This window comes from Acidocella sp. (assembly GCF_036489515.1).
Taxonomy (GTDB): domain Bacteria; phylum Pseudomonadota; class Alphaproteobacteria; order Acetobacterales; family Acetobacteraceae; genus Acidocella.
Map to the genome: position 1 here is coordinate 1 of NZ_DASXFO010000047.1, position 52,627 is coordinate 52,627.

General features: G+C 63.5%; 46 protein-coding genes. 21 read left to right on the forward strand and 25 right to left on the reverse strand.

Going from position 1 to position 52,627, the window contains the following annotated elements; genetic code table 11:
- Together polA and VGG47_RS07115 are read right to left on the reverse strand one after the other, a co-directional pair.
- The coding region (gene polA, locus VGG47_RS07110) for a DNA polymerase I (protein WP_331536884.1) at positions 1–2,598 on the reverse strand (2,598 nt) is incomplete at its 3' end.
- A 9-nt stretch (positions 2,599–2,607) separates the two neighbouring features.
- A complete protein-coding gene (locus tag VGG47_RS07115; RefSeq protein WP_331536886.1) occupies positions 2,608–2,811 on the reverse strand; it encodes a zinc-finger domain-containing protein in 204 nt (67 codons plus the stop codon).
- Between the two features lie 32 nt (positions 2,812–2,843).
- Between VGG47_RS07115 and VGG47_RS07120 the strand changes: the two genes are divergently transcribed.
- Entirely contained in the window at positions 2,844–3,842 is a 999-nt protein-coding gene (locus VGG47_RS07120) for an alpha/beta fold hydrolase (protein WP_331536888.1), read from the forward strand.
- A 154-nt stretch (positions 3,843–3,996) separates the two neighbouring features.
- On the opposite strand, the gene VGG47_RS07125 is transcribed toward VGG47_RS07120, so the two are convergent.
- The 7 genes from VGG47_RS07125 to VGG47_RS07155 all read right to left on the reverse strand — a co-directional run bounded on the left by VGG47_RS07125 (position 3,997) and on the right by VGG47_RS07155 (position 12,425).
- A complete protein-coding gene (locus VGG47_RS07125; protein WP_331536890.1) occupies positions 3,997–4,404 on the reverse strand; it encodes an acyl-CoA thioesterase in 408 nt (135 codons plus the stop codon).
- Positions 4,405–4,406: 2 nt separating this feature from the next.
- Entirely contained in the window at positions 4,407–4,724 is a 318-nt protein-coding gene (trxA, locus tag VGG47_RS07130) for a thioredoxin (protein WP_331536892.1), read from the reverse strand.
- 51 nt (positions 4,725–4,775) lie between these two features.
- Positions 4,776–8,186, reverse strand: a complete 3,411-nt coding sequence (gene addA, locus VGG47_RS07135) for a double-strand break repair helicase AddA (RefSeq protein ID WP_331536894.1) — start codon at positions 8,184–8,186, stop codon at positions 4,776–4,778.
- Positions 8,173–11,064 carry a double-strand break repair protein AddB gene (gene addB, locus VGG47_RS07140; RefSeq protein WP_331536897.1) on the reverse strand — a complete coding sequence of 964 codons (2,892 nt, stop codon included), beginning with the start codon at positions 11,062–11,064 and terminating at the stop codon, positions 8,173–8,175. Before addB ends, addA begins: the two co-directional genes overlap by 14 nt.
- The gene (locus VGG47_RS07145) at positions 11,064–11,789 is read right to left on the reverse strand and encodes a nucleotidyltransferase family protein (protein ID WP_331536899.1); all 726 of its coding nucleotides are present in this window, start codon (positions 11,787–11,789) and stop codon (positions 11,064–11,066) included. The genes addB and VGG47_RS07145 overlap by 1 nt, the downstream gene beginning before the upstream one ends.
- Positions 11,779–12,213: a tRNA (adenosine(37)-N6)-threonylcarbamoyltransferase complex ATPase subunit type 1 TsaE gene (gene tsaE / locus VGG47_RS07150; RefSeq protein WP_331536901.1), complete on the reverse strand. Its 435-nt coding sequence runs from the start codon at positions 12,211–12,213 to the stop codon at positions 11,779–11,781. Before tsaE ends, VGG47_RS07145 begins: the two co-directional genes overlap by 11 nt.
- 74 nt (positions 12,214–12,287) lie before the next feature.
- Entirely contained in the window at positions 12,288–12,425 is a 138-nt protein-coding gene (locus tag VGG47_RS07155) for a hypothetical protein (RefSeq protein WP_331536994.1), read from the reverse strand.
- Here VGG47_RS07155 and VGG47_RS07160 point away from each other — a divergent pair.
- Complete coding sequence (locus VGG47_RS07160) at positions 12,424–13,434, forward strand: NAD(P)/FAD-dependent oxidoreductase (RefSeq protein WP_408841667.1); 1,011 nt, start codon at positions 12,424–12,426, stop codon at positions 13,432–13,434. The genes VGG47_RS07155 and VGG47_RS07160 overlap by 2 nt on opposite strands.
- Before the next feature lie 140 nt (positions 13,435–13,574).
- Here VGG47_RS07160 and VGG47_RS07165 read toward each other — a convergent pair whose 3' ends face one another.
- From VGG47_RS07165 to VGG47_RS07195, 7 genes are all read right to left on the reverse strand, one after another.
- Positions 13,575–14,111: a DUF2380 domain-containing protein gene (locus tag VGG47_RS07165; protein WP_331536903.1), complete on the reverse strand. Its 537-nt coding sequence runs from the start codon at positions 14,109–14,111 to the stop codon at positions 13,575–13,577.
- 64 nt (positions 14,112–14,175) lie between these two features.
- Entirely contained in the window at positions 14,176–14,382 is a 207-nt protein-coding gene (pqqA, locus tag VGG47_RS15615) for a pyrroloquinoline quinone precursor peptide PqqA (RefSeq protein ID WP_408841669.1), read from the reverse strand.
- Positions 14,383–14,473: 91 nt separating this feature from the next.
- Entirely contained in the window at positions 14,474–15,583 is a 1,110-nt protein-coding gene (locus VGG47_RS07175) for an S-(hydroxymethyl)glutathione dehydrogenase/class III alcohol dehydrogenase (RefSeq protein ID WP_331536907.1), read from the reverse strand.
- 15 nt (positions 15,584–15,598) lie between these two features.
- Positions 15,599–16,177 (reverse strand): S-(hydroxymethyl)glutathione synthase, encoded by a 579-nt coding sequence (gene gfa, locus VGG47_RS07180; RefSeq protein WP_331536909.1) that lies wholly within the window; start codon positions 16,175–16,177, stop codon positions 15,599–15,601.
- Positions 16,178–16,242: 65 nt separating this feature from the next.
- Positions 16,243–16,992 carry a c-type cytochrome gene (locus VGG47_RS07185; RefSeq protein WP_331536911.1) on the reverse strand — a complete coding sequence of 250 codons (750 nt, stop codon included), beginning with the start codon at positions 16,990–16,992 and terminating at the stop codon, positions 16,243–16,245.
- A gap of 31 nt (positions 16,993–17,023) precedes the next feature.
- Complete coding sequence (locus tag VGG47_RS07190) at positions 17,024–17,872, reverse strand: extracellular solute-binding protein (protein ID WP_331536912.1); 849 nt, start codon at positions 17,870–17,872, stop codon at positions 17,024–17,026.
- Between the two features lie 114 nt (positions 17,873–17,986).
- A complete protein-coding gene (locus tag VGG47_RS07195; protein WP_331536914.1) occupies positions 17,987–19,867 on the reverse strand; it encodes a methanol/ethanol family PQQ-dependent dehydrogenase in 1,881 nt (626 codons plus the stop codon).
- Positions 19,868–20,200: 333 nt separating this feature from the next.
- Between VGG47_RS07195 and VGG47_RS07200 the strand changes: the two genes are divergently transcribed.
- Both VGG47_RS07200 and VGG47_RS07205 read left to right on the forward strand, forming a co-directional pair.
- Positions 20,201–22,228, forward strand: coding sequence for a sigma-54-dependent Fis family transcriptional regulator (locus VGG47_RS07200; protein WP_331536916.1), 2,028 nt, complete (start codon positions 20,201–20,203; stop codon positions 22,226–22,228).
- Positions 22,229–22,470: 242 nt separating this feature from the next.
- Positions 22,471–22,944, forward strand: coding sequence for a hypothetical protein (locus tag VGG47_RS07205; RefSeq protein WP_331536918.1), 474 nt, complete (start codon positions 22,471–22,473; stop codon positions 22,942–22,944).
- A 96-nt stretch (positions 22,945–23,040) separates the two neighbouring features.
- On the opposite strand, the gene VGG47_RS07210 is transcribed toward VGG47_RS07205, so the two are convergent.
- A complete protein-coding gene (locus tag VGG47_RS07210; protein WP_331536920.1) occupies positions 23,041–23,496 on the reverse strand; it encodes an Lrp/AsnC family transcriptional regulator in 456 nt (151 codons plus the stop codon).
- 162 nt (positions 23,497–23,658) lie between these two features.
- Here VGG47_RS07210 and VGG47_RS07215 point away from each other — a divergent pair, with 162 nt between their 5' ends.
- From VGG47_RS07215 to fabG, 15 genes are all read left to right on the forward strand, one after another.
- Entirely contained in the window at positions 23,659–24,831 is a 1,173-nt protein-coding gene (locus tag VGG47_RS07215) for a phosphoserine transaminase (protein ID WP_331536922.1), read from the forward strand.
- Between the two features lie 164 nt (positions 24,832–24,995).
- On the forward strand, positions 24,996–26,582 hold the full coding sequence (serA, locus tag VGG47_RS07220) for a phosphoglycerate dehydrogenase (RefSeq protein WP_331536924.1): 1,587 nt from the start codon (positions 24,996–24,998) through the stop codon (positions 26,580–26,582).
- A 713-nt stretch (positions 26,583–27,295) separates the two neighbouring features.
- A complete protein-coding gene (locus VGG47_RS07225) occupies positions 27,296–27,571 on the forward strand; it encodes a phosphopantetheine-binding protein (protein WP_331536926.1) in 276 nt (91 codons plus the stop codon).
- Positions 27,572–27,634: 63 nt separating this feature from the next.
- A complete protein-coding gene (locus VGG47_RS07230; RefSeq protein ID WP_331536928.1) occupies positions 27,635–28,132 on the forward strand; it encodes a hypothetical protein in 498 nt (165 codons plus the stop codon).
- 37 nt (positions 28,133–28,169) lie between these two features.
- A complete protein-coding gene (locus VGG47_RS07235) occupies positions 28,170–29,507 on the forward strand; it encodes an AMP-binding protein (protein ID WP_331536930.1) in 1,338 nt (445 codons plus the stop codon).
- Between the two features lie 2 nt (positions 29,508–29,509).
- On the forward strand, positions 29,510–29,815 hold the full coding sequence (locus tag VGG47_RS07240; RefSeq protein ID WP_331536932.1) for a hypothetical protein: 306 nt from the start codon (positions 29,510–29,512) through the stop codon (positions 29,813–29,815).
- Positions 29,812–30,711 (forward strand): hypothetical protein, encoded by a 900-nt coding sequence (locus VGG47_RS07245; RefSeq protein WP_331536934.1) that lies wholly within the window; start codon positions 29,812–29,814, stop codon positions 30,709–30,711. The genes VGG47_RS07240 and VGG47_RS07245 overlap by 4 nt, the downstream gene beginning before the upstream one ends.
- Positions 30,708–31,316: a LolA-related protein gene (locus tag VGG47_RS07250; protein WP_331536936.1), complete on the forward strand. Its 609-nt coding sequence runs from the start codon at positions 30,708–30,710 to the stop codon at positions 31,314–31,316. Before VGG47_RS07245 ends, VGG47_RS07250 begins: the two co-directional genes overlap by 4 nt.
- Positions 31,317–31,470: 154 nt before the next feature.
- Positions 31,471–33,846, forward strand: a complete 2,376-nt coding sequence (locus tag VGG47_RS07255; protein WP_331536938.1) for an MMPL family transporter — start codon at positions 31,471–31,473, stop codon at positions 33,844–33,846.
- Positions 33,847–33,902: 56 nt separating this feature from the next.
- Positions 33,903–34,538, forward strand: a complete 636-nt coding sequence (locus VGG47_RS07260) for an alpha/beta fold hydrolase (protein WP_331536992.1) — start codon at positions 33,903–33,905, stop codon at positions 34,536–34,538.
- Between the two features lie 45 nt (positions 34,539–34,583).
- Entirely contained in the window at positions 34,584–35,801 is a 1,218-nt protein-coding gene (locus VGG47_RS07265) for a hypothetical protein (RefSeq protein WP_331536940.1), read from the forward strand.
- Positions 35,798–36,997: a beta-ketoacyl-[acyl-carrier-protein] synthase family protein gene (locus VGG47_RS07270; RefSeq protein ID WP_331536942.1), complete on the forward strand. Its 1,200-nt coding sequence runs from the start codon at positions 35,798–35,800 to the stop codon at positions 36,995–36,997. The genes VGG47_RS07265 and VGG47_RS07270 overlap by 4 nt, the downstream gene beginning before the upstream one ends.
- The gene (locus tag VGG47_RS07275; RefSeq protein ID WP_331536944.1) at positions 36,994–37,824 is read left to right on the forward strand and encodes a beta-ketoacyl synthase chain length factor; all 831 of its coding nucleotides are present in this window, start codon (positions 36,994–36,996) and stop codon (positions 37,822–37,824) included. Before VGG47_RS07270 ends, VGG47_RS07275 begins: the two co-directional genes overlap by 4 nt.
- 23 nt (positions 37,825–37,847) lie before the next feature.
- Positions 37,848–38,261: a hypothetical protein gene (locus VGG47_RS07280; protein WP_331536946.1), complete on the forward strand. Its 414-nt coding sequence runs from the start codon at positions 37,848–37,850 to the stop codon at positions 38,259–38,261.
- A complete protein-coding gene (fabG, locus tag VGG47_RS07285) occupies positions 38,258–38,977 on the forward strand; it encodes a 3-oxoacyl-ACP reductase FabG (protein WP_331536968.1) in 720 nt (239 codons plus the stop codon). The genes VGG47_RS07280 and fabG overlap by 4 nt, the downstream gene beginning before the upstream one ends.
- A 90-nt stretch (positions 38,978–39,067) precedes the next feature.
- Here the strand turns inward: fabG and VGG47_RS07290 are convergent, their stop codons facing one another.
- The 5 genes from VGG47_RS07290 to VGG47_RS07310 form a co-directional block, all read right to left on the reverse strand.
- Positions 39,068–39,850 carry a glycosyltransferase family 2 protein gene (locus tag VGG47_RS07290; RefSeq protein ID WP_331536970.1) on the reverse strand — a complete coding sequence of 261 codons (783 nt, stop codon included), beginning with the start codon at positions 39,848–39,850 and terminating at the stop codon, positions 39,068–39,070.
- 108 nt (positions 39,851–39,958) lie between these two features.
- Complete coding sequence (locus tag VGG47_RS07295; RefSeq protein ID WP_331536972.1) at positions 39,959–41,311, reverse strand: NAD(P)/FAD-dependent oxidoreductase; 1,353 nt, start codon at positions 41,309–41,311, stop codon at positions 39,959–39,961.
- 210 nt (positions 41,312–41,521) lie between these two features.
- Complete coding sequence (locus tag VGG47_RS07300; RefSeq protein WP_331536974.1) at positions 41,522–42,559, reverse strand: hypothetical protein; 1,038 nt, start codon at positions 42,557–42,559, stop codon at positions 41,522–41,524.
- 10 nt (positions 42,560–42,569) lie between these two features.
- Positions 42,570–43,289: a class I SAM-dependent methyltransferase gene (locus VGG47_RS07305; RefSeq protein ID WP_331536976.1), complete on the reverse strand. Its 720-nt coding sequence runs from the start codon at positions 43,287–43,289 to the stop codon at positions 42,570–42,572.
- 221 nt (positions 43,290–43,510) lie between these two features.
- The gene (locus VGG47_RS07310) at positions 43,511–45,910 is read right to left on the reverse strand and encodes a penicillin acylase family protein (protein ID WP_331536978.1); all 2,400 of its coding nucleotides are present in this window, start codon (positions 45,908–45,910) and stop codon (positions 43,511–43,513) included.
- 577 nt (positions 45,911–46,487) lie between these two features.
- Between VGG47_RS07310 and VGG47_RS07315 the strand changes: the two genes are divergently transcribed.
- Together VGG47_RS07315 and VGG47_RS07320 are read left to right on the forward strand one after the other, a co-directional pair.
- Positions 46,488–47,876 (forward strand): glycosyltransferase family 4 protein, encoded by a 1,389-nt coding sequence (locus tag VGG47_RS07315; protein ID WP_331536980.1) that lies wholly within the window; start codon positions 46,488–46,490, stop codon positions 47,874–47,876.
- Positions 47,877–48,060: 184 nt separating this feature from the next.
- A complete protein-coding gene (locus VGG47_RS07320) occupies positions 48,061–48,936 on the forward strand; it encodes a class I SAM-dependent methyltransferase (protein WP_331536982.1) in 876 nt (291 codons plus the stop codon).
- A 155-nt stretch (positions 48,937–49,091) separates the two neighbouring features.
- On the opposite strand, the gene VGG47_RS07325 is transcribed toward VGG47_RS07320, so the two are convergent.
- From VGG47_RS07325 to VGG47_RS07335, 3 genes are all read right to left on the reverse strand, one after another.
- Positions 49,092–50,321: a hypothetical protein gene (locus VGG47_RS07325; protein ID WP_331536984.1), complete on the reverse strand. Its 1,230-nt coding sequence runs from the start codon at positions 50,319–50,321 to the stop codon at positions 49,092–49,094.
- A 201-nt stretch (positions 50,322–50,522) separates the two neighbouring features.
- Positions 50,523–51,191, reverse strand: coding sequence for an ABC transporter ATP-binding protein (locus tag VGG47_RS07330; RefSeq protein WP_331536986.1), 669 nt, complete (start codon positions 51,189–51,191; stop codon positions 50,523–50,525).
- On the reverse strand, positions 51,188–52,513 hold the full coding sequence (locus VGG47_RS07335; RefSeq protein WP_331536988.1) for an ABC transporter permease: 1,326 nt from the start codon (positions 52,511–52,513) through the stop codon (positions 51,188–51,190). Before VGG47_RS07335 ends, VGG47_RS07330 begins: the two co-directional genes overlap by 4 nt.
- Between the last annotated feature and the right edge of the window lie 114 nt (positions 52,514–52,627).

The window sequence follows — 52,627 nt, forward strand, 5'->3', positions numbered from 1 at the left end:
GGCCTCCGCTTCCGGCGCCTCGAACACCAGTTCGTCGTGCACCTGCAGCAGCATGCGCGCGGAAAGCCCCGCGGCCTCCAGGGCCGCCGGCATGCGGACCATGGCGCGCCGGATGATGTCGGCGGCCGTGCCCTGGATGGGGGCGTTGATCGCCGCCCGTTCGCCGAAGCTGCGCTCGGCCGGCGACTTGCCGCGGATCGCCGGGATGTGGACCTTGCGCCCGAAGGCCGTCTTCACGAAGCCATGCTCGCGCACGAAGGCCCGCGCCTCGTTCATGTAGTCGCGGATGCCGGGGAAGCGCTCGAAATAGGTCTTGATGTAGGCGCCGGCCTCCGACTGCTCGATGCCCAGCTGGTTGGCCAGGCCGAAGGCGGAGATGCCGTAGATGATGCCGAAATTGATCGCTTTCGCGCGCCGCCTGGTGGCCGCATCCATGCCCGCCATCGGCACGCCGAACACTTCCGAGGCGGTGCGCGCATGGATGTCCTCGGCCTTCGCGAAACTCTCCTTCAGGGCCGGGATGTCCGCCACATGGGCAAGCAGCCGCAGCTCGATCTGCGAATAATCGGCCGAGATCAGGCTGTGCCCGGGGGCGGCGATGAAGGTTTTGCGGATCCGTGCCCCCTCGGAGGTGCGGATCGGGATATTTTGCAGGTTGGGGTCGGTCGAAGAGAGGCGGCCGGTGGTGGTCGCGGCCATCGAGAAACTCGTATGCACGCGCCCGGTCTTCGGGTCGATCTGCTCGATCAGCGCATCGGCATAGGTCGATTTCAGCTTGGCCAGCTGACGCCAGTCCATCACGCGCTGCGCGATGTCGTGCCCGGCCTCGGCGAGCGTCTCCAGCACCGAGGAATCGGTGCCCCAGGCGCCGATCTTGCTCTTCTTGCCGCCGGACAGTTTCAGCGTCTCGAACAGGATCTCGCCGAGCTGCTTCGGGCTACCGACGTTGAATGTCTGGCCCGCCAGACGGTGAATGTCGGCTTCGATCTCCCCCATGCGCGTGGCGAATTCGGCCGACATCGCGGCGAGGTCCGCGCGGTCCACCATCACGCCATAAAATTCCATGTCGGTGAGGACCGGGATCAGCCGCTTCTCCAGCAGCTCGTACAGCGCCAGGGACTTGTTCGTCCGCAGCATCGGTTTGAGCTGCTGCCACAGCCGCAGCGTTACATCCGCCCCCTCGGCGGCATAGGCGGTGGCGGAACCAATCGGCACGTTCACGAAAGCCAGGCGGTTGCGCCCGGAGCCCGCCGCGTCGTCGAATTTCTTCGGGACGTGGGCGAGGTGCTTTTCCGAGAGCGTGGCGCGGTCATGGGCGAAATTGCCGGCATCCTGCGCGTAGGAGATCAGCATCGCGTCGTCGATCGGCGCCACGGTGGCAAGCCCGGCTCGGGTCAGCACTTCCAGCTGATATTTCGCGTCGAAGAAGATCTTCATCACGGAAGGATCTTCCAGCAGGGGGGCGAGGGCGCCGAGCACCGCCTTCATGGTCAGAAGCGGCGCGTCTTCCAGGCCGAGATTATGCCCGAGCGGCACATAGGCGGCGCGGCCGGGCGCCACGGCGAGCGCGATGCCGACCAGATCGCCGTGCAGCGACAGATGGTTGTCGGTCTGCATATCCAGCGCCAGTTTTCCGCTCCGCCGCGCCTCGGCGATCAGCTCGTCCAGTGCCGCTATCGAGGTGACTGTGGCGTAGCCGCCGAACGGCGCGGCCTCTACCTCCACCTCGGGGGCCTTCTGCTCCGGCACGTCGATCAGCGCCAGGCGGTGCTTGATGCTCTTGAACGTATTCTGGTCGAGAAAGGCCGAAAGCACCGCATCGTCCCAGCGGCGGAGGGCAAAATTCTCCAGCGGTTCGGGCAGCGGCGCGTCCGCGCGCAGGGTCACCAGCTGCTTGGAAATCCGCGCCTTGTCGGCATGCTCGATCAGCATGTCGCGCCGCTTGCTGGGCTTCATCGCCGGGGCGGCTTCCAGCACCGCCTCGACCGTGCCGTATTCGTTGATCAACTGCGCCGCGCCCTTCGGGCCGATGCCCGGCACGCCCGGCACGTTATCGGTCGAATCGCCGATCAGCGCCTGCACCTCGATCACCTTGTCCGGCGTCACGCCGAATTTGGCTTCGACTTCCGCCAGGCCGATCGGCAAGTTCTTCATCGGGTCGAGCATGCTCACGCCCGGGCCGATCAGCTGCATCAGGTCCTTATCGGAGGAAACGATCACCGCCTCGCCGCCGGCAGCACAGACGGCCTTGGCATAGGCGGCGATCAGATCGTCCGCCTCCCAGTCCTCAAGCTCGATGCAGGGCAGGCCGAAGGCGCGCGTCGCCTCGCGGATCAGGGCGAACTGAGGCCGCAGCTCCTCCGGCGGTTCCGGCCGGTGCGCCTTGTAGGCATCGTACATGCGGTTGCGGAAGGTCACGCGTCCGGCGTCGAAGATCACCGCCAGATGCGTGCCGGTATGATCCTTCAGCAGCCGCGCGATCATGTTGCAGAAACCGAAGACCGCGTTCACATGCGTGCCGTCGGGCCGCGTCATGTCCGGGATGGCGTGAAAGGCGCGGAAGATGAATCCCGATCCGTCGACGAGCACAAGCCTCATGGGATCAGATCAATGCGCGGAATCGGTGGCGCCGGGTTCCAGCACGAACAGCTTGGAACAATACGGGCACATGATTTGCCTCGTGATTTGCGTGTCCGGAATCTTCAAGTAGACTCGCGGGTGACCGTAGGCGCCATTGCCGCCATCGCAGGAGACCGCACTGGTTTTAACATGAATGATCTCGGTCGGGGTTTTTTGCGCGGTGGCGTCCATTGGTCCTGCCTTCAAGGGTGGAAGTCGCGGCGATGATAGCGGCAATCATCCGGAAGCCCAAACTCGCGGTGCTGCTACTGCTGGCGCTGGTCGGCGGCTGCGTGCCGATCCCGTTCGGCATCCCGAAGGCGCGGCCCGACTTTCCCATCGTCACCAGCGGTTTTTTCCACCTGCCCGACGGCGCAACGCTTCCCTATCGCTATTATCCGCCGCAGGGAAAATTGCGCGCCGTCGTTCTGGCATTGCACGGCTATACCGACAGCCGCGACGGCTGGGTGATCTTGGCGAAAACGCTGAACCCGCGCGGCATCGCCATTTACGCGCCGGACCAGTCCAGTTTCGGCGCCACTGCGAATCGCGGTTTCTGGCCGGGCACGGACCGGCTGGTGGACGAGGCGCGGGACATGGCGGTTAGCTTGCGCGCCCGTTACCCGGCGCAAAAACTTTTCATCATGGGTGAGAGCATGGGCGGGGCCATCGGCATCCTGCTCGGAGCCGACAAAACTCCCCCGCCGGTGGACGGGTATGTCCTCTCCGCGCCGGCGGTGTGGGGCGGGGAGGCGCTGAACCCGGCCTACCGCGCCGTGCTCGGCATCGCCGATGAGGTGGCGCCGGGTAAGCGCCTCACCGGCCAAGCGGTGCACATCACCGCAAGCGATAACCGCGCCGCCCTGATCGCCTTCGGCGAGGACCCGCTGACCATCCATGCCCCGCGCCTCGACAATCTGGCCGGGCTGGTGCGCCTGATGGGCCAGGCGCAGGCCGCCTGCGCGGATTTTCGGCAGAAGGCGCTGTTTCTCTACGGTGGGCACGACGAGCTGATCCCCGCCGAGGCGATGCGGCGCTGCTGGAACGCGATCCCGGCGGACGCGCCGGTGACGCTGGCCTTCTACCCGCCGGATTATCATTTGTTGCCGCGCGACAAGGAACGCGCCGTGCCGGACGGCGACATCGCGGATTATATTCTGGGAGAAGGCCTCAACTCAGCGGCGCCCAGCCTGGCCACGGTGTTTTTGGGCGATGGCGATTGAGCGAGAAGAAAGCAGCCGCTTTTTAAAAAAGCGGCGCAAAAATTTTTGCTAATCTGGGCCATGGGCGTTGTCGGTGACAACGCCCATGGCCCAGATTAATAAAGTTTTTTTGCTACTTTTTGTTCGCAAAAAGTAGCCTTTTCTTCGCTTTCCTTCAGGTGTTGCTAGGCTCGGTGATCGGTCGCGACTTGCCTTCGGCATCGATGGCCACGAAGGTGAACACCGCCTTGGTCACGCGGTATTCTTCCGTGCCGATGCGCGCCCGCCGCCAGGCTTCCACGCTGATCTTCATGGATGTCCGGCCCGTGGAGAGCAATTCACAATACACGCTGACTTCGTCGCCGATTTTCACCGGGCGCAGAAAGGTCATCGCGTCGACCGCGACGGTGGCGCAGCGCCCGTGCGAGGTGCGTCCGGCGAGATTGCTGGCGGCAAGGTCCATCTGGCTCATCAGCCAGCCGCCGAAAATATCGCCATTGGCGTTGGCATCCGCCGGCATGGCGATAGCCCGGACCATCGGGATCCCGGCCGGCGGTTTTTCCACGGACTGCGCATCGGTCATAATCAGAGACTCTTGTCGATCCAGGCTTTCAGCGCCGATTTTGGCGCAGCGCCCACCTGCGTCGCCGCCGGCTTGCCGTCCTTGAACAGGATCAGCGTGGGAATGCCGCGCACGCCGAACTGCGACGGGGTCATCGGGTTCTCGTCGATGTTCACCTTCACGACTTCCAGCTTGCCGGCATATTCGGTGCCCAGCTCCTCCAGCGCCGGGGCGATCGCCCGGCACGGGCCGCACCATTCGGCCCAGAAATCCACCAGCACCGGCGCGCCGGCTTTCAGCACGTCGGTCTCGAAACTCGCATCGGTCACAGGTTTGCTCATAACCAAATCCTTAACTGTTAAGCATCAACATGGCGGTGAATGAGGGGGTGATCAAGCGGGCGCATGAGTATCAAGCCTGTCCCGCGTCACCAGCATGGAAGTCGCACTTTCGGTCCAGATCAGCAGGCAATGAATTTCTGCTTTGGGGAAAATTGTCGCCAAAATGGCCCGGTAGGCGGCGAGCTGTTGCAAATATTTTTTCGGGATGTCCTCAGGCCGCAAAGGGGGCTGACGGTCGGTCTTGTAGTCGGCGAGCCACACCGCCGCCTCGGTCACCGCCAGACGGTCGACCACGCCGGCGATTTCCACATCGCCGAGCACGCCGGCCAGGGGCACTTCGGCCTGGGCGCCGGGCGCAAAGAGCGGGGCCAAAGCGGGATCGTTCAGGATCGTGAGAACCGAGTCGCACACGCGCTCGGCCTGGTCGGCGAGCGCTGCATCGGCGGCCAGGTAGCGCCGTGCGGCCTCTTCGCGCGCCGGCGCAGCAAGATCGGGCAGATGCTGCAGCAGCGCATGCACGGCCCGACCGCGCGCCATGGCGGCGGCGCGCCGTTGCCGCGATTCGGACAATTCCAGGCCCAGCGGGCTGGCGGCGATGGCGCGCTGCTTCTCGTCATCGGTGCCGCGGCTGGGGGCGATGCGTTCCGGCCGCGTGGTCTCACCCGCGGGCGGGAGGGCGGCCCAGCCCGGCGCAGCACCGGCCCAGCGCGGCAGTGTTGCGACCGCGGCGGCTTCGCGCCGGGCGGCGACGCGGTCGGGTGAGGCGGTCTGTGCGCAGGCGTAGACCAGCCGGTTTTCTGCTTCGATCACCCCGTCCAGCCGGGAAAAACCGGCTTTGACCGATTCGTACCAGCTGGTGTCGGACGCCGCGCGCTTGCCCTCGGCGCCGCAGACGATCAGCTCGTCCTCGGCGCGGGTCAGCGCCACGTAGAGCAGGCGGTTATATTCTTCCTCCATGGCAGTAGTGGCCTGTGCGGCGGCCTCGGCCAGCGCCTGGGAGCGCAGGGCGCCGCGCGGGCAGAACACCGGCACCGTCGCGTTTTTTTGGCCAGGCACCGGCAGCCAGAACAGTTTTTTGTCCATTTTCGGCAGGGTGGTGGTGTCCGGCAGGATCACGATCGGCGCCTGCAGCCCTTTCGCGCCGTGCACGGTCATGATCCGCACGACATCGCCGCCGGCCTCGGCCTCGCGCTTGATCGAGGCGCCGGATTGCCGGAGCTGGTGCAGGAAGAGCTGCAGCGAACCGGGCGACGACTGCGAAAAGCTTAACGCTTCGGCCAAAAACTCGTCGATCGGCTCGGCCGCCTCCGCGCCCAGCCGTTGCAATAGTTTGGCGCGGCCGCCGAGCGGGCCCAGCGCCTCGCTCAGCAGGGCGAACGGCGTCAAATAATCCACGCGGCTGCGCATGGCCTCGAAATAGGCGCGGGCTTCCTGCCAGTCCGGGCGCTCCGCGGCGCGGGAGAACAGCACCGAGACCAGCCGCCCGCGCCGGCTCAGCGCCAGCTCCATCAGGCTCTCATCGGAGAGTCCGCCGAGCGGCGAGGCGAGATATTGGCCGAAGGCGAGATCGTCCTCCGGCAGCAGCAGTGCATCGCACAAGGCCAGCAGATCGCTCACCGCCGCCTGCTCGGTCAGCACCATGCGGTCCAGCCCGGCCACCGGAATGCCGGCGGCTTTCAACGCGCTGGTGATGGCGGCGACCAGCGCATCGCGCCGCCGCACGAGCACCAGGAAATCCCCCGGCGTCGCATTTTTGCGCCGGCTCGGAAGGTCCTGGCCGAGACGTTCAGCGATGAATTCGGCGATCTGCCGGGCCAGCAGGGTCTTGGCGGAATCCGCGGTTTCGTACGCGTCGGGCACTGACCAGGCGGGCACCTCGGAGGCCGGGCTCTCCTTGGTCAGCGGCCAGAGCGTCACCGACCCGGCCTGCCCGGCGCGGCTGACGCCGTGGCGCAAAATTTCGTCTTGCAGGCACACGCCGCGCCGTGCCGGGCCTTGCGCGAACACCGCATCGGTCAGCGCCAGCACCGGTTCGGTGGAGCGGAAAGAGACGGAGAGTTTGCCGTCCAGCCAGCTTTCCCCGGCCGACTGCACCTTCTGGCGGAATTTGCGCCGGTAATGCTCGAAGCTTTGCAGATCCGCGCCTTGGAAGGAGAAGATCGATTGTTTCGCGTCGCCGACCGCGAAGATAGTTCTGCTCCGCTCCTGCGCACCGGTGCCGGAGAAGAACTCATCGCCGATGGCGTCGGCGATCTCCCATTGCGACGGCGCGGTGTCCTGCACTTCGTCGAGGAGCAGATGATCGATGCCGCCGTCGAGCTTGTAGAGGATCCACGCCGCCCCCGGATCGATCAGCAGCCCACCGGTATGGCGCACCAGATCGTTATAGCTGAGCCGTGCCGCGAGCTGCTTTTGCGTGCGTTCCTGGGCGAGGATCGGCGCCATCAGCTGCAGCAGGAAGGCGTTGATTTCCGCCAGCCGCGCCGCGCGCAGGGATTCCTGCACGGCCTCGATGCGGGCGCATTCCCGGGCGATCTCCGCCTTGATGTCGTCTTCCTCGGTGCTAAGTTTTTTTCCGCAATAATTGTGGAGCGTCAGAGGCGTGCCTTCGCCGCCTTGGGTGAAATGCGCCGCACGCCAGTTCGCCCAGGCCGTGACGCGCGCTTCCGCAGGCAGCGCCAGCCAGTCCAGGGCGCGCAATGCCCATTTCTGGCCGCTCGCATTGCCCAGCTCGGCGACGCGGCGCAGCACTTCGCGCACCTGGTTTTCGCGCGACCAGGAGATGGCGGCGGCGAGGATTTCGTCGCCGCGTTCCTCGCCCGCACCCAAGGCCGCGCGCAGCAGCTCCGCGGCCTGCGCCGCATCCGGCAGATCCCCGCCTTCCGTGGCAAAAGTCCCGGTCAGGCCGGCAAAACTCTGCTCGTCAGTTTCCGCCGCCAGCGCGAAAATCGCGTCGCGATGGGCGCCTTCGGCCAGCACGGCCTCACGCGCCTCGCGCAGGCGCAGGTGAGCGTCGGCATCGTCCGCCACCTCGAAATGCGGCGACAGGCCGGCTTCCAGGGGGAAGCGCCGCAGCAGAGACTGGCAGAAGGCGTGGATGGTGCCGATGCGCATGCCGCCTGGCAGGTCCAGCACCTCGGCGAACAGTTTTCGCGCCAGGTCGAGGGTTTGCGGCGTCGCCGGCACATCGAGCGCGGCCAGGTCCGCCGCCAGCTTGGCCTCCGGCATCACCACCCAGGCGCCGAGCCGGCGGTTGAGGCGGATGGTCATCTCCGCCGCCGCTGCCTTGGTGTAGGTGAGGCAGAGGATTTTTTGCGGCTTGGTGCCGCTGAGCATCAGCCGCAGCAACCGGTCGGTGAGCAGCTTGGTCTTGCCGCTGCCCGCCGAGGCGGCGACGAAGGCGGAGGTGGCCGGGTCCGAGGCGCGCAGCTGCTCGGCGTTGGCGATGTCAATCACTGTCATCGTTGGCCCATTCGGCGCGGCGGGAAATGCCCGCGTAGGAATCGTAGAGATTCTGCCGCGCCGGGTGAGGCGCGGCGAGATAGGGGGTCGCGGGATCGGCGAATTTCGCGAACAAAGCGGGCAAGGCGTCGCGCGCGGCGTCGATCACTTCGCGGAGTTTTTCAGGCTTGGCGGCGAACAGCGCCTTTTCCTCGCCGGGCTCATGCCGGCCGGACAGCCGCCAATAGGCGAGCTCCGCGACCTCGCCGGCAAGCCCGGGGCCGAACGCGCCGGCCTCGGCCATGAGCGCCTCCAGCGGCAATTGCGGGGCGGTGCCGGCAAGGACGGCCTGCGCGGTGGGTGGCACGCCGGTCTTGTAGTCCATGATGGCGATCCGCCCGTCGGCGCGCCGCTCGATGCGGTCGGCGCGGCCCTTCAGCACGAAGCCGCCCATCACGCTCATTTCCGCAGACTTTTCCAGCGCCATGGTTTGCGGTGCCCCCAGTGACGCGCGGCGCTCCCGCTCGGCGGCGAAAATCCACACCGCGATGCGCTCCAGGCGCGCCGCCCACCATTGTTCCAGCGCCGCGCGCGGCCTTGTGTCATGCATCGCCTGTTGCAAGGCCAAGATCAGTTTCCGCGCGCCATCTGGTGCTGCGATGTATGCCGGATCGGCGAAAAACGCGGCCAGGCCGGCATGCACGACGTCGCCGAACTGGCTTTGGTCGCTTTCCGCGTCGAGCGCGTCCAGTTCTCGGATGCCGAGGATTCGCCTGGCGTAAATGGCGTAAGGGTCGGCCAGCAGCGTGGCGACGTCGGAAATGCTGAACGCCTGCGGCCGGGCGGCGGCTGGTGGACGCGGTTCCGGGCGCGGCCGGGCGATGCGGGAGGCCGGGGCATCAAGCTGGGCGGCCCAGGAGGCGGCTTCATGGGCGGGCAAAGCGAGTCCGGCGCCCTCCAGCAGCGCGTTCAGCCGTGTGAGCCAGCGCGCGGGCACCGCAGGGGCGCGTTCGCGCCGCGCCGGGGCGGCCAGCACCACCGTGCCGCAGGCGGCGGCGAGGGAGAAAAAATCGTGCGCCGCCGCGGCGATTTCGGTCTCCGGCGCCGGCAGGCCGGCGGCTTTGCGCATCGGCCGGCTGAGCCAGGGGCCGGGCTCGGCCATGCCCGGCCAGACGCCTTCGGCCAGCCCGCCCAGCACGGCGATGTCCACGCTTTGCAGCATCGCCTCCTGCACGCCCCAGATGGCGACGCGGGGATGCCCGTCCTTGGTGCGCGGGCGGCGGACCACTGTGCCCGCGAGCAGCGCGTCGATCAGTTCCGGCAGATCGGCAGGGCGGATGTCGGGGAGGTCCGCCAAGGTTGCCAGGGCTTCCAGCAGCAGCTCCGAGAGCGCGCTGCCCGCCTCGCCGGACCAGAGCCGCTCGGCGCCTTTTTGGTCCGCCGTTTCGGTCAAAGCTTCGGCGGCTTTGATCAAAGCTTCGAGCGCCGCCGCTGGGTTCACCGCGCCCGGGAGGGAGAGGGGGGCCAAGCATTGCTCCAGCCGGTTTAAAAATCCCCGGTCGGGTTCGAGCTCGGGTTTTTCGAGGCGGAAACGCAATCCGCCGAAGCCGGGTGCCGGGCGCGGGCCGCGCAGGGCCAGCGTCTCCAAACGCTTGGCGTGGTCCCGGCATTGTTCGGGGGCCAAGCCGGCGGCGGTGAGCGGGTGCTTCAACAAGGCCAGCAGAGGCAGCGGCGCGTAATCGGCGGCGGCGGCGCTGCTCAGCAGCCGCAGCAGCAAAGCGGGCGGCGTTTCCAGCAGTTTTTCACCGGCGCTGTCATCGGCGGTGACGCCGAAGCGTTTCAGGGCCGCGGCGACGCGGGTGGCGAGGCCGCGATCCGGCGTGATCAGCGCCGCAGTGCGGCCCGGCACCTCCAGCGCATCGCGGAGGATCATGGCGATGGCGGTGGCGTCCTGCGCTTCGTCCTGCGCCTCCAGCCGGGAGAGCCCCTCGATGCTGAGCGGCGTCTTGTGCTGCCAGTCGCCCAATTGCGCCGCCGGCAGCAATGCACGGGAGAACAGGGCCGCGCGTCCAGTCGCTTTTGAGTCCGCTCCGAGGCGCAAAACGTCGTCCCGCCGCGCGCCGATGGCGGTGAGCAGCCTCGCGATGCCGGACTGAGCGTGGCTGTCGTCCAGCGCCGCCCAGGCTTCGTCCGATAAGGCGGCATCGTAACCGGGGAGGACCAGAAGCCCGCGCTTCAGGCCGGCGACGGTGCCGGCCAGGCGGCACAGCGCCGGATTGCCCTCGCGCGCGACCAGCCAGACGCGGTGCGGCGGCGGCGTGTCCCGCCAGGCCGCACTTTGTGCGTCGATCAGCCCGACCAGGCGTGCCGCCGGGTTGACCTGCCCCAGCGAGGCGAGAATCGCCGGCCAGTGATGGGTGACGATGCGCAGGAATTCCAGCGTGGTTTGCCAGTGGCTGGCGAGGTCGCCCTCGACCACGCCGGGGAGCGTCTCGGCCAGGTCGATGCCAGCGTAATCCGCCTCATCCAGCAGCCGGCCGAGTTCGGCGGCCAGGGTCCAGGCGCCGGGCAGGCGCACCGGGGCGCCGCGCGCGCCGTTCATTTTCAGGATCAGCTGCGCCAGCAGCGCCTGGCGGCGCATCGGCGCGATGGCGGGCGGCAGGTCCAGCCCGCCGCGCAGCGTCAGGGCCGCCTCGTCGATCGCGCCGAGCGCGATGATGCGCGGCAGCAGCAGCGCCTTGCCGCCATTCTCCTCCAGGAACGCGCCGGCGAGCGCCTGGGCGGCGCGGCGGCTGGGCAGAATGATCAGCCCGTCATGCGGCGCTTCCGGCGCGGAAAGCCAGAGTTTTGCCAGCGCCGGCAGAAACGGCGCCTCAGCCGGGAAGGCGCCGATGTTCATCAGGTGGTGTTACCGACTTCGAGGGCCGCCAGCACGGCGTTGGCGCGTTCGAGGTCCTCGGGCGTGGAGAGGTGGAACCACACCCCGTCATGCACGATGGCGCCGAGGCGCCCCGTTTCCATCGCCTGGTCCCAGAGACAGTTCATGCTGAACGGCGCCGCCGGGGCCTGCGCGAACAAACGCGGGGTGACGATCTGCACGCCGGAGAACAGATAGGGCGCCACGTCGCGCTCGCCGCGCCGCTGTAGCCCGCTATCGCGCGGCCAGAGAAAATCGCCGCGCCCGGTTTCGGCCACGGCGCCCGCGGCGCGGGCCAGGAGCAGCAGCGTGTCCATTTGCGCGGCATCGAAAGCCTGGGCGAGTCGGCGCAGCGTATCGCTCGGCCCATCCACCCAATAGGTGTCGCCGTTTACTACGTAGAAGGGCGCATCCGGCAACAGGTTTTGCGCCAGCATGGCGGTGATGGCGCCGCCGGTCTCCTGCAATTGCTCCTCGCGCAGCAGGGTCACGCCGGGATAGTCGGCGAGGAACGCCTCCATCTGCTCGGCCAGGTGATGCGCGTTGACGATGATGCGCGTCACCCCCGCCGCCTGCAGGCGCTCCAGCACATGGGCGAGAATCGGCCGTCCATCCAGCGGCAGCAGCGGTTTGGGGGTGGTGAGGGTGAGGGGGCGCATGCGGGTGCCGCGCCCGGCACTCAAAATCACAGCTGTATCAGGACGCATCAAACCACCTTTGCTCGCCGGCCAGAGAAACTTCGCGGCCCCCGGTGCCATGTGCGATCGTCACGCGCAATGCATGGGCGGGCGTGAGCGGCCCCAGCCGCTCCGGCCATTCGACCAGCACGATGCCCTCCTGCGCCTCGTCCCAGCCGAGTTCCTCCAGCCCGTGATGGTCGGATAACCGCCATAGGTCATAGTGCCAGACGGTCGTGTAAGCCGTCTCATAGCTTTGTACTAAAGTGAAGGTCGGGCTCGGCACGGTGAGCGTGGGATCGCCCGCCAAGGCGCGGATGAAGGCACGGGCGAACGTGGATTTCCCCGCGCCCAGCGGGCCGGTGAGGAGCAGAACGTCGCCCGGCCGGGCGCGCTCAGCGAGGGTGCGGGCCAGAGCCTGGGTGGCGGCCTCGTCGGGCAAAGTCAGTTGCATGGAGCGACTTTAGAGCGGGGCTCTCGGGAGAAGGAAGAGGCCGCTTTTTGAAAAAAGCGGGGCAAAAACTTTTGTTATGCTGGGTTATGGGCGTTGGCGGCGGCATCGCCCATGGCCCAGGGGCAGAAGAGTTTTTTTGCTTCTTTTTGTTCACAAAAAGAAGCCTTCACTTCCCTTGCAGTCGGAAGGCCGGTGTGGTTCGTCCTGATCATGGAAAAATTGATTACCGATGTCGCCATCATCGGCGCCGGCCCGGCCGGGATGTTCGCCGTGTTTGAATGCGGGATGCTGAAAATCTCCTGCGTGCTGATCGACAGCCTGTCCGAGGCGGGTGGGCAATGCGCCGCTTTGTACCCGGAAAAACCGATCTACGACATTCCCGGCCATCCGGGCATCGAGGCGGGGGAGCTGATCAACCAGCTGGAGGTTCAAATTGCGCCGTTCGCCGCACCACGGCTGTTCGGCCGGTGCGTGACGGCGCTGCAAGGTGAGAAGGGGGACTTTACCCTGACCACCGATGCTGGAGACGAAATTTCCGCCAAGGCGGTGATCGTGGCCGCCGGCGCGGGGGCGTTCGGTCCCAATCGGCCGCCGCTGGAAGGGCTTGCCGCCTATGAGGCGAGCGGTGCGGTGCAATATTACGTGAAGCGCAAGGAAGCCTTGCGCGGCAAGCGGGTGGTGATCGCCGGCGGCGGGGATTCCGCAGTGGACTGGGCGCTGGCGCTGAACGGTGTGGCGGCCAGCATCGCCGTGGTGCACCGCCGGCCGAAATTCCGCGCCGCCCCGGAGAGTGCGGCGCAGCTGGATGCGGCGGCGGCGCGGGGCGAGATCGAGATGGTGATCCCCTACCAGCTGCATGGCCTGCAGGGTGAGGGGGGCGCGCTGACCGGGGTGGAGGTCGCGGATCTCGATGGTGGCATCAAACGGCTGGAGGCCGACGTGCTGCTGCCCTTCTTCGGTCTGGCGATGGAGCTGGGGCCGCTCGCCGAATGGGGGTTTGATCTCGAGCGCCACCACGTGCGGGCCACGCCGGCGACCATGGAGACCACGATCCCAGGCGTGTTCGCGATCGGCGACATCGCCACCTATCCCGGAAAACTTAAGCTGATCCTGCAGGGGTTCGCCGAGGCTGCGGTCGCGGCGCATGCGATCCACCCGATCGTCTACCCGGACAAGGCGCTGCATTTCGAATATTCGACCAGCAAGGGCGTGCCGGCTTAGGAAGGGAAGGCTACTTTTTGTGAACAAAAAGTAGCAAAAAAACTTTGTTAATCTGGGTCATGGGCTTTGTCGGCGACAACGCCCATGGCCCAGCATAAAAGAAGTTTTTGCGCCGCTTTTTTCAAAAAGCGGCTTCTTTCTCAAGACGGCAGATGCGCCAGCGTGTCCGCCGCCATGGTCGCGGCGGCGCGGCGCAGCATTGTCGCGTCGTCGGCCTTCACTTCGATCATTTCGCTCATCAGCGGCTTGCCCGTGGAAACCTCGTCCAGCTCGCCGCCGAGATAGATGATCAGGTCGCTGACCTTGTGCACCGCACCAATGAACACATAGGCCGCACCGGTTTTTCGGGCGGCGGCGAGCAGGCAGCCGCGGCAGGCGGATGGGTGGTCGTAATCGGCTGCGATGCCAGCCAGAGCGGTTTTTGCGGCCGCGGAGTCCTGGACCTGGAGCCGCAAGCTTGCGTTCAATTTTTCCGTGAATACTTGCGCCGCCGCATCAACCCATTGTTGTTGCGCGGCGATCACGGCAGGGCGCTGGTCGGCGGACGTGTCGAACATGTCGAACGGGCCGACGAGAATTTGCGGCGGTGCAGCAAGGCCGCGCCCAACGAGGCTCAGAAAACAAAAAACCGCCACACCCCACGCTACGAAACTGCGCGGATGAAACGGCATCGTCATTGAATCGGCGCTGCCCAAGCGATCCCCGCGGAACGAAGCGGGGTGCTTGGACGCACTCTACTTGCTATCTGCGGGCGGAAACGTAGCTGTTGATTTCGGCGCCGATGCAGATTTCGGTCATTACGGGTTTATGCCACATTGTGATTGTTCCTTTGTTTGTTTGTTGTTCAAGGAGACAGCTACGGTTTATAAACTGATTTTCGACGCATGTCACGGAAAGTGGCCGCTTTTTAAAAAAGCGGCGCAAAAATTTTTTATTGCTCTGGGCCATGGGCGTTATCCCCGCCAACGCCCTTGACCCAGATTAACAAAGTTTTTTTGCTACTTTTTGTTCACAAAAAGTAGCCTTTCCTTCCTTTAAATCAATAAACGACCACGCTGCGGATGCTTTCGCCGCGGCGCATCAATTCAAACCCTTCGTTGATTTTCTCGAACGGCATCACATGGGTAATCAGGTCGTCGATGTTGATCTTGCCGTCCATGTACCAGTCGACGATTTTCGGCACATCGGTGCGGCCGCGTGCGCCGCCGAAGGCCGTGCCGCGCCAGTTGCGGCCGGTGACGAGCTGGAACGGGCGGGTGGAAATTTCCTGGCCCGCGCCGGCGACGCCGATGATGATCGACGTGCCCCAGCCGCGATGGCAACATTCCAGCGCCTGGCGCATGACTTTCACATTGCCGATGCACTCGAAGGAATAGTCCGCGCCGCCATCGGTGAGGTTGACGAGGTAGGGCACCAGATCCTGGCCGATCTCGGACGGGTTGACGAAATGCGTCAGGCCGAATTTTTCCGCCATCTCCTTGCGGCCGTTGTTGAGGTCCACGCCGACGATCATGTTAGCGCCGGCCAGCCGCGCGCCCTGGACGACGTTGAGGCCGATGCCGCCGAGGCCGAACACCACGACATTGTCGCCCGGCTGCACTTTCGCGGTGTTGATCACCGCGCCGATGCCGGTGGTGACGCCGCAGCCGATGTAGCAGATTTTTTCGAACGGCGCGTCCTCGCGCACTTTGGCCACCGCGATCTCCGGCAGGACCGTGAAATTCGCGAAGGTCGAGCAGCCCATATAGTGCATCACCGGCGCGCCCTTGCAGGAGAAGCGGGAAGTGCCGTCGGGCATTACCCCCTTGCCCTGGGTGGCGCGGATCGCGGTGCAGAGATTGGTCTTGCGTGACAGGCAGGATTTGCAGTTGCGGCATTCCGGCGTGTAGAGCGGAATCACGTGGTCGCCGCGTTTCACGCTGGTAACACCAGGGCCGATTTCCACGACGATCCCGGCGCCCTCATGGCCGAGGATCGCCGGGAACAACCCTTCCGGATCGGCGCCGGAGAGGGTGTACTCGTCCGTATGGCAGATGCCGGTCGCTTTCACTTCCACCATCACCTCGCCCTCTTTCGGGGCGTCGATCTTCACCATGCCGAGGTCGAGGGTCTTTCCCGCCTGCCAGGCGATTGCTGCGCGCGTTTCCATGGCGCGATTCCTTTCTCAGGCGTGCAGCACACCCGATGCCTTGGCGGCATGGGTGGCGATGGCGTCCATCAGCGGCGGTGACAGGCAGTCATAGGGTTCCAGCCCGAGTTCCTTGAGCCGGGCGCGAATGGCGCCCATTTCCGACGGGGCGGTGCCGCTCTCGATCACCGAGGACACGAAAGCGCCGAATTCCGGCGCCGACCAGCCGCTCTGGTCGGAGAGTTCGGTATGCACGAAATCCAGCCCGTAGAACGGATGGTTCTTGTTCTCGATGCGCCCATACATGTGCACGCCGCAGACCTTGCAGGCATGGCGCTGGATGGTGGCCGACGGGTCGATGATGTGCAGCTTCTCCTCATGGGCGATCACCTTGACCGCGTCACGCGGCACCACCGCGATCACCGCGAATTTCGCGCCCGCGGGCTTCCAGCATTTGGTGCAGCCGCAGGCGTGGTTGTGCATGGTCTGCGCGGCGACCTGCACCACCACCTGATCGGTCGCGCATTTGCAATGCAGCGTGCCGCCGGCAAAATGCGCATCGCTGGGCTTGATGGCGTTGTCGATGGACGGGTGAAGCGAGATGTGGTTGGCCATTTTTTTTGGTCCTTTCCGGTAACGTTGGGAAGCGGGGGGACGGACTGCTGAGGCTATTGCTGCGGCTATTGCGGAGGCGTGCCGGTGTCGACCGCGCCGATCGCGCGGGCCTTCGTGTATTGATAGATCGCGTCGATATCCTGCGGCGAGAAGAAGCCGGCCCAGGCGGGCATGCCCTGCGCCTTGCGGCCTTCCATGGCAATCGAGAGGAATTGGCTTTCCGTCATGCCGTTGTTCAGCGAAGCCCGCAGGTTTGGCGCGTACTCGCCGCCCACCGCATCGGAGCCGTGGCAGCGGAAGCAGTAGGAGTCGAACAGCTCATAGCCACGGAATACCGGTTGCGTGACTTTTTGTGTGCCCGGCTGAAAGATCGGGAAGCTGGTGGTGACCGGCTTGCCGTTGACCGTGGTGGTGTAGGTCTGGCCCGGCGCCGCGGTTGCGGCAGATTTCGGCGCCTTCAGCGAAAGGATCCAGGCGACGATCTGTTGCAGCTGGGCGTCGCTCAGCTGCGGATGCGCCGGCATCGGGATCTGTCCCCAGGTGCCGACATGGCCGTTCTTGATCGCGCCTTCCAGCGTGCTTGCCGCACCGGGCTGGCCGGCGAATTTCTGCGCGACGGCGGTGAAAGCCGGGCCGACCAGTTTTTGGTCGGTGCTGTGACAGGAAAAACAGTCGCTGGCTTTGGCGGCGGCCTCGCCGGGCGCGGAGTCATCGGCAGCCATCGCCACCGCCATGCAGGCGAGCAGGGTGAAGCCCATGACCCCCAGAGCCGAAAGGTTGAGCAAAAACGTCCGGGGGAGTGCGCGAATGATCATCGTGCGTGCCTTCAAAAAATGACGTCTGAAATCACTGATTGGTGTAATTCACTGAAGCCGGCGGTTTGTAGGATTTGACGTTGGCGTCGGCGAGAATCGCCTCGATCTGCGGCTTGCTCGTGGCCAACGCTGCATTCAGCGCGGTCTTCATCTCGGTGTCTTTGGCGCGGACGCCGAGCGCCATCGGATAGGTGTAGCTCACCTGCGGCAGGCCCGGCCCGTATTCCTCGGTGGGCACCGGCGTCACCGTGAGATCGGGATAATTCTTCAGGAAGGCGCCGATCGCCGGCTCCCAGGTGATCATCACGCCCACGCGACCGGTTTCCACCGCTTGCAAAAGTTGTTCCGGGGAGGCGGTCGGGTCGTCGGCGATATGGAAGATCACGGCGTTCTGCGTGAGATCGAGCATTTGCAGCGCCGTCTCCGGCGTGGTGTCCTCCTCAAAGCCGATCGTCACCGGGTGCCGCGTCAGCGCGGTCATCGAGGTGATGTCGTAATTCTTGTCGGTCTTGCTGATGAACACGTAGGAGGAGGTGTAATAGGGGTTGGTGTAGCCCTCCTCGTTGTCGCCGTAAGGCAGGTTCATCACCACGTCGCATTTGCCGGCATCGAGATTATCGGCGAGGAAATTGGAAAATCCGCCTTTGCCGCGATAGCTCGCCCAGTGATATTCCAACGTGCGGCCCATGGTCTTGGCGAGCACCTCGGCAACTTTGTTCTCGAAACCCTGTCCGGCGCTGTTGGAGAAGGGCAGATAGTCGGGGTCGGCACAGACGCGCAGCACATGGTTGTTCGCAGCGCCCTGCGCGTGCGCAGCCAGCGGTGCGGCGAGGCCGATGAGCGCCGCGAGCGGCAGCACATGGGGGAGGGTTCTTGGCATAGCTCATTTCCTTTGTTCTGGAGGCGGTTCGAGGGCGCGCGATCGGCGTCACCGGCGCCAAAGAGGCCAGCCTGGGCTTTTTTTGGTCAGAACCCAGGCTGGTTCGGTGCCGTGTCAGTCCGCGCTGGCGACGGTCGTGGGCAGCGCGAAGACCATCAATGTGCCGCCGAGATTGGTGTAGTTGTTCAGCGAGGCGTTCAGCCCGACCGCGCCGAGTCCGGCTGTCGACTCATGCAGGTTGTTGGTCATGCCGATCGCCGCCCAGCCGCCGACGCCGCTCAGGACCGCGAGATATTGCCGTCCGTCATGCATGTAGGTGATCGGGTTGCCGATGATCCCGGATGGGCATTTGAACGAATACAGGATGTGCCCGCTCTTCAGATCGACCGCCTGGAATTGGCCGGTCAGCGTGCCGTAGAAACCGACCCCGCCGGCGGTGGTCAGCGCCCCGCCCCAATCCTGGAACATGTCGTGGTTTTCCCACTTGGTCTCGCCGGTCATGGGATCATAGGCGATGAAGCGGCCGCGATAGCCGCCCGGGCCCGGGGTCATGTTCACCAGCGCGCCCACATAGGGGAAGCCCGCCATGTATTTCACGTTGAACGCCTGATAGCTCATGCAGAGATGGTTGAGCGGTGCGTAGAACAGCTTGGTGTTCGGGTCGTAGGAGACCGGCTGCTCGTCCTTGTCGCCCTGCGAGGCTGGGCAGATATCGGTGACGTTCTTGTTCTCCGTGGTCATCTTCGCCGGATTGACGATCGGCTCATAGGTCGTCGGGTCGATCCCGGTGGCCCAGTTCACCGACGGATCATATTTATGGATCGCCAGCGGCTTGCCGGTTTCCCGGTTCAGCACGTAGGAGAAGCCGTTGCGGTCGAAATGCACGAGGCCCGGCACCTGGTGGCCCTGATAGTCGACCGGCACCAGCACCATCTCGTTCACGCCGTCATAGTCCCAGCCGTCATGAGGGGTCATCTGGTAGACCCATTTCGTTTCGCCGGTATCCGGGTTGCGGGCGAAAATGGTCATCGACCAGCGGTTCTTGCCCGGGCGCTGGCTGGGATTCCAGGTGCCGGGATTGCCGGTGCCGTAATACAGCAGGTTCAGCTTCGGATCATAGGAGAACCAGCCCCAGGTGGTGCCGCCGCCGTACTTCCACTCGTCACCCTGCCAGGTTTTCGTGCTGGAATCCGCGCCGACTGGCTGGCCGGTGGCGCCGTCGATGGTGGTGTCGGCATTGATCAGCGTGTCGCTGTCCGGGCCCTCGCTATAGCCGCGCCAGAGCAGCTTGCCGGTATCCGTGTCGAACGCGCTGATATAGCCGCGCACGCCGTATTCGCCACCGGAGACGCCGACCATCACCTTGTTGCCGATCACCAGTGGTGCTGCGGTCACGGTCTGGCCCTGCTTGGGATCGGCGTTGGTCGCCTTCCAGATCACTTTGCCGGTTTTGGCGTCGAGCGCGAACACCGTTCCGTCGAGCGCAGCCATGAACAGCTTGCCGTCGGCATAAGCGGGGCCGCGATTGACCACGTCGCAGCAGGCGACCGGGGGAGCGTCCTCATTCGCGGGCGGGGTGAATTGCCAGGCGATCTGGTCGACATGGTCGAGGTCGATCGCATAGACATTGTTCGGATAGGAGGTCACGTAGTACATCATGTTGCCGACCACGAGCGGCTGGCCTTCCAGGCCGCGGTTGGTGCCGGTCGACATGGTCCAGGCGACCTGCAGGTTTTTCGCGTTGCTGGCGTTGATCTGGGCGAGCTTGCTGTAGCGCCAGTTCGCGTAGTTACCGGACGGCATCACCCACTGATTGGCGTCCTTCGACATAGTATCCAGCGATGCGGCGGATGACCCCGTCGCCGACATGCCCATCGAGGATGAGCTCATCGTTGATTGGGCCTGTGCCCCCAGCACCAGCGCGCCGGCGCCGAACAGGCCGAGCGCTGTCACTTTCAGTGAGGCGCCACGCAGCAGAAATCTCAATTTCTTCATTACGTTCCTCCATTGTGCGGCGCCACAGCAGACGGCATGTCCCGCCGATTATTATGAATCAGCACCGGAGTTCCCGGATGAGCGTCGATCCGGGGGCAGAAGCCCGGACAGCGTAAGTGCTCAGCAAGCACCGTGCCAACGCGTGATCGCGTGTCGATGCCGCGCAAAGCCGCGGAAAGACGGGGTTTTTGATGTGTCACCGTCCCGTGCCAGTGGCTTCGGGCCGTGACACTCTGTGCCGCGCGGGCAAATTGTTCGGCGTTTGACGCTGATGCATCGACCCTTCGCGTGAAATCTGCTAGTGAAAGCAAAACGCGGGTCCAGGGAAAACCGATGGTCCACGCCACGAGGAACGTCCCGCCACTCGCCGCTTCCGGCGCGGGTGACGGTGAAGAAGCGGCTGAGATCCTGTCTGCGCGGGCGTTGCATGGCGCCAAGCCGCGCCGCACCGGCTATATCGACGCGGCCTGGCAGCGCTGCACCGAGATGTACCGGCTCGATCCCGGGGGGCGGCCGGTGCCCGAGCATATCGGCGGCACGGCGCTGAAACACCGGCGCGAGGCGCTGGCCTTGTTCGAACTGGTCGGATGGGGCGAGATGCGCCGGCTGTTCGAGCAGTTGAACCAGCAGATCGTGCAGCCGAACAGCGTCTCGGCGCGTTTCGCGCTGATGCTGGTCGACGCCGAGGCGACGATCCTTGAAGTGCTCACCAATCCCGCATCCACCAGCGACGCGCACGAAGCCCATATGCGGCCGGGCTTTCTCTGGGATGAACGGCATGTCGGCGCCAACGGACCCGGCACCTGTGTGCATGATGGCCGCGCCCGGTTGGTGCATCGGGAGGACCATTTTTTCTGCTGCAACCGCGAAATGAGTTGCTCAGCCGCGCCGATCTGGAATGCCGAGGGTGAGCTCCTCGGTGCGCTCGACATCTCCTTCTTCGACTGCAAGGACAGCCGTGCCAGCCAGGCGGCGACCGGGGCGCTGGTCGCGATGTCGGCGCGCATCATCGAGCAGCTGCATTTCGCGCAGCAATACCGCGAGGCGCTGGTCATGCATTTTCACGAGCAGCCCGAATTTTTCGGGCTGCCCTACGAATCACTTTTGGCGGTCGACGAGGCCGGGCGGGTGCTGGCGGCGGACGGCACGGTCACCAACCGGCTCGGCTTCAGCAGCCGTTCGGCGCTGGTAGGACGCAGCATCTCCGACCTCTTCGACATCACCCCGGAGCGGCTGTTCGCCTACGCCGAGACGCAGCCGATGGCCGCCTGGCCGCTCGCCTACGGGCAGAACGGCCATGGGTTTGTGAGCCTGCGCGCGGCGACGCCGCCGCGGCTGCGCGGCGCGCGCGGCCTGCGGAGTCCGGGGGGCGTGCGCCCTGCGGTGCCACTACGGCAAAACGCCACGCTGCTGGCGCTGGCCGGCGAAGATCCGGTGATGCTGAAAAACGTCTGGCGCGCCGAGCGTGTGATGAACAAGGACATCCATGTGCTGCTGCTGGGCGAGACCGGCACCGGCAAGGACACGTTTGCGCGTGCGATACACGCGGCCAGTGACCGGCGCGAAGGGCCGTTCATCGTCATGAGCTGTGCCGCGATCCCGGAAGCCCTGATCGAGAGCGAGCTGTTCGGTTATGAGGCCGGCGCCTTCACTGGCGCGCGCGCCGGGGGCATGCGTGGCAAGGCGCTGGCTGCGCATCACGGCACGCTGTTTCTCGACGAGATCGGCGACATGCCGCTCTCTATCCAGGCACGGCTGCTGCGCTTGCTGGAGGAAAAAGAGATCGTGCCGCTGGGCAGCGCCACGCCGATCCCGGTGGACATCCGCGTGATCAGTGCCACGCACGAGGATTTGGAGGCGCAGGTGGCGCGCGGAGACTTCCGCATGGATCTGTTCTACCGGCTGAACGGCATGTCCCTGACCCTGCCGGCGCTGCGCTTCCGCGCCGATCGCGCCGCGCTGATCGAGCGCGTGGCGTGTGAGGAGAATGGCGGCGTGCCGATCGCGATCGCGCCGGCGGCGCGCGAGATCCTGTCCTTCTATGCCTGGCCGGGCAATATCCGTGAATTGCGCAACGCCCTGCGCACCGCCATCGCTTTTGCCGAGAGCGGGACGCTGGAGGTGAGCCATCTGCCCGGCGCGTTGGCGCGTGGCAGCTGGGGGGCACAGGCCCGGGGGCGCGGGCCCGAGGATCACGCCGAACCGGCCAACCCCACCGAGCATGCGCTGATTCTCAGCGAACTCGAGCGCCAGCACTGGCGCATTACCAGCACCGCCAACGCGCTCGGGATCAGTCGCAATACGCTGTACCGCAAGCTGCGGCGTTATGGGCTGCTGCCGCCGGTGACCCCGGAAAACTAGGAAAGTGGCCGCTTTTTAAAAAAAGCGGCGCAAAAATTTTTGTTATGCTGGGGCATGGGCGTTGTCGCTGACACCGCCCATGCCCAGATTAAAAAAGTTTTTTTGCTTCTTTTTGTTCACAAAAAGAAGCCTTTTCCCTGCGCTTGCGCCGGCGCCATCTATGCTACAAATGTAAATGACAGATAGTTCGTGGAGTTAACGGTCTTCACGGCGCCGCGGGTCGTCGGCAGGAGGAAAAGAGAATGGGAGAAGACCCCCTGGAACGTGGGCTTGTTTTGTTTTTCCGTGTCGCCGTCGGCTGGATTTTTTTGCATGCCGGTCTGAAGCAGGTGCTGACGCCGCATTTCAGTGTCGTACCGTTCCTTTCGCATACGCAAACCTTTCACCACGTTTTCGCCGTTTTCACGGGTCCCGGCGTGGCGCCCTTCGTCAGCCTACTGGTCTCATGGGGGCAGGTGCTGCTCGGCATCTCGTTCGTGTTCGGAGCGCTGGTGCCGTTCAGCGCGCCGTTCGGGATTCTGCTCATGCTGATCTTCTGGCTGGCGCATATGGATTGGCCGTTCGACGACGGCCCGTTTTATGTCTTCGTCGGCCCGGATCTGCTGTTTGCCGGGATTATCCTGCTTCTGCTGATCAAGCGCGCCGGCCATGTTTTTGGACTGGACTCGTTTCTGCTCCGCCGCCGCGTCTTCGCGCGCCGTTCCCGGCGGATCTGAAATTTTGTTATGCTGGGCCATGGGCGGCGCCAACGCCCATGGCCCAGATTAACAAAGTTTTTTTGCTACTTTTTGTTCACAAAAAGTAGTCTTCCTTCAAATAGGCAGCGCGCCGTTCTTCATTCGTTCCATGGCGAAGCGCGAGGAGACGTTGCGCAGCGGGAGGGCTGCGATTAGCCGCCGGTAGAACGAGTCATAGGCGGCGATGTCCGGCACGATCACGTGCAGCAGATAATCCACGTCGCCGCTCATGCGCCAGGCGCCGACGATCTCCGGCGTCTCCTCTACCAGCGCCGCGAAGGCCGCGAGCCATGAGGCGGAGTGGTCGGCGGTCTCCACCGAGACGAACACCGAGACCGGCAGGCCGAGCTTGTCGGCATCCAGCACCGCGATCCGGGCGCGGATCACGCCGGCTTCCTCCATGCGCTTGATGCGCTTCCAGCACGGCGTGGCGGTGAGGCCGACCTTGTCGGCGATGTCGTTCAGCGACAGCGAGGCATCCTTGGCGAGGAGGCGGAGGATGGCGCGGTCGATTGTGTCGAGGTCATTCATGATAGAGCAGCTGACATGGTTGGTTATTTCTTATGGACTGAGTTGGCGCGAGAAGCGAGACCAGGAAAACCGACTATTGCGGCGGTGCAGAAACCGCGCTAGAGGCCGCCCCGGGTCACGCCCCCCCAATGGGGCGCTTTTCTTCTGTAAGGGAGAGTTTTTATGGCAGATCTTTCTGTCGCCGCAAAGCCGGCGATCCGTCCCGCCGTTCCCTATTTTTCATCTGGCCCCTGCGCCAAGCGTCCCGGCTTCAGCCTGGAAGCGTTGAAGGATGCGACCCTGGGCCGCAGCCACCGCGCCAAGGGACCGAAGGCCAAGCTGGCCGAGGTGATCACCCGCTCGCGGGCAGTTCTCGGCATGCCGGAAGGCTGGCGTCTCGGCATCGTGCCGGGCTCCGATACCGGGGCGGTAGAGATGGTGCTGTGGTCGATGCTGGGCGCGCGCCCGGTCGACGTGCTGGCGCATGAGAGTTTCTCCGAGGCCTGGGCGACCGACGTGGTGAAGCAGCTGAAGCTCGCCGACGCCCGCGTGCTCAAGGCCCCTTATGGCCGCCTGCCGAACCTGGCGGAGATCGATTTTTCGCACGACGTCGTGTTGGCCTGGAACGGCACCACCTCGGGCGTGTGTTTTCCCTCCGGCGATTTCATTCCCGCGGTCCGCGAAGGGCTGGTGATTGCCGACGCCACTTCCGCCGCCTTCGCCATGGATCTGCCGTGGGACAAGTTGGATGTCGTCACCTGGAGCTGGCAGAAGGTGCTGGGCGGTGAGGGCGGGCATGGCATGCTGGCGCTCAGCCCACGCGCGGTGGAGCGGCTGCTGACCTACAAGCCGGCCTGGCCGCTGCCGAAAGTGTTCCGCCTGACCTCGGGTGGCAAGCTGAGCGAGGGGATTTTCGTTGGCGAAACGATCAACACCCCGTCGATGCTCTGCGTCGAGGACGCGCTTGACGGCCTGCGCTGGGCCGAGAGCGTCGGCGGCCTGCCCGGGCTGATCGCCCGCTGCAAGGCCAATCTCGCCGCCGTTGCCGGCTGGGTCGAGGGCAATCCGCGCGTGCGCTTCCTCGCGGAAGTGCCGGAGACGCGCTCCTGCACCTCGATCTGCCTGGCCATCACCGCACCGTGGTTCGCTGCGCTGAACGAAGAAGGCCAGGCCAAGGCGGCGAAGGCCGTCGCGACCCTGCTGGAAAAAGAGGGCGTGGCTCTGGACGCCGGCGCGTATCGCGACGCCCCGCCGGGCCTGCGCATCTGGGGCGGCGCCACGGTCGAGACGTCCGACCTCGCGGCGCTGTTGCCCTGGATCGATTGCGCAATCGATACGGTGAAGGCTGAGTTTTAGGCTTCTTCTTTTTGTGAACAAAAAGAAGCAAAAAAACTTTATTAATGCTGGGGCATGGGCGTTGTCGCCGACAAAGCCCATGCCCCAGCGGGACAAAAGTTTTTTGCTTCTTTTTTCCAAAAAAGAAGCCCTTCCTTACTTCCTCCCAAACGGAATCTCTCATCATGGTAAAAGTCCTGATCAGCGACAAATTGTCGCCCGCCGCGATCGCGATCTTCAAGGAGCGCGGCGTCGAGGTCGACGTGAAGACCGGCCTCGCCCCTGCCGAACTGCGCGCCATCATCGGCGAATATGACGGCCTCGCCATCCGCTCCGCCACCAAGGTCACCCGCGAGGTGCTGGAAGCCGCGCCCCGCCTGAAAGTCGTCGGCCGCGCCGGCATCGGCGTTGATAACGTCGACGTGAAAGCCGCCACCTCCCGCGGCGTGGTGGTGATGAACACCCCGTTCGGCAACGCCATCACCACCGCGGAACACGCCGTCGCCATGATGTTCGCGCTCGCCCGCCAACTGCCGGAGGCCACGGTCTCCACCAAGGCCGGCAAGTGGGAGAAGAACCGTTTCATGGGCGTCGAGCTGACCGCCAAGACGCTGGGCCTGATCGGCTGCGGCAATATCGGCTCCATCGTCGCCGACCGCGCGGTCGGGCTGAAGATGAAGGTGCTGGCTTATGACCCGTACCTCACCGAGGCGCGCGCCGTGCAGCTGGGCGTGGAGAAGGCCGATCTCGAGACCGTGCTGGCGAAGGCGGATTTCATCACCCTGCACACGCCGCTGACCGACGCGACCCGCAACCTCCTCTCCCGCGAGGCGCTGGCGAAGACCCGCAAGGGCGTGCGCATCGTCAACTGCGCGCGCGGCGGGCTGGTCGATGAGGCGGCTTTGTACGACGCGCTGAAATCCGGCCATGTCGCCGGTGCCGCGCTGGACGTGTTCGAGACCGAACCCGCCACGGAGAGCCCGCTCTTCGAGCTGGAGAACGTGATCTGCACCCCGCATCTTGGGGCCGCAACCACCGAGGCGCAGGAGAATGTGGCGCTGCAGGTGGCCGAACAGATCAGCGATTTCCTGCTCGCCGGCTCGGTGACCAACGCGCTGAACATGCCGAGCGTCTCCGCCGAGGAAGCGCCGCGCCTGCGCCCCTATATGGATCTGTGCCGCCTGCTGGGCGGTTTCGCCGGCCAGCTCACCTCCGCCCGGGAAGGGTCGATCCAGCGCGTGCTGATCGAATATGAGGGCGCCGCCGCCCCGCTGAACCACCGCCCGCTTGGTGCCGCGGCCCTGGCCGGGCTGCTCGGTCCGGTGATGGAAGGGGTGAACATGGTGTCCGCCCCGGTTCTGGCGCGCGACCACGGCATCGAAGTGTCCGAGGCCACGCATGATCGTGTCGGCGACTATCAGAGCCTGGTGCGTATCACCGTGACGAGCGAGGGCCTGACCCGCTCGGTGGCCGGCACGCTGATCGGCAATGGCAGGCCGCGCCTGGTGGAGATCAAGGGCATCAAGGTCGAGGCGGATTTCGCCCCGCACATGCTCTACGTCACCAACAAGGACAAGCCGGGCTTCATCGGCCGCTTCGGCATGACCCTGGCCGATGCCGGGGTGAACATCGCCACCTTCCATCTCGGCCGCGCCGCCGAGGGCGAGGATGCGATCTGCCTGGTCTCCACCGATGGCAACACGCCGGACGCGGTGCTGGCCAAAGTGCGCGAGCTGCCGCTGGTGATGCAGGCGACCACGCTGTCGTTCTGAATTGAAAACGGCCGGGGTTCGCCCCGGCCTTTTTTGTTTTCGGAGAGAAGAAAGTAGCCGCTTTTTGAAAAAAGCAGCGCAAAAACTTCTTTTATGCTGGGTCATGGGCATTATCGCCGACGCCGCCCATGACCCAGCATAGCAAAGTTTTTTTGTTTCTTTTTGTTCACAAAAAGAAGTCTTCTCTAGTTTGTCGACGAAGAGCTCCGGCCGCCGTTGACTCGGGCGGCAACCGAGGCCGCACCGTCCTTAAGAGCCTCCTATGTCAAGTTTGCGCCGGTTTTAAACTCTTGCGCGACGTTGTCTGAAGTTGGCGGCTTTGCCTCTGTCTGTGCCGAAGCCACCCCGGCCCGGCGGAAGCTGGCGAGGCTACCAGAAGGATTCCTGAAGGGCGTCTCATGGAAAAGCCTTCCCCCGCATTACGAAATTTTGGGGAAAGTACCACTTGTGTAGGGCTGAAACAACGCTAATCAAAGCGCCGGTACGGTCGGCCCAGCTCGGGAAGGCCTGCCTCCTCGGAACTGGAGCTGGGAACTTGTCCCCCGTTCCACGCGGAGGTGCTGTGCGCAACTTGCAATCGGAGGACGTTTTGCTAAAGTCTAGAAAAGATTGGAGAAACTAGCTGTGGAATTTCCTGCCGGAAGTCGTTGGATCGCGTTTGTGGCTTGGTCCGACCTGGGCAGGCGGCCCATCTCCATCGTGGAGTGCGTGTGATGGTTGAGAGCATCACCCAAACCGTTCAGGAAGCTGAGCTCGCACAGCTGATCGTCACGACGCTCAATCTCGAAGTACCAGCTGCCGGGATCGATCCTGAGGCGCCGCTTTATGGCGAAGGGCTCGGTTTGGATTCGATCGACATGCTGGAAATTTCGCTCGTCGTGTCGCAGCAGTTTGGCGTGAAGCTGCGCGCCGACGACGAGAACAATACCCAGATTTTCAGCTCGCTGCGTAGCCTCAGCGCATTCATTCAGCGCCACCGAGCGCCGTAGATGCGGAATGCGGCAGCCCGGTGTAAGCGGCTTTTACCTGTCCTGGCGTTATGCATCCTGCCGGTGGTGTTTCATCTGACGATCGTCGAGACAAGCCACGTTCGCCTTGCCCCGGTGCTGAGCTTTGGCGTGCTGTTCAAGCTCGGTTTCGTTACGGTCTCGGCGCTGATGCACTGGGCGATCTATAGCGGTCTCTTCCTCATGTTCGCGCGGACGCTGCGGCGCGGTCGCGAGCCCCTCATCACCGCGATGGCGCGCAGGATGCATGGTGATTTATCCGGTGAACTGGCGCTCTATACGCGCCGCGTCACGATCGCCTGGGCATGTTTTTTTGCTGTACAGCTTGTCACGTCGATCGCGCTGTTTTGCTTCGCGCCGCTGGTGGTGTGGTCATTTTTCGTCAACATTCTTGATATTCCTTTGGTCGTGGCGATGTTTTCGGCCGAGTATGCGTGCCGGCTCCGCTGTCTGCAAAATCCGCCTCGACATTCTCTTGCCGTGATCCTGAACATGGTCGCCGAGATCAGGAAGCCACGTGAGGAAACGGCGATTTCCCTCTGATGACCGAAGTCAAAGAGATGCCGCTATGAATTGCAAAATGACCTTGGCAGATGATGGCTGCTCGGCGATCGCGCGGCATGATGATCACGACATCATTGCCGTTCGCGGGCAACGGCAGATTCGTCGGGCCGAATTCACGCGCGATGTCGCCGCACTCGCGGCGCGCTTGCCATCCCATAAATACATTCTCAATGCCTGCACGGACCGGTATCGGTTCATGGTCGGTTTCGCCGCCGCGCTGAGTCGCCAGCAGATCAGTTTGATGCCGTCGAGCGACGCACCCGGCATTTTGAAAGCGGTGGCGGAGGATTATCCCGATCTTTACGCCCTGACCGATGCCTCCAGTTTGCCGCTGCCGAGCTTGGCCTATCCTGACGATCTTGAAAGCGATGGCACGACCCCCGATTTATTGGTGGTGCCGGATGATCAGCCCGCTTTGATTCTTTTCACCTCGGGGTCGACGGGCCGGCCAAAGCCGGCGCAAAAGTCCTGGGGCGTGCTCGTGCGGAGCGCACAGGCGGCTGGGCAGCGGCTGGGGATTTCAGGGCTCCGCGGCGCCACTTTGATCGGCACGGTGCCACACCACCATAGTTATGGGATCGAATCGACAATCCTGCTCGGCCTTCAGCACGGGCTGATCATTGACGCGGATTGGCCGCTCTACCCTGGCGATGTCCGCGCCGCGATCGAAAGATCGCCCCGGCCGCGCATCCTGGTCACGACGCCGGTGCATCTTCGGGCCCTGGTGGGCGAGCCCGATGGCATGCCGCCGGTCGATCTCATCCTGTCAGCGACCGCGCCGTTGCCGATCGCACTCGCGACGCAGGCGGAAAGCTGCTTCGCAGCGCCGCTCATCGAGATCTACGGCTGCACCGAGGCCGGGCAGGTGGCGACGCGCCGCACCGTGCATGAAACGCAGTGGCAGTGCCTGGATGGCGTGGATCTGACCCAGGACGAACACGGCACCTGGGCCGGCGGCGCTGCAGTGGAGGGCACGGCGCTGCTGCAGGATATGATCGAGCGGATCGGCCCCAAGAACTTTGTCCTGGGCGATCGCTCGGGCGATCTTGTGAACATTGCCGGCAAGCGAACGTCGCTGGCGGATCTCAACCATCAGCTTCTGAGCATCGCCGGCGTGCAGGACGGTGTCTTTCTTATGGAGGAAACTGACGGTGAGCGCGTCGCACGGCTGATGGCGCTGGCCGTCGCACCGGAACTGCGCGTCGAGACGATTTTGCAAGCACTGCGCGAACGGATCGACGCGACCTTCCTGCCGCGGCCGCTTGTCCTGGTCGATGAGCTGCCGCGCAACGCGCTCGGCAAATTGCCGCGTGAGGCGCTGCTGCGGCTGGCCGGCCTCAGGCGGAACACGTAGCGATGTGGCAATCACTTGCGCTTCATTTCGCGGCTGATCATCCGACCGCGGCGGGACACTTCCCCTCCAACCCGATCATTCCCGGTGCGGTGCTGCTGGACGCGGTGGTGGCCGCCATTGCCGGCGCGCTGGGTCATGAGCCAGTCATGATTCGCGCCGTGAAATTTCTGCGCCCGGTATGCCCCGGGACAAGCTTGAATTTGCGCTGGCAATGTCTCAGTCCTGCCACGGTCAAGTTTGAGTGCGAACTGGCCGGGAGTGGAACAGCCGTGTCGGGCCTGCTTGAAATCAATCCGGTGCCGGCGTGACAGAGAAGCTGCTTGTTCAGGAATGGGCAGCGCGCCCCGAGCGCGGCGCGCTGCCGCTGGTTAAGCTTGGCGTCTGGATCGCCCTGCGCCTCGGGCGGCGTGCGGCACGGTTGTTTCTGTATCCGATCTGCCTGTATTTTCTTGTCTCGTCTCCCGCCTCGTCACGTAGTTCGCGTGCCTATCTGGCGCGGGCGTTGGGGCGCCGGCCGCGTCTTGCCGATATCTTTGCGCATTTTCTGACATTCGCTTCCTGCGTGCTTGACCGCGTCTTTCTCCTGAACGAGCAAAGCCATGAATTCGACATCGAGGTTCATGGCGAGGAGATCGTCCGCGAGATCGAGCAGCGCGGTGGCGGTTGCCTGCTGTTCGGCGCGCATTTCGGCAGCTTTGAGGTGACGCGGGCGATTGGCCGTCGCGGCGATGTGCCCATCAGCTTGTTGATGTACGAGGAGAATGCACGCAAAACCCGCGCCGCCCTGGCGGCGATCAATCCCCGGTTAGAGACGGAAGTAATCGGCGTCGGCCGCTTGGATTCACTGATTACGGTGGCGGAACGCCTGAAGCGGGGGCACTTCGTCGGCGTGCTGGCGGATCGCAATGTCGATGGCAAGGACCTTGCCCGTTACCCATTCCTCGGTGCGCCGGCGAGTTTTCCGCAAGGCCCGTTCCGCATGGCCATGCTGCTTAACTGCCCGGTGGTGATGATGGTCGGGCGCTATCGGGGCGGTCGGACCTATGACGTGTTTTTCGAAATCTTGGCCGATGCGTCGGAACCGCCAGGGCGGGACGCCTCGGCACGGCTTGATGGCATGATGCGCCGCTATGTCGCACGGCTTGAACATTATTGCCGTGAGACGCCGTTCAATTGGTTCAATTTCTTTGATTTTTGGGCATGACGCACACCTCGAGGCTGGTTGCGGTGTGGCTGTGCGTCCTGTGTGCCGGAGCCCCCTGCGCCCTGGCGCAGCCTGACGCAGCCGCCTGGGGGCTACCGCAACTGATGCAGGGGCTAGGACAGGTCCGTTCGGCAACCGGCCGCTTTGAGGAGCGCAAAACCATTCATGTCCTCAACGCGCCGCTGATGGCCTCCGGCACGCTGACCTATGTCGCGCCCGATTATCTGCGGAAGACGACGTTGTCGCCCGTACCGGAAGATTTTATCCTGGATCGCGGCACGGCGGACATCACCGGGGGACCGGAGCACCAGACCCACAGTTTCTCGCTGGACGAAGCCCCACAAATCGCCGGCCTTGTCGAAGGCATAAGGGCAACGCTCGCCGGCGATCTGCCCATGCTCAAGCGGTTTTACACCGTAAGGCTGACCGGCACCGAGGCGGGGTGGCAGCTCCTCCTGCAGCCGAAGACGGCGCAAGCGGCCAGCTTCATCACATGGATGCTCATTCAGGGCAGCGAAAATCGCCTCACCGCCATCGATACGGCCAGCCCCAATGGCGATCATTCAGAAATGGGCATCACCGAAGACACGAGCCATGCCCATTAGGAAGGAGAAGACTACTTCTTGTGAACAAAAAGTAGTTTTTTGCTCCTTTGGGCCCGTGCTGTTTCAGCGCCACAGGCCCAGCGGAGAAGAAGTTTTTGCGCCGCTTTTTTCAAAAAGCGGCTGCTTTCTTTTCTCTGGGAACCCGGCCTAGCGCATGATCGATCGAAAGCCATCAGGTTCGAGGGCGTTGGCGCTTGGCGCTTGGCTGTTGCTGTTGTTTGCCTCCATCGTCGTGATCACCAAGACGCAGTTTCGCACCGACATGGGGGCGTTCCTGCCGCATTCGGCGCCGATGGCGCAGCAGGTGCTGACCGAGCAGGTGAATAAAGGTGCGGCGTCGCGTCTCGTGCTGCTCGCGGCCAGGGGCGCGCCGGTGTCGGTTCTGGCCGCCGTGAGCCAGGCGATGGCCACGACGCTGCGGCAGGAGCCGGCCTTCATCGACGTGCTGAACGGCGATGACAAATCCTTTGCCGGCGTGCAGGATTTTGTCTGGCGCAACCGCTATCTGCTCAGCCCGGACGTCACCGCCGATCGGTTCACCGTGGCGGGCCTGCATGACGCCCTGGTGAACGATCTCGGGTTGCTCGGCTCGGATCTCGGCGCCTTGGTCCAGCAAAGCCTGCCCGGCGATCCGACAGGCGAGACGATGGGATTGATGCAGCAGCTTGGAAGCGCCCAGGCGCCGCTCAGCCGGGACAATGTGTGGGTCTCGCCCGATGGTGCCAGCGCGCTGCTGCTGGTACATACCAAGGCGCCGGGGTTCGACATCGACGCGCAAGCGCGGGACCTGGCGCTGATCACCAGCGCCTTCAATGCTGCAAGCAAAGCCGTGCCGGATGCCGGGGCAACGCGGCTGCTTGAGAGTGGGCCGGGTGTGTTTGCGGTGCGCACGCGCGATATCACCAAGCATGATGTCACGCTTTTGTCGGTGCTCGCTTCTGCCGGCGCGATCGCTCTCCTGGCCTTCGCCTATCGTTCGCCGCGTGTGCTGCTGCTGGGCATTCTGCCGGTGGCCAGCGGCGCGCTTGCCGCCATTGCCGCCGTGTCGCTGGCTTTTGGCTTCGTGCACGGTGTCACGCTGGGGTTTGGCGTGACGCTCATCGGTGAATCGATCGACTACGCGATCTATCTGTTCACGCAGACGGCGCGCGGCGATCAGGCCCATGACACGCTCGCGCGCATCTGGCCGACGCTGCGGCTGGGGGTGTTGACCTCGATCGTGGGTTTCAGCGCCATGCTGTTTTCGAGTTTTGTCGGCTTCGCGCAGCTAGGATTGTTCTCGATCGCCGGATTGATTGTCGCGGCCGGCACCACGCGCTTCGTCCTGCCGCATCTGGTGCCGCAAAACTTCTTTGGTGAAGGTGCCGGCATTCTGGCGCGGCCGCTGCTTGCCGTGATGCGTCATCGCCGGCGCCTGCGCCCGGTCGTGATGCTCGCCGTGCTGGCAGGCGGGCTTGCGCTCCTGTGGCATCGCGGCACGTTTTGGGATGAAAATCTCACCGATCTGAGCCCCATCCCCGCCTCCGACCAGGCGCTGGATCAGACGCTGCGGCACGACCTCGGCGTGCCTGATCTACGCTATTTCGCGGTCTTCCAGGCCCATGACGAACAGCTTGCCCTGCAGCGGAGCGAGGCGTTGGCCGCCACGCTGGGCCGGCTGGTCGCGTCGGGCCGGCTCGGCGGCTTCGATGTGCCCAGCGCCATTCTGCCCAGCGACGGGACGCAGAAGGCGCGGCAGGCGGCGCTGCCGGACGCGCCAACCCTCAGCACCCGCTTGGCGCAGGCCAGCGTCGGCCTGCCGTTTCGTGCCGATACATTCGCGCCGTTTTTGCATGATGTCGCCGCGGCGAAGACAGCACCCTTGATAACCCAAGCCAGCCTGCCTCCGGCGCTGGCGCTGCGGCTCGGCTCCATGCTGGTCCAAAATGGCGGGGAATGGGATGTGATCGTGCCGCTGCGCGATGTCGCCGATCCCGCGGCCGTCGCCGCGGCGATCGCGCAGGCCGGCGACGGCGGAGCTGAATTTGTCGATTTGAACCAGGCCTCCGACCAGTTGCTGCGAAGCTTTCAGCATGAAGCCGTGTTGCTGGCCTCGATCGGCAGCCTCGCCATCCTCGCCGTGCTGCTGATCGGGCTGCGTTCGGTGGCGCGCGCCGTCACCGTTGCCGCACCGCTGGCCGCCGCGGTGATCGTGACCGCGGCGCTTCTCACTTTGGGCGGCGCAAAAATCTCGATTTTCGAAATCGTCGGGTTCCTGCTCATTGTCGCGGTCGGCTCCAATTACTGCCTGTTCTTCGAACGAGCGGACACTAATCCGCAGACGCGGGAGCGCGCGGTGGCCTCCATTGCCCTGGCGAATCTTTGCACCGTGTCGGCTTACGGGCTGATGTCACTGTCCAGCATTCCCGTGCTGCATGATATCGGCAAAACGGTCGCCATCGGCACCTTCCTGAGCCTGGTCTTCGCCGCGTTGTTTTCGCGCGGTATCGAGGGGCAGGGGGCCACGCCGGAATGGACCGCTAAGGCATGATTACGTGCCTCTCATATAAGGCGCCTTGCGTTGCCGGGAGTCGCGTCTTGCTCGTGATGCTGCCCGGCGCCGGTATGGAGGCGGCCGAGTTCGCCATGCACGGCATGGTGGACGAAGTGCAGGCGCGCGGCCTGGCGGTCGATATCGTCGCCGCGCGCCCGGATATCGAGCTTTACCTTGATGGCGGCGTCGCGGAGGCTTTGCACCGCACCGTCATCGAACCGGCACGGGCGCAGGGCTATACGCGGATATGGCTGCTCGGCATTTCGCTGGGCGGCATGGGCGCGCTGCTCCATGCCAGCACCTATGAAGGCCAGGTCGAAGGCCTGGTCCTGCTCGCGCCGTTTCTCGGCACCCCGGGCACGATCGCTGAGGTCCGACAAGCGGGCGGCCTGGCGGTCTGGTCCGTTGCTCGCTCGGCCGCCGTGGAGACAGAGAAGCGTATGCTGGTTTGGCTGCAGAATTTCATTGCTCATTTTCCATCATCTCCAGCACTTTATCTCGGCTATGGAAGCGGTGACCGCTTCGCCCCAGGGCACAGGATGCTCGCGGAGCAATTGCCCGAGGCCTCGGTCGTGACAGAAGCGGGCGGCCATGATTGGGAGACGTGGAAGAAACTTTGGCAGCGCATCCTCGACCGCGCGCCTTTTGCGATGGCGCTGGACGATGCGACGCGCCCACCGATATCATGACGAGACGAAGGAGCAAGATATGGGCCGGGTAGGGGCATCTCTCGGATGATGCGTGACGGCAACATGTACGGTGAGGGCGAAACCGCGGCTATGGAAGGTGACGCCTATGACCGCTTGTATCCCTATCATGCGGAACTGTGCGCGCTCTCCGAGTTGCGCAAAAAACCTGGTTTCGGCGTGCCGGTCCGCAGCGGCATGGGTGGCCATTGCCTCCTCTACCTCAACGGCGTACGCCGCGACCGCATCGGCTATCCGACCCTTAAAGTCTGCGCGCCCGGTGAAGCGCCGGCCAGAAATGGGGTCGGCATCAGCGTCAATTCGCATTACCGGAACGCCAACTGGGTTGCCGCCGAGGGGCGCGAGTTTCTCTGGCGGGGCGCGCTCCAGCCCGGCGAACGCCTGACGCGCGAAGCTTATGAGCGCACACAGGACCGTGCCAAGGAAATCGGGCTGCTCGATGGCGTGCAGTTTCATGACCATCTGTTCCGCGCCAAGCCGCACGGCATGTCGGAGCGGGATTATATGTATGAAATCTCGGTCGCGACCGATTACGCAGTGCACTTCGGACGCGACACCTATCATGCGCGCATCCCGCTGGACTATGAGCGCATGCTGTCCATCGTCGCTTACCTCAACAATCTCAACGCGCCCTACCGCGACGGCGAGCGCGTGTTCCGCTGGCGGCTTTTCAACAATAATTGCGTGCATGTGGTGCATAACGCGCTGGCGGAAGCCGGCATCTGGGCGCCGTGGCCGACTGGCCAGTTCTCCGCCTTAGCGATGTTCAACTTTCCCGTGCCCAAAAACGAATTCGTCGATCTTATGCTGCGGGCGAACGATTTGCCGATCCATAATGCGCGGGCCATCCATGACGATCATTTGGTCCGGCGCACGTTTTCCCAGACCGGCATATTGCCCACCGCACCTGGCGCTCTGGCGGTGGTGGGGGCGGCGATTCGCGATAATGACGTGTACGACACGGAAAGGCTGCGTTTGATCTTCTACGAAAACCCGTTCTGGGGGCCTTATCGCCGGCATTTTGCGCGTATTTTTGCGGAGCCCCGCTATACCGATCTACGTGCGAATCTTCGTCATTTCGCGGCCATTTATGAGGCGGCCCTGCGTAGCCGCGCGGGTGACGGCGCAGCTGGGCCGTTTGAGGCATCCTATCATCACTATATCGCACGCGAAGCTGAGAGGGTCCGTGCGCAACTGGCGAGCCTGGATCAGGCAACGGAATTGCTGGAAGAGGCCGTGTCATGACCCAAACGCCGTCCCTGGCGATGAGCGATTTTTCGCTCGTGACCAGTCTGGGGGCGGGCCGCGCGGCGAACCTCGCGGCGTTGCGCCAGGGGCGCAGCGGGCTCGCCCCCTGCAGGTTCGAGACGCTTCCTTTCCAGACTTATGCCGGTGAGATCGCCGGTCTCGATGCTACGCCTCTCGAGGGCCCGTTCGCCGGCTTCGATTGCCGCAACAACCGGCTCGTAGCGCTGGCGTTGCGGCAGGATTGTTTCATGGAGACAGTGGCAGAAGCGCGTGAACGCCTGGGGGCCGGGCGCATCGGCGTGTTTGCCGGCACCAGCACCTCCGGCTTGCTGCAGAGCGAGATCGCGTATCGCCACCGTGAGCCGGCGGACGGGAGCTTGCCGCCCGGTTTCGACTATGCGCGCACGCATAACGTCTACGCCCTCGCGCGGTTTGTCCGCGCCTTCCTTGGTCTTGCGGGGCCGGCTTTTGCCGTGTCCACGGCCTGTGCCGCGACCTCCAAGGTTTTCGGCACGGCGGCACGGATGATTTCCGCCGGCCTCTGCGATGCCGCGATCGTCGGCGGCGCCGATACGTTCTGCGCCACCACGCTGTTCGGTTTCAACGCGCTTGGGCTGATGGCGGAGGAGCCCTGCCGGCCGTTTGATGCCGACCGGCGCGGCATTTCCATCGGCGAGGCCGCGGGTTTCGTGCTGCTGGAACGCGCCGACCTCCGGCATGGCGCGGAGACTGTGCATCTTCTGGGCGTCGGCGAAAGTTCCGATGCGTACCACATGTCGTCGCCCCATCCGGAGGGGATCGGCGCGCGGCGGGCGATGGCGCAGGCGCTGGACGCGGCGCGGCTCGAACCGGCGGCGATCGACTATATCAACCTGCACGGCACGGCGACGCAAGTTGGCGACGCGGCGGAAGATTGCGCGGTGTCCAGCCTGTTCGGCGGCATCCCGTGCAGTTCGACCAAGGGGTTTACCGGACACACGCTCGGCGCCTCAGGCGTGGTCGAAGCCATTTTCAGCGCGCTGGCCATTCAGCATGGTTTCCTGCCGGGCAGCCCGCATACCAGCGTCGTGGATCCGGGATTTAAGAGCCGCTATGTCCTGGAAGGCGTGCCAGCGCGCATCGACCGGGTGATGAGCAATTCCTTCGGCTTTGGCGGGGTGAATTGCAGCCTGGTTTTGGGGCGGGGCGCATGATGCGCCTCTATATCGAAGGCGTGGGATTACTTGGTCCCGGGCTCAACGGCTGGGCGGCGAGCCTGCCGATTCTGGGCGGGCTGCAGGATTATGTGCCGGCACCTGCCATTGTGCCGCCGAGTGCGCTGCTGCCGGCCAACGAACGTCGCCGCGCGGCCCAGATCGTGAAGATCGCGCTCGCCGTCGGGGCCGAGGCGTTCTCCGCCGCAAGGCGGGATCCGGCTGAAACCACGACGGTCTTTGCCTCTTCGGGCGGAGATGGCGAGACGATCCACGAAATCTTGAGCGTTCTGGCTTCGCCCAATCGTGAGCTTTCGCCTACACGGTTTCACAACTCCGTTCACAACGTCCCGGCGGGCTATTGGAGCATCGCCACAAGGTCGCAGGCCGCCTCAACCAGCCTCTGCTGCCATGACGACAGCTTTGCCGCCGGGCTGCTAGAAGCCGCCGCGCAGGTCTCAGCCGAAGGACATGCGGTCGCGCTGATCGCCTATGACGTGCCCTATCCCAGGCCGCTCAGCGCGGTGCGGCCGATCGGCGACGTTTTTGGCACGGCGCTTGTGCTTGCTCCGGAGCGCACCGAAGCGACATTTGCCAGCGTCGAACTGGACCTGCATCCCGGACCCGGAACGCCATCTGCCGTAGCACCGGGGCTAGAGATGCTGCGGCAAGGCACGCCCGCGGCGCGCAGCCTGCCGCTGCTGGCCGCCCTGGCGCGCGCCACAGAGGCCAGGGTCATTGTGAGCTACCTGGACGATATGGCGCTGAATTTGACGATCACCCCCATGCCCCCCGGGGCCGGGCAGCAGACGGGGAGCCCGGCATGAGCCTGATTGAGCGGGAGCAGATATTGACCATGATTCCCCATGCCGGATCCATGTGCCTGCTCGATGCGGTGCTCGCCTGGGATGAGGTTTCGGTGCGCTGCCTGTCGCGCCGGTACAGGGACAGCGACAACCCGCTGCGGCGCGCGGATGGCGTTCTGGGTTCCGCCTGCGGCATCGAAATCGCAGCGCAGGCCATGGCGGTTCATGGCCGGCTCATCTCCGGGGAGACCGGGCAGCCGACCCGTGGCTACCTCGCCAGCCTGCGCGACGTGACCCTCCGAACCTTGCGTCTCGATGCGGTTGACGGCGATCTCGCGGTCGATGCCACCCGCCTGATGGGTGACGACCGGGGGGCAACCTATCGCTTTGTGCTCTCCGTCCAAGGAGCAGAACTGCTCAGTGGCCGTGCCACCGTTCTGTTCTCGGGTGCCGCATGAGCCGCGCGCTGGTGACCGGCGGCAGCGGCACGATCGGCGGCGCGATCGCCCGTGCCCTCGCGGCGGCTGGGCATCATGTCTATGTGCATGCGCATGGCCAGTTCGGGCGCGCCGAGGCCATCGCGGTGGACATCAGGGAAGCCGGCGGCACGGCAGAGGCGGTGCGCTTCGACATCACCGATGCGGCTGAAACCCGGCACGCGCTGGAAACCATGCTCGCGGCCGGGGCCATTCAAATTCTGGTCAACAATGCCGGCCTGCACGACGATGCCGTTCTGCCCGGGATGCGCCCGGAGCAGTGGTCCCACGTCATCGACGTGTCGCTCAACGGCTTCTTCAATGTCACGCAGCCGCTGCTGCTGCCGATGATCCGCACGCGCTGGGGGCGGATCATCAACATCTCCTCGGTGGCCGCGATCATGGGCAATCGCGGCCAGGCGAATTACGCCGCCGCGAAGGCGGGGCTGCATGGGGCGGCGCGGTCGCTGGCGCTGGAACTCGCCAGCCGTGGCATCACCGTCAACACCGTGGCGCCGGGGATCATCGCTTCACCGGCGATCGAAGGCGTCTTTCCGCAGGAGGCGATCGACCGGCTCGTGCCGATGAAACGGGCGGGCCAGCCGGAGGAGGTCGCCGACCTCGTCGCGTTCCTCGCCTCCGCGCGTGCGGCCTATATTTCGGGTCAGCAGATCTCGGTTAATGGTGGGATGATTTAAGAAAGCAGCCGCTTTTTAAAAAAAGCGGCGCAAAAACTTTTGTTCCGCTGGGCCATGGGCGTTGTCGGTGACAACGCCCATGGCCCAGCATTAATGAAGTTTTTTTGCTACTTTTTGTTCACAAAAAGTAGCCTTCCTTTTCTGCGCCACTAGCCACGGCAGGCGGCGCAAAAATCCGGCGCAGAGGCGCAGATGCATCGCCGCCAGAACGATGTTGTCGCGGCCATAGTGGAAATGCGAGACGCCTCCCTCCGCGGCGAGAAAATAGCGCACCGGGGCGGGCTGGTTGATCGCTGGGACCCCAAGCCATGACAGCCGAACGAGGGCTTCGGGATCGAAATCGAACCGCCGCATTGAGCTTGTGGAGGTCATGATCTTCATCAAGAGGCCGAGCGGATACACCCGGAATCCGAACAGCGAATCGCCGATGCCGGTTAGTGTCTCCAACCGCGCCAGGGCGTTCGACAAGCGACGTCCGAGGACGCGAATCCGCGGCGCGCTATGGTCGAAGACCGGCTGGCCCAGGATCATCGCTTGCGGTGTCCGGCGCGACAATGCCATGAATTCGGGGATCAACGGGGCGGGATGCTGGCCGTCGGAGTCCATGATCAACACATGGGTAAAGCCCGCTTTGGACGCGGCGTGAAGGCCATCGAGCACGGCAGCACCCTTGCCGCCATTACGGGGGCGAAAGATGATCCGGACCCCATCGTCATGTTGGCTCAATGAAGCGAGCGTCTCGCCGCTCCCATCGGTGCTGCCATCGATCACCACCCAGACGGGGCACCAATAAAGCCGCGCCGCTGCGACGGTCGCAAAAAGTTTTGCGCCGGTGTTGTAGCTGGGGATTAGAACGAGATGGGTTTCCGTCATGCGCCTGGCTCAGAAAAAAGGAAGCAGCCGCTTTTTGAAAAAAGCGGCGCAAAAACTTTTACTATGCTGGGTCATGGGCGGTGTCGGCGACAACGCCCTTGACCCAGATTAAAAAAGTTTTTTTGCTTCTTTTTGTTCACAAAAAGAAGCCTTCTCCTTCGCTTCTTTGGGCTGCCGCCGGGCTAAAAACCGAAACCGGAAATGCGAAAACTTCGTCATGTAATAGAACGCTCTGAACACATAGAGGCGTGCGCGGACGGACCATCCATCGAAAATTCCGCCGGCCAGCAGAGACAGAACCGCCTCTTCCATCCGGAACCAGTTGCGCGGCGACATGAACAAATTGCGCATCGCGGGCTCGCGGATGCGGTAGATGAACCAGGTGAAAGACTGCAAAACCTTGCGTGTTGACGCATCGTAGCGCCTGAGCGCGCGTGTTGAGCGCTCAGGCGCGCGCAGGAAGGTTTCCACCGCCTCGGCGCCCCAGAAGGCTGTGATCATCGCGACGTAGACACCGGTCGAGAAAACAGGGTCGATGAAGGCGCAGGCGTCACCGACCATGATGAAATGACGGCCGCTGGTGGTTTTGGCGCCGTAAGAGTAATTGCCGGTTGCGGTGATATCCCCGGCGAGCACCGCGTCTTTCAGGCGATCGGCGATCTCCGGACAGGAGGCGACGATGCTCATGAAGAAGCTCTTCAGGTCTGTGCCGCGATCCTTGAAAAACGCTGGCGGGCATACGGCCCCGACGCTGGTCGTGCCATCGGAGAGCGGAATGAACCAGAACCAGCCGTTATCGAACCAGACGATGCTGATATTGCCTTCGGCTTTTCCCTCCAGCCGGCGTGCGCCGGTGAAATGGCCGAAGATCGCGGCGCTGGTGTTTCTGGGATTACGCTCCTTCACCCCCAGCTGCGCCGCCAGCAGCGTATCGCGGCCCGAGGCGTCGACGACGAAGGCGGCCCGCCATTGCCGCGTGCGCCCTTCTTCATCGCGGCTCGTGATAACGGGTGAGCCGCCTTCGGGGAAATCGACAGATGTCGCGCGACAGCCCTCGATCACTGTGGCGCCCTTGGCGGCGGCATTCTGCAGCAGGATGTGATCGAAGGTCGAGCGGCGGACTTGAAAGGAATAGGGGAAGCGCTTGTCCCAGGCATTCGCGAAGTCGTATCTGACGGTTTTGCCGTGGTAGGGGGAGACGAATTCGATGCCGTGCTTGCGCATCGAGCTTGCCTCGATTTGTGCGCGGACGCCCAGCCGGTCGAACAGCGGCAGGTTATGAGGCAACAGCGACTCACCGATATGGAAGCGAGGATGCCGGTCTTTCTCGAGGAGGATCACCCGGCGGCCGTTTTCCGCCAGCAGTGCTGCAATCGTGGCGCCGGCGGGGCCGCCGCCAACCACAAGCACATCGCAATCCTGCGTTGCGGGGGCGTCTTTCAGATTCTGAAGCTGTGCCAAAAGCTGTAAGCCCCTCCTTTTTTGCAGAATATTAAGCCATAGGCGCCCGGTCATGTCCAATGCTTGAGGGCGCCTGCGCAGGGAAGCGAAAGGAAGACTACTTTTTGTGAACAAAAAGAAGCAAAAAAACTTCTATAGTGCTGGGGCATGGGCGTTGTCACTGACACCGCCCATGCCCCAGCATAGCCAAAAGTTTTTGCGCCGCTTTTTTCAAAAAGCGGCCGCTTCCTTCAACGTGAAGTGCTGAAAGGCTTCGATTTCGACCAGGAGCTCGGCCCGGCAGATGTCACTGCGCAGATAGAGGCACTGGCAGAGGGGGCCGAAGGCCGCCTCGACCGCGCGCGCGACGGGCTCGCGATACGAGGACTCGCGGAGATAGATTTTGCAGGCCCACTGTTCCCCCAGCGGCAATGGCCGCGCTGCGGCGTGGTTGAGCGCGCGTAAATTCTCGATCGTCTCGGCGATCTGGCTGTTCAGGTCGCCGATATGACGGGTTTCATGGCCGGTGATACTGGCTGTTCCCGAGATGAACATGGTCTCGGCCGTTCCCAGCGCATGGACCGAGGCGCGCGAAAAACTGGGGCTGCGCGGGCCGTAGACCGGAGGATAGGCAAAGGCACTGACTTGGCGCGGATTTTCCAAGGGACGCGCCGGCTCATGCGCGGCGAGGACATAGATCACCGACGCGCCGCGATCCCCGCCGACGGCGGAGGCGGCCGGCGGCAAGGGCTCCCGCAGGCGCGCTGCGAAGGCCGCATGGCGCCCGACGTTGAAACGCCGGTAGCGTTCAAGGCCGCGATCGTCTTGCGTGATCGCCGTCAGATAGTTCCAGAAGCGCAAGGGGGCGGCAAAGCCCGCCGCGTCCAGGAAGTCGAACAGGCTCACATAGGCGGCCTCGACCGCTTCCTCCAAAGACGCGCTCCCGGCCTCGTCGAGCGTGACCGCACCGAAAGCAAACTTATCGTTACAGGCGCCCGTTACGGCGCCGCAGCTGAGCGGCCGACAGGGGGCGGAACCGCTCCAGATCTCGAACATCGCATCGCCGGCGGCGGGCGACAGAGGTGCGGCGATGAAGGGGCAGGGGGAAGGCAGGAAATCGGGACGCTCCGCGGCAAAGCCGACGACGCCGAGAATGGTGGCCGGGTCGGCCAGCAACGCGCGCGCGGTTGGAAGGTCGGCATAGCGCACCGCCAACCGGGCCTGTGGCGCGGGTGCGGCGTGGTTCAGATTCGGAACAAGTCCCTGCATAACGACTCCTTCAATGGCAGGAATCGCCGTTCTCGCTGCCTTGCCGTTGGCCGGCATAGCTGCGGAACAGGTCAAACCACCCTTCGCAAACCAACGGTCCAAAACCTGATCGCGCCATCGTGTCGAGAATAACCGGCGGCGGGACACAGGCCTCCATTGTTTCCCAATGATAGGTCATGAGGCTACGCAGCTTTGGCTGCCGTGTCACCCATTGGCTGAGACGAGGCACCCCGCGCCCGAGATATTGCGCCAGCGTGGATTTGAAGATGGGGCGCGTGGGGCTGCTGACCTCAAGCAGGAGGAGCGTGCCGCCGCGTCGCAGAACGCGCCGGAATTCGTTGAAGCAGGCCTCAAGATCGGCGATATGGCGGATCGCGTACCCCATCACGATGAAATCGACTGTTTCGTCGGCGAGCGGTAGCGTTTCCGCCGTTCCCTGGATTAATGGGATATCCAGCCTGCGCCGCGCTTCTTTCAACATTGCTTCGCTGAGATCAAGCCCGATGACCTTGCCGTGCGCGCCGACGATCGGAAGTGCTGCTTGCGCGATCAGCCCCGTGCCGATGGCAACGTCGAGCACCGTCTGGCCGGATTTTAAACCGGCCCGCAGCAGGCATCGGCGGCGATACCAGTTGCCTGATCCTAATGAAAAGATGCGGTTGACAGTATCGTAGTAGGGCGCCGTGTCATTGAACAGGCCGCGCACGAATGCATGGTCATTATGAGTCACTCACGCTTCCTAAGAAAATTATAATTTAATTATGAGTTACAGTATCAGAGGCGCCTGGTGGGGGCAAATTAGGTGAGTGAAGGGAAGACTACTTTTTGTGAACAAAAAGTAGCAAAAAAACTTTACTATGCTGGGTCATGGGCGTTGTCGCCGACATCGCCCCTGACCCAGCATAACAAAAGTTTTTGCGCCGCTTTTTTCAAAAAGCGGCCGCTTTCTTGCTACCCGGCGGGGCGCAGATCGAGCGTTTCGCCGGGTGATAGGGGGGACGGTCCAAGTGTTATATTGTCGCCGTCACGCCAGCGCTGCAGCAGGTCATCCGCATGACGGCTCAACAAATTTCCCGATTGTCCCGGGGCGATCACAAACAAGCTGCGGTCGAGGTCAGACAGGTCGAACACGGCGCGAAGTTCGGGGCCATGCAGCGCGGTAAATCCATCGGGGTCGGTCGTGGTGCCGGCGGGGGCGGCCACGTCGATGGTTGTGGCGTCACCTGGAACAGGAAGTGAAAAGCGGCCGAAGCGACCGATGAGAGGAAGCCGGCTGACAAGCGGGTCATTGAAGTCGGCGCGATGTGCCTGCCCCCAGCGCCAAGTTTGCGGATCATCGCCGTAGCGTTGCCGTAGCTGGGTCATGGCGCTGTCCAAGGCGGTGCGCAGGAGTTGGTCGCAATCGTCGCGGCACCAAATGGATTGGTGTGTGTGATCATTGGACGGGCCGAGCAAGGCGTACAGCAGATTGTCTTCGGACAAAGGAAGGTTGCCATCGGGAAGGTGGTTTTGCTCGAGAATTTGGTCGACAATGGCGCGTGTCCAGGCGTTGAAGATCAGCGGCTGCGGGGTGTCCATCGTCATTTCGCCGGACCAGTTGCGCAAAAGGGCGCGGGCGGTTGCTTCTGTGTCGTTTGCGGGGAGGGGCACCGCGAGCAGGCGCGGCAACAGATCCTGGGCGAAAACACTTGTCACATCGAGCTGCATTTGCGCGAAATAACGTGCCGTTTCGCGGTTGCCGCCGGCTAAAAGAAGCGTTTCGATGCGGCGCGCCCGCCAGTCGCCATACACATCGCTTCCCATAAAGATCGGAAAATTGCTTCCGGCCGTGGGATTGTTGGCATTGATCAGCATGCCTGAGGGTGGATTGATGGCATGCGGCAAAGCAGCACCACTGGCGAAACCGATCCAGTCATGCAGTCCGTCCGCGCCATCGACGGGCCAGGCGCCGTCGCCGTTCTTGCGGATCGGCACTTTGCCCGTGGTGAAAAAGCCAATGTTGCCAGCGGTATCGGCGCTCAGCAGGTTCTGCACGGGGCTGGTGATGTTCACGCTGGCAGCTGCGACGTCAAAAACGGATTGGGCTTCGTTGAGCATCAGCAGCCCATTGGCATCGGTATCGTGGGGGGCGAGATTCGCCATATCGACCGCGAGCAGGCTTTTGCCGTCCGGCGTTGTGCCGAGCACGGGGCCGTGGCGGGTTTCGCGGACGGTCAGGGTCACGTCCGCGCGCCCCGCGACCCGGATGCGTTCCAGGCGTGTGACAAAAGGTTCGGGGCCTGCGGGCGTTTCATAGGCGTGGCCATCGCGGGTCGGGTGTTCGATGAAGATATCCTGGACGTCCGCGCCGGTGCTTGTGAACGTCCAGGCGACATGCGCGTTATGCCCGATGATGATGAAGGGAAGACCCGGAGCGGTGGCGCCGGCCAGAGTCTCCGTCGGGGTGTCGATGCGGGCCAGATACCACAGGCTGGGGAAGCCGAAGCCTAAATGGGGATCGCCGGCGAGAAGCGGCGCGCCGGTGGCGGAGCGGCTCCCGGAAATTGCCCATTCATTCGAGGCTTGCGCCGGCAGGGTGAACGGCTCCGGAAAGTACCGCATCCACACCAGGATTGCGGCCGCGGCGCGGCTGAGACCGAGATCGATGAGGGTGGCGTGAAGGGGGGAGGGCGCGGCCGATGCCGCGACGGCGGCTTCCGTCACTCCATTGGGTACGGAAGGCCAAAGGGCGTCGATTTTTGTGACGGGCTGGTGCGCGGCGAGCGCCAGACGCGCGATCTCGGTGGACCAATTATTCGAGAGCCAGAGGCCCATCATTTTTCCCCAGAGCAGGCTGTCGGTCATCGTCCAGGGAGGTGGGGGGCCAAGGAACAGGTATTCGGGGGAAGCGAAGCGGCCGCGTTGCGCGATCCAGGCATTCACGCCGTCGGCATAGGCTTGCAGCAAAGCGCGGGCGGCGGGAGACAGGTCCGCGAGATCAGCCTCGGCGCGTTGGCGCATGCCGAGCCGGCGCATTTCTTCATCATTGTCCAGGGCCGCGACGCCGAAGAGCTCAGCGAGGCGCCCGCCGGCGGCGCGGCGCATCAGATCCATCTGAAACATCCGGTCACGGGCATGCAGATAGCCGAGGGTCTCTGCCGCGTCCCGGTCGGAACGGGCGCGGATAAAGGGCACGCCATTTCTGTCGAAACGTACCGTCACCGGGGCCGCCAGGTTGGGGAGATCGATCGTCGCGGTCTGCGGCGGTAAGGTTTGGCGCAGCAGGAGCCAAACGCCAAGGACGAGCACCAGTGCCAATACAAACAACGCGGCGGCGGTGCGGCGGAGCCAGGGAACGCGTCGCGAGCCCAATGTCTTGTTTCCTTATGAAGGACTGCCGGTGCTCCGACCGTAAGGGCTTGTGTCAAAGAGGACAAAGCTTTTGTGCATACGGAGGAACGCAAAATCCCGTGGAAAGGGTGGCAGCCCAGGATGAGGTCCTCACGTTGCGTGACCGTGCGGGTAGTGACGGCTTACACGCAAGCTCATAACGGGCCTGGCGACCTCAGAATCCGAGGGACCGATTATTTCTTGTGGCTTTTTTCAATTCGACATAGTAACAATATATAAGATGTTTATATCTCGTTGTATTTGGCTGGTCAGAACATACAAATGCGCTTTTCTGAACTGCGCGGCGCAACGACGGGTGCCGCGGGGTTTGCTATATCTTCTGAAAAATCTTGGAAGAGGACAACAGGCGGCAGCAGCGTTCCGGGATGTCTTTTTGTTGCCTCGACCAACACGCATGGGTCGGATCCATGGCGTGCGGGCGGCTTCTTGAATATAGCAAAGCAGCCGCTTTTTGAAAAAAGCGGCGCAAAAACTTTGGCTCCCCTGAGCTACCGAATCGCTTCTGTACGCTGAAAAATAATTGTAGAAAGTGGTTATAATGAAAAAAGGTACTGGAAATACCTGCGAACAGCCGGTTTGGTTGGACATTTCCAGGCTTTTGTACCGGATCTTGCGTCGGCGGATTACCGGTATCGATCGTGTCGAAATCGCCTATGCGAGCACCCTGCTCGAGACGGTGCCGTCCCGCCTGAAATTTGTTGCTTACGACTACTGGCGGGGCACTTTCCGGATGCTTCATCAGAAACGCGCAGAGCACATTGTCACGTCGATAGGCCCGCAATGGGCGGCGGGCGACATCGGCGCACTGCGCTTCGCAGCTCTGAGGGGCATGCTCGAAACGATCTTCAGCGCGCCCCCGCTGCCGTATTACCGGGGCGGGGCGAGGCCGATCTACATCAACGTCTCGATGCATCCGCTGCATCTCGTCAGCCATATAGGCGGGATGGTTGACAGAACCGGAGCTCTGTTTCTGCCGTTGCTCCACGACATGATCCCGATTGAATACCCCGAATACGTGCCAAAATCATGGACTGGCCACCATCGCGAGCGGCTAAAGACGATCGACAAGCTCGCTGACGGGGTGATTTCCAATTCCGCCTTCACGACTCAAGGCTTGAGCGAGCACATCCAGCGTGTTCCGGTTCTGACCATGCCGCTTGGCGTGCACCAGCTAAATCCGTCCCCGGTGCCGGTACATAAGCTTCCCTATTTTCTCGTTGTGGGTACCATCGAGCCCCGCAAGAACCATCTCCTTCTGCTGCATGTCTGGCGTCGTCTGGTCCAGCAGTATGGCAGTGTGGCGCCGCAGCTCGTGGTCGCTGGCCACCGCGGCTGGGACAACGAACAGATCGTCGATATCCTCGAGCGCTGCCGAGACCTGCGCGGGTATGTCCATGAGCTGGGCATGGTATCCGATGGCGACCTCGCACGGCTCATGGCGGATGCAACAGCTTTGCTGATGCCCTCGTTCGTCGAAGGCTATGGCTTGCCGGTGGTGGAGGCGCTGAGTCTTGGCACACCGGTGATTTGTTCCGATATTTCGGCCCATCGCCAGATTGGCGCCGGCATTCCGGACTTCATAGACCCGCTCGACGGGGCCGCCTGGGCGAAATTGATCATGCATTACGCGACCGACCCCGAAGCTGCCCGTGAGCGCCAGATGGCGCGGCGGGGCTCCTGGGAGAAGCCGTCCTGGCAGAGACACGTCGCCAGTGTCCTTGAATTCGCGGAGGGGCTCACGCCCAGGCGCGATGTCAGCGAAATGCCGCATCGGCTCGTGCTCCTGATGAGGAGCATCCGGCATAGCCCGGCGGCTTCTCCGGTCTTTGAGGTTGCCAGTCGGCTTTCCCACCGCGTGGATTCACCAAGTGAAGGCGTTGAGCCCACGCGCGCCGCAACACGAGCCGTGGCGTACTCGGGCGACTAGTCAGATAGAGGAAAGCAGCCGCTTTTTAAAAAAAGCGGCGCAAAAATTTTTACTATGCTGGGCCATGGGCGTTGTCGCTGACATCGCCCATGGCCCAGATTAACAAAGTTTTTTTGCTACTTTTTGTTCACAAAAAGTAGCATTCCCTTCGCTTACCTTTGCAGATTCCAGAAGGATTTCGTGTATGAGTGCGGATAGCATGATCCACCCGCCGGCTGGTTCGGTTGCCGCTCAAGAAGAGCTTGATGCCGTGAAAGCGCGGAATGCGTCGCTAAGCCAGGCGGTTTTGGAGCGCGAGCATCTCATCCTGCGGCGAGAACAGAGCCTCCGGGAGTACGAGCAGACGATCAGTCAAATCGAACGCGTCTTTGGCCATAGTCCCACATGGCTCGCCCGCGCGCCGGGGGTGGCGTTTGGTGAGGCGCCGGTGGCCGCGCAGATCGACGTCGTCATGCCGGCACTTCAAGGGTGGTGTACGCCGCGCAAGGCGTACTGGATGGCGGAACTCATTCAATCTGTGCCGACCGGGCGCCCGATCGTCGAGGTCGGTGTGTTTGGAGGCAAGTCGCTTCTGCCGATCGCGATCGCGGCGAAAGCTTGCGGCGTCCCGGCGGTCTATGGTGTCGAGCCATGGTCCAATCAGATCGCTGTAGAGACGCCGACCACGGAGATCAACGACAGCTACTGGTCGACGCTCGACTTTCCCGCGATCAAGAAGAATTTCCTGGCGGTACTGATCGCCACCGGCTTGCAGGACATTGTGAAGATCCTTGAAGTCCCGGCTGATGACGCGAACCGTCTTCTGAGGGGTGAGCGCTTCGCGCCCTTCTCGCTGATCCATATCGATGGGTCGCACTCGGAAGCCCAGGCACTTGCCGACGTCACGGCATGGGCACCTCTCCTCGCGCCGGGTGGTGTGCTCGTCATGGATGACATCCTGTGGCCATCGGTTGCCAAGGCACGCGCCTGGTTGCATGATTCCATGGCCATCGTGGCCGAGGTGATCGAGAACGGCGCCGATGGGCAACAGATCGGCTACGGTGCGTACCGTCGAAGATAAGCCATCGAAGGAGAAAGGCTACTTTTTGTGAACAAAAAGTAGCAAAAAAACTTTGTTAATCTGGGCCATGGGCGCTGTCGCCGACAACGCCCATGGCCCAGCATAAAAGAAGTTTTTGCGCCGCTTTTTTCAAAAAGCGGCTCCTTACTTACATCTCAATCAACCCGGTCCACCATTGCCTGGATAAACAGCACCAGGATCATCCACCCGATCAGGCCGGCGGCGAAGGTGCTCAGCGTGATGATGAGGCGTTTCGGCGCGGTCGATGATGTCGGGGCGGCCGGGTTCTGGAACGTCTCGAGATAGATTTGCTTTTGCGCGGCCTGCGCCTGCGCGTTCTGCAGGGCCAGCAGAGCGCTCGCATAAAGTTGCTGGTCGAGCGTCTCCGAGATCGAGAGATTATCGTAACCGCTGAGCACGGAGGCCAGCGTTCCAGAATCACGACCGCCATCGCTCGGGCTTGCCAGCGCATCGTCCAGCTTCGCGATTTCCGCCCGCGTCGCGTTGGTCCGCGCCTGGAGCGTTTGGACCTGCGGCGACTGTGCGGTCTGCCCTTGCGTCGTCAGCGTGGCGAGGCTCGCCTGGTCGGTGGCAAGCGCGTTGCCGAGCGTGACCGCGACCGTCGAGGTCGATTGTGCCGTGAGCGCGGGGAAGAGGACCTTGTGGTGGTTGCGGTAGTCGGCGAGCGCGACCTCATCCTGGAGCAACTTGGCGCGCGCCGCGGCGGCATTTTTCTCGGAAAAGGCCAGGGTATTGTCGCGGGCTGTGGCCGACATGCGGTTCGCCAGCGCCTCGCTTGCGGCGAGCACGTCGGCTGCAACCATCGCGGCGTCATGTGGCGTAAAGGCCCGGACCTGCACGGTGATGATTCCGGAACTTATGTCGAAATAAGGGGTCACCATGTCGTCCCAGTAGATGAGCTTCGTCTCTCGGGCGCCGTTCGTGTCCATCCGGCTCCACCAATCGCCATGTGGCGTTCCGTAGACGGAAGACAGCGAGAGTTTGTCCTGCAGGTCCATCAGGATCTGCGGGCTTTCGATGTAGCGTTTCACGACCTCCGAATCCTCGATCATCTCGAGGAGCGGGTTGCCCCCGGCAAGTGACGGCATGACAGAGTTCGGCTCCATCATCATCGGGGTCTGCTCGCGGACCACGAAGGCGAATTGTGAGACATACTGATCCGCCGCGAACCCGAACTCGTAAGCGCCAACCGCGGACGACGGCAGGACGATGCAGATCACGGCAAGCAGCATCTTCCAGCGCGCGCGCTTCGTGCCGGCGCGCAGCCTGTTCTCCGCAAGGGGCTTCATCTTGACAACATTGCCGTCGAAATCGTCCCGCTTGTGGGTCGCAGTATCGATCCTGGCGGCTTTATGATCGTCCATGTTGTTTTCCCGGCATCTTCATAGAAGACTTCTTTTTGTGAACAAAAAGAAGCAAAAAAACTTTATTTATGCTGGGCCATGGGCGTTGTCGCTGACAACGCCCATGGCCCAGCGGAATCAAAAGTTTTTGCGCCGCTTTTTTTAAAAAGCGGCCGCTTTCTTCCAAGATATCCATCCTGTAGCATGATGGATGTGAAGTCATCATGCTCTAATGTCTTTGAGGATGTGCGAGCGGTGCACTTCGATCGCTCTTTCGAGATCGTCGTAAAATTCGAGTCGGCCGTCGTGCAATACGGCGCCGGCATCGCACCAGGCCCGGATCGTTCCTTCGTCGTGTGAAACGATCAGGACGTCCGAGGTGCTGGCGCGGGCCGCGAAGGCTTCGAGGCATTTGCGCCGAAAATGCGCGTCGCCTACCGAGGTTACCTCGTCGATCAGGTAAAGATCGAACTGAATCGCCAGGCAGGCGCCGAACGCAAGCCGCGCGCCCATGCCCGCCGAGTAGGTGTCGAACCGCATCCGGAAATAGGCGCCGAGTTCGGCGAATTCCTCGACATAAGCGATCGCCTCATCGGGGTCGGTGCCGTTGACACGGGCCAGAAATCTGACGTTCTCGAGGCCGGTTAAATGTGGATGGAAGGTCCCGCCGAAGCCGAGCGGGAAGCTCACAGTGCCAAAGCGCCGGATGTGTCCGCGATCGAGCGGCTCGACGCCGGCGATGAGGCGCACCAGCGTCGACTTGCCCGCACCGTTGGCGCCGAAAATGCCGATGCTTTTTCCGGCCGGCAGCGCCAGCGTTACATCTTCAAGAATCGCTTTGCGGAAGCCGCCCTGGCGAAAAATCTTTGTGGCCTTCTCGAACGCGATCATGTCTGCTGCCGCATCAGGCGCCGCGTGATCTTCTCCAGCGCGAAGCCAATGGCCAGGCTGACGAAGACGCAGCCAAGGAAGTACCAGGGTTTTAGCCAAAAGGGCTGGTATTGGGGAAAGAAGCCGGTGCGGAACAACTCGATGCCCTGGAGCACTGGGTTCCATTGGAGGATATTCCGGGCGAAGTCCGGCATGGAGATCGGCGAATAATAGATGCCCGAGGCAAAATAGAGCAGGCGAATGAGCATCTGGAAGAGTGCGTCCCAGCTGTGCAGGAAATTCTGGATCACCATGTTCGTCGTGCCGATCCCGAGCGCCAGCAGCGCCATCAGCAGGATCGCCGCCATGGCTCGAGGGAAGCTCTCCGGCATGGCTTGGTAGCCGGCCAGGCCGAAGGCACTGAAGACGATGGCGCCGACCAGGAGTTCGGTGGCGAGTTCAAGAGCGGTCTTCGCGAGGATCACATCCGTGGTTCGGATGGCCGGCAACGACAGCAACGATCCGGCCGTGTTGCGGGCCTGCATCACGCCGTGCTGGATGTGTGAGAACATGAGGTAGGGCAAAAGACCCGAGCAGTAGAATTCAAACAGGCTGTTGCCGATCGGCGGCGGTGCGGTGTTCAGGTAGGCGAACATCACCCCCAGCGTCAGCAGATGCGAGATCGGCTCAAAGATCGCCCAGAAATAACCGAGGGCCGCGCGGCTGTGACGGGTGTGAATATCCCGGATCATCAGCGCATGGATGATGCGCAGGCGCTCCCGGGCTTGGGCCATGATCGGCCGGCCGTGGGGCTTCGGCCTGCGCCGCCGTGCTGGCTGAGCCCAGGCAAGAAAATCCTGGTCCGGCGGCTCAGGGGGGGGAACGAGCAGGCCAAGCGTGCCCTTCAGTGCGTGCAAATGTCGGGCGTATTCCTCATTGTCCGGGGCCAGGTGAACCGCCGCCTCGGCCTCTTGCAAGGAAGCTGCAACGTCGCCGAGCGCCTGGTGGGCGCCGCTGGCGGTCCGGTGGATCAGGGCGTCGTCGGGAGCCAGCGCCTGCGCCGTGCCGAGCACGGTGATCGCGTCCCCAAACCGCGCCCGGCTCATCAGCAGGGAGGCCAGGCTGAGCTGGAACTCGATCGTCTCCGGCGCCATGGCGACCGCTTTTTGCGCGGCCTGGATGGCCCGTTCGATGCGCCCCAGCGCTCGTAATGCGACCGCGGCGAGATGGAGCCCGACCGGCGTGCAGTCCGGCATGGCGGCATGTACCGAGAGGTGCTCGAGTGCCTCCTGATACAGTTTCTGATTGATGAGGATAGAGCTGGCCCCCGTAGTGAGGACCACTTCCGACTGGGATTAAGGTGGGGTCGGTGCCGTTCCATCTTTCATAAAAATTAAGCTGCTTGCTGCTGTTGTGGCTGTGGGTATGTGGGCAACGCGTTAGCGTTGTCCAAGCGA

Coding starts and splice junctions, on each gene's coding strand:
- VGG47_RS07115 (WP_331536886.1), bottom strand. CDS start 2,811: ATGGACGCCACCGCGCAAAAAACCCCGACCGAGATCATTCATGTTAAA.
- VGG47_RS07120 (WP_331536888.1), top strand. CDS start 2,844: ATGATAGCGGCAATCATCCGGAAGCCCAAACTCGCGGTGCTGCTACTG.
- VGG47_RS07125 (WP_331536890.1), bottom strand. CDS start 4,404: ATGACCGATGCGCAGTCCGTGGAAAAACCGCCGGCCGGGATCCCGATG.
- trxA (WP_331536892.1), bottom strand. CDS start 4,724: ATGAGCAAACCTGTGACCGATGCGAGTTTCGAGACCGACGTGCTGAAA.
- addA (WP_331536894.1), bottom strand. CDS start 8,186: ATGACAGTGATTGACATCGCCAACGCCGAGCAGCTGCGCGCCTCGGAC.
- addB (WP_331536897.1), bottom strand. CDS start 11,064: ATGAACATCGGCGCCTTCCCGGCTGAGGCGCCGTTTCTGCCGGCGCTG.
- VGG47_RS07145 (WP_331536899.1), bottom strand. CDS start 11,789: ATGCGTCCTGATACAGCTGTGATTTTGAGTGCCGGGCGCGGCACCCGC.
- tsaE (WP_331536901.1), bottom strand. CDS start 12,213: ATGCAACTGACTTTGCCCGACGAGGCCGCCACCCAGGCTCTGGCCCGC.
- VGG47_RS07160 (WP_408841667.1), top strand. CDS start 12,424: ATGGAAAAATTGATTACCGATGTCGCCATCATCGGCGCCGGCCCGGCC.
- VGG47_RS07155 (WP_331536994.1), bottom strand. CDS start 12,425: ATGATCAGGACGAACCACACCGGCCTTCCGACTGCAAGGGAAGTGAAG.
- VGG47_RS07165 (WP_331536903.1), bottom strand. CDS start 14,111: ATGACGATGCCGTTTCATCCGCGCAGTTTCGTAGCGTGGGGTGTGGCG.
- pqqA (WP_408841669.1), bottom strand. CDS start 14,382: ATGGCCCAGAGCAATAAAAAATTTTTGCGCCGCTTTTTTAAAAAGCGG.
- VGG47_RS07175 (WP_331536907.1), bottom strand. CDS start 15,583: ATGGAAACGCGCGCAGCAATCGCCTGGCAGGCGGGAAAGACCCTCGAC.
- gfa (WP_331536909.1), bottom strand. CDS start 16,177: ATGGCCAACCACATCTCGCTTCACCCGTCCATCGACAACGCCATCAAG.
- VGG47_RS07185 (WP_331536911.1), bottom strand. CDS start 16,992: ATGATCATTCGCGCACTCCCCCGGACGTTTTTGCTCAACCTTTCGGCT.
- VGG47_RS07190 (WP_331536912.1), bottom strand. CDS start 17,872: ATGCCAAGAACCCTCCCCCATGTGCTGCCGCTCGCGGCGCTCATCGGC.
- VGG47_RS07195 (WP_331536914.1), bottom strand. CDS start 19,867: ATGAAGAAATTGAGATTTCTGCTGCGTGGCGCCTCACTGAAAGTGACA.
- VGG47_RS07200 (WP_331536916.1), top strand. CDS start 20,201: ATGGTCCACGCCACGAGGAACGTCCCGCCACTCGCCGCTTCCGGCGCG.
- VGG47_RS07205 (WP_331536918.1), top strand. CDS start 22,471: ATGGGAGAAGACCCCCTGGAACGTGGGCTTGTTTTGTTTTTCCGTGTC.
- VGG47_RS07210 (WP_331536920.1), bottom strand. CDS start 23,496: ATGAATGACCTCGACACAATCGACCGCGCCATCCTCCGCCTCCTCGCC.
- VGG47_RS07215 (WP_331536922.1), top strand. CDS start 23,659: ATGGCAGATCTTTCTGTCGCCGCAAAGCCGGCGATCCGTCCCGCCGTT.
- serA (WP_331536924.1), top strand. CDS start 24,996: ATGGTAAAAGTCCTGATCAGCGACAAATTGTCGCCCGCCGCGATCGCG.
- VGG47_RS07225 (WP_331536926.1), top strand. CDS start 27,296: ATGGTTGAGAGCATCACCCAAACCGTTCAGGAAGCTGAGCTCGCACAG.
- VGG47_RS07235 (WP_331536930.1), top strand. CDS start 28,170: ATGACCTTGGCAGATGATGGCTGCTCGGCGATCGCGCGGCATGATGAT.
- VGG47_RS07240 (WP_331536932.1), top strand. CDS start 29,510: ATGTGGCAATCACTTGCGCTTCATTTCGCGGCTGATCATCCGACCGCG.
- VGG47_RS07250 (WP_331536936.1), top strand. CDS start 30,708: ATGACGCACACCTCGAGGCTGGTTGCGGTGTGGCTGTGCGTCCTGTGT.
- VGG47_RS07255 (WP_331536938.1), top strand. CDS start 31,471: ATGATCGATCGAAAGCCATCAGGTTCGAGGGCGTTGGCGCTTGGCGCT.
- VGG47_RS07260 (WP_331536992.1), top strand. CDS start 33,903: ATGCTGCCCGGCGCCGGTATGGAGGCGGCCGAGTTCGCCATGCACGGC.
- VGG47_RS07265 (WP_331536940.1), top strand. CDS start 34,584: ATGATGCGTGACGGCAACATGTACGGTGAGGGCGAAACCGCGGCTATG.
- VGG47_RS07270 (WP_331536942.1), top strand. CDS start 35,798: ATGACCCAAACGCCGTCCCTGGCGATGAGCGATTTTTCGCTCGTGACC.
- VGG47_RS07275 (WP_331536944.1), top strand. CDS start 36,994: ATGATGCGCCTCTATATCGAAGGCGTGGGATTACTTGGTCCCGGGCTC.
- fabG (WP_331536968.1), top strand. CDS start 38,258: ATGAGCCGCGCGCTGGTGACCGGCGGCAGCGGCACGATCGGCGGCGCG.
- VGG47_RS07290 (WP_331536970.1), bottom strand. CDS start 39,850: ATGACGGAAACCCATCTCGTTCTAATCCCCAGCTACAACACCGGCGCA.
- VGG47_RS07300 (WP_331536974.1), bottom strand. CDS start 42,559: ATGCAGGGACTTGTTCCGAATCTGAACCACGCCGCACCCGCGCCACAG.
- VGG47_RS07315 (WP_331536980.1), top strand. CDS start 46,488: ATGAAAAAAGGTACTGGAAATACCTGCGAACAGCCGGTTTGGTTGGAC.
- VGG47_RS07320 (WP_331536982.1), top strand. CDS start 48,061: ATGAGTGCGGATAGCATGATCCACCCGCCGGCTGGTTCGGTTGCCGCT.
- VGG47_RS07325 (WP_331536984.1), bottom strand. CDS start 50,321: ATGGACGATCATAAAGCCGCCAGGATCGATACTGCGACCCACAAGCGG.
- VGG47_RS07330 (WP_331536986.1), bottom strand. CDS start 51,191: ATGATCGCGTTCGAGAAGGCCACAAAGATTTTTCGCCAGGGCGGCTTC.